This is a genomic window from Mesorhizobium sp. M2D.F.Ca.ET.226.01.1.1, from assembly GCF_004022705.2.
Taxonomy (GTDB): Bacteria; Pseudomonadota; Alphaproteobacteria; order Rhizobiales; family Rhizobiaceae; genus Mesorhizobium.
On the sequence record NZ_RZOY02000016.1, the window covers coordinates 1 to 56,280 of the forward strand.

Here is a 56,280-nt window from a genome sequence, read left to right on the forward strand (position 1 = left end):
TGATGCCCGGCGACAACATCACCGTCGACGTCGAGCTGATCGTGCCGATCGCGATGGAAGAGAAGCTGCGCTTCGCCATCCGTGAAGGCGGCCGCACCGTCGGTGCAGGCATCGTCGTCACCATCAAGGAATAATCGGTCCGGCTTTTTTGCCGGCTCGACCAGGAAAGGGCGGTCTTCGGGCCGCCCTTTTTCGTTTCGCAAACGGGTCGCGCGGCTCTTCGTCAATTCTGTTGCAAGCATCGTCGCCCCAACTAGTATGGGTTGTATCCTTGGGGCTGCCAAACGTGGTTTCCACATTCCGTTCAAAGACAATACGGTGCTGGCGCGGGCTGCTCCGCGTGGGAGCGGCAGCGGCGATGGCGCTGGCCGCCCTTGGTGCATCCGCGAAGGAAGATCCGCCGGATTACGCTCCGACGATGCGCTTCGTCGTCGTGCGCTCCAGCGCGCCCGGCTGCGAGCCAAATTGCCCGGAATGGATTTCAGCCGAAGGGACGATCGACGCGGGCACGCCGGCGCTGCTCAGGCGCTTGCTGAAGACGCTTGGCGGGCGGCAACTGCCGATCGTCGTCAATTCGCCCGGCGGCAATGTCGATGCCGCGCTGCAGCTTGGCCGCATGGTGCGCAAGAACAAGCTCGATATCGCGGTCGGCATCACGGAGTTTTCCGGCTGCTCGCCAGGGATGAATTGCCGGGACAATGACGGCAAGGACCAGCCCTATTCCGGTGTCGCTCATGACAGCGGCGCGATGTGCAATTCGGCCTGCCCGCTGATGTTTGCCGGCGGCATCCGCCGCGTCGTCGGCGACTGGGCCTATCTCGGCGTCCACCAGATCACCACCACCTATCGCCGCGAGAAGCTGCTCTATCGAACGACCTATCGGATCGTGAAAGGCAAGAAGAAGATCATCAGCACCAAGATCGTCAGCCGCAAGAATGCCGGCAGCTACAAGACCTATGAGATGAGCAAGGCGGTCGAGAAACGGCTGTCGGCCTATTTGAACGAGATGGGCGTCGAGCAGGGGATGCTGGACGTGATGAAGGCGACGCCTGCCAGCGACATCAGGCAGATCGAACCCGAGGACATGCTGGAGATGAAGCTCGTCACCAGCCTCGATTCGCTCGATTCGCTGACCGAGAGGACCGTTTGCCTGCGCCAGCCGGCGGCGGCGAACTGCCGCGAGGTGCCGGCGAACGGCAAGCCGGCGGCGGTTGCCGCCGTCGGAGCCGCGCCTTCTCCCATCGCCTCGGCGCCCGCGCCGCAGGAGCAGGAGATGCGCTTCGTTCTCGTTCGCGGCAGCAATCCGCTTTGCAATCCCGATTGTCCGGAATGGATTTCGGCGGAAGGCACGATCGCCGCAGGCACGGCCGACAAGCTGCGCCAGTTGCTCGATACGACCCGTGAGCGCCGGCTGCCCGTTGTCATCAACTCGCCGGGTGGCGATGTGCAGGCAGCACTAGCCGCGGGCCGGCTGATCCGCGAGCGCGGGTTGGATGTCGCGGTCGCCCGAACGGATTTTCTCGACTGCGATCCGGGCACCGTAGGGTGCGTCGCAACCCACGGTCTCCATCCCGGCCTCACAATCGATGCGGGCGCTCAATGCGACGCCGCCTGCGCGGTGATGGTCGCCGGCGGCGCCAGACGCCTGGTTGGCGCCGGTGCGCATTTCCTGGTGCATTCCATGGGCATGGAAGACAAGGTCCGGGCGTATCTCGGCGAGATGGCGATCGGATCGGGCTTTTTTGCCGCCATGCAGTCGGCCGAATACGCCAAGCACAGGGAGCTCAGCCGGGACGAGTTGCAGAAATTCGGACTGACGACCGGTCCGCAATCGGTGGACGCGCTGACGGGCGCCACCATCTGCGGATCGGCGCCCAGGCCGGACAATTGCCGGGTTCTTCCGGCCGCCGACGCGGAGGCAAAGGCGCCGGCAAAGCTCTAGCCCATTCGCACTGGCCATGGAGGCAGGTTGAGCCGGGCAGGGCGCAGGCACTATTTTCCCCGGTGCTGTCCGCAGAAGATGGAGGAGCGGCGATGAGCGAGGACATCCCGACTTTGTATCAATGGGCCGGCGGTATCGAGGCGCTGAGCCGGCTGACCCGGACCTTTTACGACAAGGTGGCCTTGGATCCAATCGTCGGCCCAGTCTTCAGGCACATGTCGCCCGATCATCCGGCGCATGTCGCCGCCTTCATCGGCGAGGTTTTTGGCGGACCGGGAACATACAGCGAAAAGCACGGCGGCCACCGCGAGATGGTCATGCACCACCTCGGCAAGCATCTGACTGAGGAACAGCGGCGGCGCTGGATCAACCTCCTTGCCGATGCCGCCGATGAGGTCGGCCTGCCCGACGACCCCGAATTCCGTTCCGCCTTCATGGGCTATGTCGAATGGGGATCGCGGCTGGCGAAGATGAATTCCAATCTCGGCGAGACCTGTGATCCGGAGACCGAGCCGATGCCGGCCTGGAGCTGGGGGGTACCGGGCGGACCGTACAAGCCGCCGGCCCGAAAGTCGTAGGCTCAGGCGCGGTTTCTGGGAACGCAATCCGTTGCCGACGGAAATGCGATCGAGAAATCCGGCAAAGCTTTGAAAACGGCAGGTCGGTGCTCTTTACAGAGGGCCCGGAAGCTTTTAGGAAGTGCCTGCGCTGAACAAGCGCATGCACGGGCATAGCTCAGTTGGTAGAGCGGCGGTCTCCAAAACCGCAGGTCGTAGGTTCGAGCCCTGCTGCCCGTGCCATTTTCCAAGGAAAATCAGGCACTTAGAAATCGCCTTGCTAGGCGAGGACGCCGAAAGTAGCCTTACACATCTCTTGCACAAACTTGCACGCACGCAGGGAGTGTCTGGCGGTGGCGGAAAAACACACGATTCTCGAAGGCAAAGTTCACGTCTATCGGCGCAATGACAGCCCGATTTGGCATTGTTCGACTTATCTCAAAGGCAAAAACTGGCGGGTCAGCACCAAGGAGGAAAGCCTCTCCAAGGCCAAGGATTGGGCCGAGGATTGGTATTTCGGTCTCAAGGACAAAGGCCGGCGCGGCGAGCTGGTCACCGAGAAAACGTTCAAAGATGCCGCCGACCAGTTCATCACGGAGTACGAGGTTCTGACCGAGGGCGAGCGGAACGCCCGCTGGGTCAAGGACCACTACCGGCGCGTTCGCAGCTATCTGGTGCCGTATTTCGGCAAGATGGGCCTGTCGACCATCAACGCGGGTACGGTGCAGGAGTATCGCATCTCCCGGATGACGCCCGAGGAGGGCAAAAAGCTTCCCTCACGCAGCACCTTGCACCACGAGACCGTGACTTTGCGGCTGGTCTTAAGGACGGCCGTTCGCCATCGGTGGCTCGCCCATCTGCCAGATATCTCGCAGCCCTACAAGAAATCCGCGAAGGTCGTTCACCGCGCGTGGTTTACGCCAGAGGAATACAAACAGCTGTACCAGGCGACGCGGGCACATGCGCAAAAGACGCGAGACGCCAGCAAGAAGGCTCAGGAGGGTGAGAAGGCCCACCGCGTGTGGCTGGCAGAGCAGCTTCACGACAAGATCCTGTTCCTCGCCAACACCGGTCTGCGGCCGGATGAGGCTAACTGGCTTGAATACCGCGACGTGGAGATCGTGAAGGACAAGGCGACCGGCCAGAAGATCCTTGAAATCCAGGTGCGCGGCAAGCGCGGGGTAGGGTATTGCAAAAGCACGTCAGGCGCGGTGTTTCCCTTTGAGCGGATGGTGGCCCGGAACAAGCCAAAGCCGACCGACAAACTGTTCCCCGTCGACCACAAGAAGCAGTTCAACGGCATCCTCGACAAAATCGGGCTGAAGCTCGACCGCGAGGGCAACCGGCGCACGCTATACTCGCTGCGCCACAGCTACATCAGCTTCCGACTGCTGGAGGGCGCCGACATCTATCAGGTCGCCAAAAACTGCCGGACGAGCGTCGAGATGATTGAGAAGCACTATGCCGTGCATCTCAAGAACCGGCTCGATGCGGCTGCCATCAACGTCCGGAAGGCTAGGCCGCCCAAGCCGCCTAAGCAGCCGAAGGCCGAGACGATCGACCTATTTGAGAATTAGTTTGAGGGAGGGTTAGCGTCCCCGGGACGGGACTTCCTCGCCCCATCCAACAGCGCCCCATCCAACAGCGCACTTACGCATCGCACAACGCGTACGCATTGACCGAAAATTGCGATGCGTTGCGCGGTTTTCTAACCGGTTGCGACACGCAAACCGGAGAAAACCGGCAAGTGCGCCAAGGGAGGGCCCTTGGAACCCCGCGGCGCCGAAAAACCTGCTTTTTCAACTTGACTGTCCGTCGCGACCCGACAGACTGCAAAGCCGGGGTGACCGGTGGCAATCTTTCATCTGCACGTCAAGAACATCAGTCGAGGCGACGGTCGTTCGATTGTCGCCGCCGCAGCCTATCGGGCGGGTGAGACGTTGCCGAATGAGGCGGAAGAGCGCGAGAGTGCCTTTGGCGGGCGGCGCGACGTCGTCCACACCGAGATCCGGGTCCCGGCTGGCGCTCCCGTATGGATGCGCGATCGCGCGAAGCTTTGGAATGCTGTCGAAGCCGCGGAGAAGCGCAAGGATGCGCGGCTGGCCAAGGAAATCGAATTTGCGTTGCCGCGCGAAGTCGCGCCGGCGATTTGGCGCGAGCTGACCAGCACCATGGCCGATGCGTATACACGTCAGGGCTATGTCGTGGACTTGGCCATTCACGAGGACGGCAGCAACAATAATCCTCATGCCCACATGTTGCTGACAACGCGCCGGATCACGGCGGAAGGCTTTGCCGAGAAGCTCCGCGAAGCCGACGGCGTCCGCTTCGTGATGGAGGCGCGTGCGAGGTGGGCCAAAATTGCCAACGCCAGCTTCGCGGGCGCTGGCCTCGACACCCGGATCGACGCCCGTAGCAAAGCCTCTTCCGGTTTGTCCCCACGTGCCAGCCGGCACCTGGGTGCGGATCGCCAGGCGCGGCGGGGCCGCCGCGCCCAGATCGACGTTGAACGCATTGCCAAGGTCCGACAGGAGCTGAACATGCCCAATCCGCTTGCGGAACTTTATCCCCACCTGGCCCTGAGACGGGACTGGCCCCCCGAAAGCCGCGAACCGGCCCCGGACATGACCGAGCACGAACGCAATGAGTTCTGGCAGTATTGGCAGTCCCAGGATCACGAGCAGGGCGACCCCATTGCCGAGAGGGACCTGCCGGTGCTGAGTCCGGATGGCGATTTGATACCCTCGCACGAGCTGGAAGCTGCACAGGATCGGATGATTGCCGAGGTCGAGCAGGCTGCGGACGCCTATCCGCTTCCCAACGACCGGGAGCGTGCGCCTGAGAACGGCCAGGAGTGGTGGGTGAGCACGCCACCCGAGAAGCGAGCGGCCGCCGAGCGTGACACGCCTGAGGTCGATCGCGAAACGTGGTGGCGGAACCGGTGACTGCGACGGCGGTCCCGTCAGCCGGAACCACAGGTCGACGTAACTAGTTCAATGTGTTTTTTTGTTTGTGGCGCGACGGCAAGGCACCCGCCAGCATATCGCCCCGCACACGCGTTGCGGTGGCGCTGGGCGGCAATCCTTCTTTGTAAAGTCCTTGTCTGCGCCGCAGATGCAGGAGGCAGGCATAATATGGCCGCTTGACCAGGTGGAACAAGAACCATCCGGGCCAGTCTCGCCACGGACGGCGCTTTGCCAGGGCAAGCTCGTAGTCTAACCTTCTGATCCAATAGTGTCGCACGCCAAGAGTAGGACATTATTCCTAGAGCCTGTCAAAGGAAATCACGATGGCGAAGGATCTCGATCCGGAAGCAGACATAGAGAAACTGACCGCGCGGATGGTGCAGCTCAACCGTCAGTTCGACGAGCTCTTCGCGCGGTGCTTTGAACGGCCGGACCTCGCCTACGAAAAATGGGTGCAATCCGCCCTGAACGACGCGCATTCCCACGAGCTCCTGAAGAACCACCTCTTTTCACTCGGTGAGATGCCCCGAGATGAAGCGAGAAAAGAGCCCGCGATCGACGCGAGCTTGCAGCTCCCCGCCATCTTTCAGGAATATCGAGGCCTTCGGGACAGGCTCGATGCATTGGGGGCCGCCAGTCCCGGTCATTTCACCGGCATGCAACAGCAACTGCAAGCCGACCCGGACCCGTGGTGGGTGAGGCCGAGACCGGGAGCCCCGGGCTCGGGGGACCGAGAGAACCGGAAGCAAGAAATTGACCCAAGGCTACAATGGTTCCGGGACCGTTAGTCCCACCATCAACCTAACGTTTCCGGGCAAGTTCGTTCAGATGGACACCACGCCTAAGGGCGTCGGTGCGGCGTTTGAGCGGGGGATGCGTGCTGAACAGGGCGCCCATTCTCCCACCGCGGAACATCAGGTAGCCGTATCTGTTCTCGACCCCGGTCGGTTTGGCCGGGATTCCATGGACGCGCTCAAGGGCGCCAATCATGGCCTCCGGTGAAGCGATGCCGGCGCCGATGGCGTCGGCCTTGAATTCACGGGCTCGCGACATCCCCTTTACCACCAGTTCGGACCCTGCAAAAAGCGTGTACCGTGCCGCCGTAGCCAATGTTCCGGTCAACTCCGTGACGTCGCGCTGATAGCGCTTGTCCTTTGCGGCCTGGGCCACCATGGCGGTCGCAACCCTCGCGGCGAAGTCCGCCACGTGGCCCATCATGGTCTGGAATCCCTCCGCGAATTGCATCCGCTGCACATCGTTGTAGACCACGTGGCCGAGTTCATGGCCGATCACCGCGTCCAGTTCCTGCGGCGACAGGAGGTTCAGCAAGGGCTTGCCCAGAACGACCGCGGCCTCTCCACGCGTTCCCATCGCAAAGGCATTCGCGACATTCACCACGCCGACGAGAGGTGGCTTGATTCCAAGCTTCTCGGCGTGTCCCGCGACACGCTTCGCAAGTGGGTGGCTGGCATCGAGGTACTCGACGCCGAACGTCTTGCCGACCCTGGCCTTGGCGCGGGCCGTGAACCTATTGCCGTAGATGAGTCCGGCGAGCGCCAAGAGGCCTCCGATGATCCACGCCGGGCTGTAGAAGCCCATCTGGATAAAGGCGCCGCCTCGCAGGCCGCCAACAATCAGCCATTGGATGAATACGCAGGTGAAGAGGACGCTCGCCGCCAGAATGATGGGGGTGCCGACCATCGTCCGGCGGGCGGACGTGAGGTCCAGTTGCCGGTTCTCCAATGGGTTGGTGTCAAGACCGAACCGGGCGGCCAGTTCAGGCCGGTAACGAGCCAACGCGCGCTTCGCGATTTTAAATAGGAGCGCCGCCTGCCAGATGGTGAGGCCCAGGTCGATCAAGACGAAGAGAGGCGCCCAGTAGAAGTGAGGCGGCAACGGCAACACGACGCTCGGGTAGAGCCTGAAACCGGTGTTGATGGCATACCAGCCAAGTCGCAGCGCTGTCGCTGCCAGGTACCTGACGGCCGTGGGCCTGACTTCGTCAAAAAAGGAGTTCATGCCGCTGCTCACGCTTTTCGGTTGGCTGGAGGGGTGACTCGATCACGGCAGGCCTGCCCGAGGAACCAGGGCACGAGCCTGGCCTTGATCGGGCGAACGCCCCGCGCGAACACCAGGCCGGTGCGAGTCTGATCCGGGGCGGTCCCGCTCAGCAGTTCCGTCACTTCATCCGGCGTCAGAAGAGGGCGGCGCGTATAGGCGACGCCGTGATTGACCGAGCCCGTTCCTGCCCCATTGCCGGTGAAGATCGGACCGGTCGAGGCGCTGTTGCTGGTCCCGGCAGTCCGGTAGCCGCGCGTCTGGTCGCCGAGGAAGTCCGAGATGGTCAATGAGGTGAAGTGTTCGTCAGTCCCGAAGAACGTTTTCACGGACGTGTTGAAGAAGGTCTTCCAACCGCCCGGATAGTGTTCTTCCAGCGTGGGCACGTCCTGCAGGAAGAACCACAGCCGGACACCTGCGCCGGCATGCGTCCGGATCGCATCACGGAAGCGCGGGAACGGGCCTAAACTCAGGAACTCGTCCAGAACGAACAGCACCGGTATCTCAGGGATGGTCTCGTTCTGGAGCATCGCCTCGAGGGCCGTGCTCAGCGTTATCTTCAGAAACGCCGCATAGGCGGACATCTTGTGGAACGGGACGGTGATGTAGACGGTCGCGGGCTCATCCTTGAGCGAGCGGAAGTCAAAGGAGGCGATCGAAGTGGCGCGGTGGAGGCCCGGGTCATCCCACAGGGCGAACTCGGTGTTGATGGTGTCGCGCAGATTGGGGATTGCTTTGCTGTAATCCTTTGCAAGCACGATGTTGGCGGCATTCGCAATCGCCGGATTGCGCGATACCGCCATCGTCTTGATCGCTTCGGTGAACGATGCAAGGGGCGCGGCTGTGATACGCCGCACCTCCGCCATATGGCGATGCCCCGGCGGAGCCTCCTCGGTGACGAACATGATAATGGCCGTGAGGATCGAGATGGCGTCCTTGCGGAAGAAGTCAGGGGCGTACTTATCCGGCGGCATGATCAAATCAGCGAGTGCCTGGGCGTCGGAGAACGAAGCGACCCCGTCGAGGGGGTTGTAGGCATCGCTTTCGGACAGGAACGGTGAAAGCCGGTAGACTGGCCCTACGTTTTTCCGCCGCCAATCCGCCGTCTGGGCGTAGAGCTCGCCTTTGGGATCCAGCACGACACAGGACCCCTTGTAGCGGACCAGGTTGGGGATGATGGTCGTGGTCGATTTGCCCGAGCGTGTCGGTGCCACGGTGAGGAGATGGCCTTCGCCGTCCCAGTGAAGCTGGCCGGCGACTGCGCCGCCGAGGGCAGGGTCCTCGTAAACGCCTAGCAAAATCGAAGAGGGACTCTCGAATTTCGAGTTGGGGTGCAGCAGACCGGCTTTCGAGAGTTCGGAGGCATCGGCCCAGCGCGCCGAGCCATGCAGCGGAGGCGGATTGGCAACCGCCTCGTCGACACGGCGTTTCTCTTCGCGCTGCTCCTCTTCGATCTGTTTGCGCGCCCGATGTTGGGCGAACATGTTGCTGATTGTGGTTGCTATCTTGAATCCGGTTGAAAAGCCTTCTCCGGCTCCCCTCCTCCGGGATGAGCCGAACGGCTCCATCCCCTTCAGAGGATCGAAATCCTTGAACCAATCCGGCATACCCCAGTCCCCGCTAGACTTGGGACAGTAGCAACGACACGGATAAATACAATGGGCCTACTGACGATTCTTTGAGTAGCTTCGACGTTCCAAATATTACCTTAATAGCCAGCAGAACTGCTGGCCTCAGAGCTCCGGAAGCGGAGCCACAAAGGCAAAAAGGGGATGGACATCCCCTTCTCGATTGCCAGGCGAACGCCTGCTTCCGACAGGTCGGAGACCTCACCACGATATCTCCAGCTCCGGATACTCCGTCACCGTCGCGATACGCAGCGGATCCTGCTCAATGAGGGTCGGACGCCAGATGTAGTGGAATTGCTCGGAATCCAGCCAGATCTCCAGTTCCTGGGCCGCGGCGGTTTCGGAAAGATCAAACGGCAGGTCCTGCACGACGCGATAGTGGCGATGGCCCTGCGTAGCGGCCTCGTCGATCGCTTTGGCGATTGTTGCGGGCTTGAAGAGTTGGCTTGCGTAGAACTTCCTCGTTTTGAAGGCCATGAGGAAATTGCCTTCCGCGCGTTTCATCAGAAAGCACTCCCGAGGTAAGTGTCGGTGATTTTGAGGCGCCCGTGGCCAAGCTCGGCCGAGATCTTGTGGCGGGCCGCGCGGTCGGCGGCGCGTTCGTTGCTGTCCATGTCGGCCCAGCGCTTGCCGCCGGCCAGTGGGCAGGGCCGACCGGTCAAGGCGCGGTAGCGCTGCTGGGCATAGGCATGCCGCAGGCCATGGGTGTTGCGTAGGCCTGCTTTGAGGGTCTGGTATTCGAACCGCTTGAGGTGCTCGACATAGGTCATTTGCGCCGGGATGAGCGAGCCCCGGCCGGGTACAAGCCTTTTGGCTTCCTGGAGCACCTGCTGCTGTTCCAGCGTGGTGATCGGTATGGTTCTGGCGCGACCGCCCTTCGTCCAACTGGCCTTCAGGGCGATATGGTCGCCCCGGATGGCTTCCTCCGGCTGGAACTTCATGGCTTCCTCGCGCCGCAGGCCGAACGCGGACTGGAGCAGTAGGGAGGTCTGAATATAGGGGCACTCGATGTCGCCGTGCTTGGCGGGGTCGAGGACCTGTGCGCGGTTGCGGGTGACCTCGCCGCGTTCGGCGACGCCGTACGCGGCATTGTCACGGTTGACGACGTTGGGCTTATTGATCTTCTCCGCCCACCACCGCAACCAGGTGAGTCGGTTGCGGACACTGGCGTCGGTGGTGTCGCCGTCCAGCCAGCGCTCGACAAGCGCCTCGACGTGCTTGGGTTTAAGGGAGCTCGCGGCCGGCAATTTGTAGCCGAGATCCGCGAGGTCATTCGCCATTGCGGTCAGGCCGCGCCGGCGGTTGTTCTGAGTGCCGTAAGAGCCATCCCGGTTGCGTTGGCACAGCCGCACCAGGTCCATGGTTAGATCGTCCATCTTGCTCGCTTCTTATTTTTGGCTGAGTGTTGATGGCCGATGCACGTCCGTAGATCGTGACACCCCGCGAAGGTCATTCGCGGCATGGCCGGAATGCGTAGTCTTCCTTACGGTATGAGCCTCCCGAGCCAGCCGGATGGCTGGCCGAAGTGGTTTGCCCTGTTGGGCATCCGGTCACCGAGAGGTCGAGACCGGAGATGTGCCCGCCGCGGCGGCGCACGAATGGGTTGAGCAGGCATGGTGTGCTCTCCTTTTGCTTGGGAAATGGTCGGGTGAGATGGTTCAGGCAGTGTTTGCCTGCCGGGATAGTGGACGGCGCCGCCTGCCAATGGCCAGCGCATCACGCTGGAAATGATGTTCCGCTGCACAAGCGAGCCGCAGCGTCATTTGCAGGTCATGCGGCAGCGTTTGCGCTAACCCTTTGTCTACCGTGGGTTTGAGTGCGGTCTGTCACTCCCCAATTTATTGGCGAGTGACAGACCGCCGGCCGGCGGGTGTCGGACATCCTATGTCCGACCGGCCACGCCATGGCGTTGCCGAAGGCGCGGTCGGCGGTGGGCCCGCCGGCTCTGTCGTTTCCGGTTGCGCGGATCGGTCCGCTCCCGAGCGGCCCGGTCCGAAGCGCGGTGCCTATTCGTTGCATCGGGCGAGCTGCTGTGCCGTGATGGGTCCAGGGGTTGCCTTCGCATGTGACCTCTGCTGTCGCCGGCGGTGATGGCGTCGCCTTCGCTCATTGGCAGGTGTTCGGCCTTTCAAGGCTTTTCCGTTGATTGAACGGCCCGAATGGATGTCCGGTTCTGACCGGCGCGTCCGCCTTGTCCCGTTCCTGCCCGCTCCTTCGCTATCGCTCCCGTGTTGGGGACAAGCCAGCCGTGCCGCCGGTCGATTTGGGAACCGTCCTTCGGGACAGATCAATCAACCAAAGGAAAAGACCATGAAAGACAATCAGAACACCAAGACTGCCAAGACCGAGGCGAAATCCCCGACCTACCACGCCTACACCGTGCGGGACGCCAAGGCTGAAGGCCAGAAAGCCTTCTGGACGCGCATTGGGGCCTTCTTCGCCCACGATGACGGCGAGGGCGGCACGCTCATCCTCGAGGCCCTGCCGCTCGACGGGCGCATTGTCCTCCGCGCGCCGAAGAACGACGAGTAGGAGGCGCCGATGCAGGTCTTGACCCAAGACCTGCACGACCTGCTGCTGGCGAATGGTCGCCAGCAGCAGCCCTTCGCGGCGCACGCATGAAATCGACTTTGTTCCTTTGTATAACTGTTTAGCCCCCCTGTACGCCACTTGTAGTGGCGGCCTGCGGGGCACACCTGTGGCGATATGGTATGCTTCACGGCAGGGGGGTGGGTGACGGGACAGCCCTCACGAAGCCGCCTTGCTCCAATCAATGGAGAACCCGGCCGCCGCGAGTTCTTTTGCTAGTTTTAGGCGCCAGGCGCCATAGTCGTCGAGTACCTCCCACACCCAGCCTTGAATGTCCGAGGGAAGCTCGACATCGCCCTTCTTCAGAGCCAACACATGTTCGCGGCCGAGGCGACCAACGAAATAGCCCCATTCGAATATGACGTTCTGGCGAGCCCTTGGGCTCGCAATAGATCCCGTCTTCGCGCCCTCATCGTCCGGCGTGAGCAACACCACAGCGTAGCCGACGTCGCTGTTCGCTTCGAACTTCTCGATGATCGTACCACCCCGGTTTGCTTGCTCATGGAGCACAATCGCCTCAAACCCGAGACGCTCCAAATGCCTGGCTACGGCTTCCCGTGCTGCATCGTCATGGCCGTGAACGACGAAGACCTTGCGTGGTCGGTCGGGCTTCAAAGCGGTGTGGGAGGGCTGGGGATTCTCGAGTTCGCATGTCACGGGTCGACGGTCGACGACTTCGTTTTCGCTAATCGTGACAACTTCCTCACCGAACTCCGTCACATCGTTTAGTCGTCCATCCTGGGCTGACGCCGCCTTGAACGCCGATCGCTCCTTTTCGCCGATGTTGGCCGTGGCGCCACTGCGGTAGATTTCGCCTGCCCGGGTAACAATAGCCGATTGCAATGACATGCCATCCGGGGTTCTGGCGTCAGGATTCTTCAGGGCGTAGGTAGCGAGTGACGTCGCCCGGGCCATTAGTCCAGATCCTGTGCCCGCGTCTGTGTCCTGGAGATCGAATTCCAGACGCATAGCCTCAAAGCCTGAGTGACCCTCGACTTTGAGCATATTGGCTGCGGCAATGACCGTCGCTCTCGATGGGAACGGCGGAATGCGTTTGATCTGTAATTCCTCTCCCATATAGTCCTCCGGAGTCTCTGAGCGCGAAGCGTTAGCAGTTGCAGGTCGATCCGCCAACGGTCGGTCCCGGTGCTGCCGTCTATCTCGACGCCCGATCCCCAGAGGACTGTTATTCAGAAAATAACGAAGGACGCTAAGGCATTTCTACGGACGGCAGTAGTAGGGTCGACCATTGACCATCTTCATGATGCCGTAGGCGCCAGGACCGCAAGTGGCCGGCGGACCGTCGGCCAGTTGCAGGATTGTGGCGGAGACGGTGCCGGAGACGTCGAGGCTGGCGGCGGGATTGGTGACGCCGACGCCGACGTTGGTAGCGAAATAGGCTCTGCTGCCGCTTACAGTACCTGTCGTGGAGATGCCGCTCGCGACCCAGACGCCGTTGTAGTAGTAGCCGGTGGTGACCCCGGATTCGGTAATGGAAATGCTGTTGGTGTTGCCGTTGGCGACAACCTGAGCGGTGCCGGAGACGATACGGTCGGAGCCCGCTGCGATGACGCCGGTAAGGCCCGAGCCATCACCATAGAAGTGCGTGGCCGAGATGTTGGCAAAGTAGCCGGTGGTGGCGCTGACTGTGCCGTTGCGAGTGGCGTCGATGTAGGACGCGGAGACGTTGGTGGTGCTTACGCCCTTACCGACGTAGACCCCGGCGGTGGAGACCTCCACCACGTTGCCATCACCGAGGACGACTTGATTGGATTTGTTGGGCTGGGCGTTGAAGCCGACGCCGGTGACGTTGCTGTAGGTGTTTGAGACGGAAGCGTTCTGGACGGCATAGGCACCAAGGGCCGTGACGTTGGAGGCCAGGTTGTTCCTCCCCGCGAGATAGCCCACGGCGACGGTATTGAGGCCGGTATTGTATTGACCCGCGTAGGATCCGATTACGGTAGAGTTAGACCCCGTATTGTACTTCCCGGCGGCAACTCCCATCGCCGCTAGGGCGTAGCCGGAGTTCAGCTGTCCAGCTTCCTCACCCACAGCCGTCACGTAAGCGGACGTATTATCCTTGCCGGCGAAATAGCCGACGCCCGTAAGGTGAGTCATGGTGTTGTTCTGGCCGGCAAAGCCACCGACCAAGGTGGAATAATCCCCGGTGTTAAGCTGCCCTGCGGCATAGCCGAAGGCGGAGAGATAGAGGCCGGTATTGGTCTGGCCTGCCAGGTACCCCCCCGCCGTTATGCTGTTGCCCGTATTGTTCTGGGCGGCATAGGTACCCATTGCGGTGACATTGGTGCCGCTGTTGTTCTGGGCGGCGTAGGCACCCGTAGCTGCAGTGTTGGCGCCAGCATTGCTATAGCCGGCGTAGGTTCCTACCAGCGAGGCCGTGCTGCCGGTATTCTGGTAGCCGGCGCCATAGCCGAGTGCCGTTACATTGCCAGCGTTGTTAAGGCGTGCTGCCGAGGCGCCCAAAGCCGTGACGCCGGTGCCGGAGCTGCTAAGGCCGGCACCGCTGCCCAGGACCACGACGTTGGTGCCGGTGACGATATCGAGCAGGCCGCGAACGGAGAGATTGCCGTTGGGGCTGAGGGTGGCGACAGAGGTGCCGGAGGTAAGGCGGTCGGTGACCGTGCTGATGCCGGTGAGGCCGGACCCGTTGCCGACGAAGTTGGTGGCGGAGACGGTACCGGAGACTTCAAGAGCGGTGGTTGGGGTTGCGGTGCCGATACCGACTTGCCCGGTGCCGAGGATGCGCATTAGCTCGGACCCGCCAGCCATAAAGTAATGGTTACGGGCACTGTTGTAGCTGCTGTAGTAGAGGTTGCCGCTGGACCCGTTAACGCTCGAATAGAGGCCTGTTATGTCGCTGAGGCGAATTATGGGCGAAGAACCCATAATGTTGAGCGACGTGCTGGGGGTTGCCGTGCCGATGCCGACATTGCTGCTGAAGTACCCGGTGGTGCCGGAGATGCCACCGGTGGTGCTGACCCCTTTGCCGACGTAGACGCCGGCTGTGCTCACTTCAACAACGTTGCCGTTTCCCAGAACCACCTGGTTGGACTTGTCGGCGGTATAAACGGCATAGCCCAGCAGGGTGACGTTGCTGTAGGTGTTGGACGTGCCTGCCCAGCCCCCGACGGCGGTAACGTTGTTGCCGGTGTTGGTCTGGGCGGCGGCATGGCCAACCGCTGTGAGCGCGGTGCCGCTATTATACTGGCCCGCGTAATCGCCAACTCCCACGACGTTTGGGCCAGCATTGCCGTACCCAGCCGACTTCCCCACCAATGTAACGGCGCTTCCGGTATTGGTCATGCCGGCGTTGGTGCCAACGGCAACGACATTGGTGCCGGAATTGGTCGACCCTGCGTTGTTGCCGATCGCGACCACATTCGTGCCGGTCACGATTTCGAGCCTCCCGGAGATGGTCAGGACACCGTTGCGGTCGATAACCGCCGAACTTGTGCCGCTAACGATGCGATCGGTTGTAAGCGTGAGGCCGGTCAGGCCGGATCCGTCGCCGACGAACGTGCCGGTAATGGTCGAGCCGCTGACAACCGGCGCGTCGGAAGGACATCCAATGTCGCCCCGTGAGGCTTCTCCATAGCAAAGCCGGTTGCCGGTGATGCCCATGGTGGTGGAGACGTTGACGACTGCGCCCCAGTCCTGCGCCCACGCCGGCCCTGCCACCAGCACGGCGGGGATCAAGAGGCGGAAAAGGAGGCGCATAAGTCACTGTACCGCAACCTTAACCGGTTGGCGTCGCTCCTGACGCCAAATGGGGCAACCGTCGTTGCGGGTTCGCCACTGCTGTGATTAAGGATGATGAGCGTGAGGTAGGCAAGCGAGAAGCCGAGCGTCAGTCCGAAGCCCGGAAATGACGCTCGGCTGTCTGAACCGGCACCCCGCTTTAGCGGGTGCTGTGGTCATGCTGTTCTGGATCGTCCCCTCTATTCAATGGCTAGGCGCAGTCGCATTCGGCCGGTATGCCCATGAGGCTTACCGGCCGTCCGGCCTCACTTGGCCGGCTTGTAGATCTGGTCGAATATACCACCGTCGCCGAAATGGTAAGGCTGCGCCTTCTTCCAGCCGCCGAATTGCGGGTCGTCGATGGTGACCAGCTTGATCGCGGGCAGCTTGGCGAGGTCCTCGGCCGGCACCAGTTCGGGCTTGGCGGGGCGATAATGGTTCTTGGCGATGATGGTCTGGCCTTCCTTCGAATAGAGATAGGAAAGATAGGCCTTGGCCACCTTGCGCGTGCCCTTGGCGTCGACATTGGCGTCGACGACGGCGACCGGCGGCTCGGCCAGGATCGAGGTCGGCGGGTAGACGATGTCGAGATTGTCGGCGCCGAATTCGTCGAGCGCCAGATAGGCGTCGTTTTCCCAGCCGATCAGCACGTCGCCCAGGCCCTTTTGCGCGAAGGTGACGGTCGAACCGCGAGCGCCGCTGTCGAGCACCGGGGCGTTGGCATAGAGCTTGCTAATAAATTCCTTGGTCTTGGCTTCGTCATTGCCGTCATGCGCGTTGGCATAGGCCCAGGCCGCGAGATAGTTCCAGCGGGCGCCGCCCGAGGTTTTCGGGTTCGGCGTGATCACCTGCACGCCGTCCTTGACCAGGTCGCTCCAGTCATGGATGCCCTTGGGATTGCCCTTGCGCACCAGGAAGATGATGGTCGATGTGTAAGGCGCGGAATTGTTTTCGAATTTCTTGCGCCAGTCGGGATTGATCTTTTTCGACTTCGAGACGATGGCGTTGATGTCGCCTTCGAGCGCCAGGGTCACCACGTCGGCGTTGAGGCCGTCGATGACCGCACGGGCCTGCGCGCCCGATCCGCCATGCGACTGCTGGATGGTGACGGTTTCGCCGGTTTCTGCCTTCCAGTGCGCGGCGAAGGCCTCGTCATAGGCCTTGTAGAGCTCACGTGTCGGGTCGTAGGACACGTTGAGGATGGTGGTGTCGGCAAACGCGAAACTGAGCGTGCCGAACTGGACGGCCCCTGCGAGTAAAGGGGCAAGTAGCCATGTCTTGAGAGATCGAGTCATTGGGGTCTCCGTTTGCGATCTCATCAATCTACTAATTTAGTAGGAATTAGAAATGCGCCGCCGCTTCGTTTTTGGACCATTCGCGATTAGGTCATTCCAATTCGTCCGGAGGAAACGAAATGGATTACTCGCGGGAATGGAACTGAAAGCCCTCGTCCAGAATCTTGCGAGCAGGCAAACTGATGATGGCGGCAGCCAAATTGCATCCAACAGTTCGGACCTGGTTGAGCGCTGGTAGCTGTGCCAGACCAGCTCATCGGCAGAGAGCCCGAGAAGTGCAGCGAGCTGATCGGGGAGATCACCGGCGTCTGATTGCGCGGTCCGTCCGGCGACGTTCACGGCTGGCGAAATGGGGCTTTCGCGTGCGTAACCTGCGGAGACAATAGGGCTAACAGAGGGCAAGGCTAACCGCCCGCTTTCGCGCTTTGTTCTCGTGCGTAAGTAAAAACTAATATGCAATCGGCGCACGTAAATGCCGCCCCTTGAGGCGGCATTTGGCAGAACCAACGTTAGTTGATGGTGTTGGCAGCGTAGCAGAGGATTACGGAGTTGGCCGTAGGCTGGGCAGACGGGATGGTGGTTGCGCCGCCGCTGGTGCTGTTCAAGCAGGCGGTGGTGCCGTAGATCACACGGCCCTTGGTGGCATCAACGCTTCCATCAATGGCTTTGTCGGCTTCCTTGGCGTCGGCCAGCGGCATATCGGCGAACTGGACAACCAGGCGCTGGTCGGGACCGGCGGTAGCCATGGTGTTGACCTGTTGCGTAATGGTGCTGGTGGTGGACGAGCCGCTGCCGAAGTTGTGGTAGACCACGGCGGAGGTGCCAGTACCGCTGGTGCGGAAGCCGGGGAGGATGTTGCGCAGGTTGGACTGGTCGATGGTGCTGGCCCAGCTGGCGGCGGGGATGGTCTGGTTAACCAGCACCGCCATGTTGGTGGTCGGCGTGCCGGCGCTGGATAGCGCGTTTTGCGGCCACAGGCGTTGGCCGGAGTAGAACTGGCCGTTGGCGTCTTCAACCTGCTTGAGCTGGGCACCGGCCTTGGTACCGCTCGAGCGGTTGAGCAATTGCCAACCGACCGTGATGATCACGAGGGTGATAAGAATAGCGATGATGGCGACGATCAGAATGGTTTGGTCGATCGTATAGCCCTTGTTGGAGGTAAGACGGTTGAATAGGCGATTGAAAGTAAGTTGCATTCTCAGGGGGTCCTTTGCTGATTGTTGGTCTTGAGACCTATGGTACCCCGCTCCAGATGTTCTGACAGGCAAAGGAGAAATTTCTGACAGCACTGTGTGTGATTTGTGCACTGAACCAGAGGGTTGCGCTGCCTGACGGCAAAACCGCCGCGGCGGATTTCGGTACCGCAGGAGCGCCAATGGGGTCGTTGCGACCTGGTGGATACCGGCCACGCTGGGGCGCACTTGGGCGGCCGGTTATTGTCGCGCCGCAACAAAGGGGCAGCGAGAGAACGGCTGACTGAGGTTGGAGGCTGCTGCCATCTCCCCAAATTGTAACCTACGTCAAAGCCGAAAGCTCAACTTTCGAGCGAGGGAGGCGATTCACCCTGTGGTCTGGCGGGCGGCTTGCGACCGAAGCCAGCGGATTTGGCAACGAGGGACCGCTGAGCGGCATAGTTGGGTGCCACCATAGGATAATCCGGGTCGAGTCCCCACTTGGCCCGATACTCCTCCGGCGTCATGCCGAAATGGGCCCCGAGGTGCCGCTTAAGAGACTTGAGCTTTTTCCCGTCCTCCAAGCAGACGATATAATCGGGGAACACTGACCGCTTCCGGTTGACGGCCGGGACAAGCTCAGGTTCTCGGAGCGCAGGCGGTTGCAAAATGCTCCTCAGCGCAGAACTGACACTTGCGATTAAGTCAGGAACGGCGGCGGCGGGGATCGCGTTGCTCCTGACAAACGCCGCGACGATGGTGGACGTCACAGCCAGCACGTCCACCGTTACGGGTTCGGTTTTGTCATCATCCATAGACATGCTCTTCGCCTTTCGCTGGCCCTCGTATCCGGAATACTGGCAGCACCTTCTGAGCTGCGTTAGCTCAATCGTCACGTTGGTGCTCGCCAGAAACAGCCGCAGGTTGTCGCTTCCGCATTGGCGTGGACCTCTGTCAGGATATATGCGCTTTGCTTGCCGCGCTTGGTATGTGCCCTGTCATCATCCCAGTGTGGTCAACTCCTACGGGACTTTCCTCGGAGGAAGGTAGCGTCTTTCAGCGGGAGATATTCTTGGCCGATCGGGCCCACGGCGGTCTCGGACGCCGCGGGTGTGACCGCGACCATCAACGAGACCATCGACGGCAGCGTCTTCGAGCGCTGGCGAAACGACGGATCTTACCGCCCGCAGACCCTTGCCGAGTGGGCAGACGTCTCAGCGTGGACCCCTCCAGGGTTGGCCAGTCCGTTTCCGCCAGTGATCCGGCCGGAATTGCCCTGGAGTCGCCGCCGGCAGCGGGTGGACTATGGATGCCTCCGAAACCACCCCGACCCAACGCCCAGATGGACGATCCCGTTACGCGAGACGCGATGTCTCTTCGAAATACGCGCCGATGATGGCGGCAACGCTTTCACTGGCAACCGGCGGACTGAACAGGAAACCCTGCAACTCGCCGCATTTCTCGGCACGCAGTGTCTCCAACTGTCCGACCGTCTCCACACCTTCGGCCGTAGTATCGATGCCGAGGCTGGCGCCGAGGCCGATCACGGCACGGACAATGGCGAGCGACTCTGGACATCGGCCGATCTCGCGGACGAACGATCGGTCGATTTTGAGGCGGTTGAACGGAAACTGCCTGAGATAGCTCAGGCTGGAATAGCCGGTGCCAAAATCGTCGAGTGCAATGCGCACGCCCATCGAGCGAAGCTGCTTGAGGATGGCGAGGTTGGTGCTGCTGGCCGACAGCAGCACCGACTCGGTGATCTCGATCTCCAGCTGGTGCGGCTCCAGCCCGCTTCCGGCCAGGGCCAGTCCGACCGTTCCGACGAGGTCCCCTTTGCGGAACTGCACCGGCGAGACGTTGACGGACAGCACCAGCTCGCGCGGCCAGGTTGCCGCCTCCCGGCAAGCCACCGCAAGCGCCCAGCGGCCGAGCTCGTCGAGCTTGCCGGTTTCCTCCGCGATCGGAATGAAATCCGAGGGCGACACCATGCCTCGGCGCGGATTGTGCCAGCGCAGCAGGGCTTCGAACCCGCGCAGCTTTCCGGTTTGCGTCCGGATGATGGGCTGGTAATGCAACTCGAACTCGCGGTCGATTTCGGCGCCGCGCAATTCTATCTCCAGCGCACGCCGCTCGCGCTGGCGCATGTCCATCCCGGCCTCGAACCAGCGGAAGGTGCCCTTGTCCGATTGCTTCGCGCGGTACAGGGCGAGATCGGCGCATTTCAGCAGGCCGTCGATGTCAGCGGCGTCGTCTGGGACCAGAGCTGCGCCGATACTCGCGCCGATCACTATCTCGGCGCCGTCGACCTTTCGTATAGCGGTGAGATCGCGGATGACGCGCTGGCCGAGCTCCTCAACGTCGGAGCGGCATTCGACGGCCGGCATCAGGATCGCAAATTCGTCGCCGCCGAGCCTGGCCACCACGTCGGTTTTGCGCACCAGTTCTTTCAGGCGGGCGGTCACCTCTATGAGGAGTGCGTCGCCTGCCGCGTGTCCGAGCGTGTCGTTGACCGTCTTGAAATTGTCGAGGTCGATCAGCACCACGCCGAACCGCCGTCCGTCCTGCTTGAGGCTGACCACCGCCCGCTCCAGCTCGCGCGTGAAAACCGTTCGATTAGCCAGTCCCGTCAATGGATCATGATGAGCGAGGAAAGTGATATGGGCTTCGGCGCGCTTGCGCTCCGTCATGTCCACAATTGTCGATAGTATTGCCACCTGATGGTCTACAAGGGTTTCGCTTGTGTACTCGATCACATCGAGTTCGCGACCGTCGGCCGTGCGGTGCCGAAGCACCATCTCGCGACCGTCGCTTTCGCGGATGGTGGTGCCATCCACGCGGATTTCGGCCAAGCTGCGGTCCAGGAAGTCGCTGCGGCTGTAGCCGTAGAGACGCAGCGCCGCTTCATTGACGTTGAGAAAGTTGCCGGTCGACTGGCTGCGCACGAACATCGGAACCGGATTGTCGTCGAATAGAGAGCGGAAGAGGGTCTCCCGCGCCTTCAGGTCGCGAATGTCGGTGAGAGTGACCACCAGCACGCCGCCGGCGATGTCGACACCGACCTTGAGAGCGATCCTCTGCTGTCCCAACCAATAGGCGAGCTCGAAGCTCGATAGGCGCCCCCCTGAACCCGCGCGCAGCAGTTCCTGGGGTACCTCTGGTATGCCGACCTGGGTCAGCGCGTCCGATAGCAGGGTGGACTGGAGGCTGTCGACGGTCGCTCCGAGGAAGCCCGCCGCGGCCTCGTTGATGCTCAGTATGCAGAAGTCAGAAATTGCGCCATGCCCACAATCGATCGGGCTCAGCCCGATAACGCCTTCCTGAGTGGAGTTGATGAGCAGACTGGAAAGCTCGAACTGGCTGGCGCGCGGCCGAAGGAATAGAAGGAAGTATTCGCCCGGCCAGCGGCACGACAATGGCAGCGCGACGATCTCGATGGTGGAGACCTTGCCGTCAACGACCCAGTGGCAAACCTTGAGCCGGGGCTCGCCTGCCGAGGAGGCGTTGTCGAGGGCGGAGGCGATTGCCAGATTGAAGGCATATGGCAGCTCATCGAGGCTGCGCGCGGACTCCGCAAAGCCGACGATGGCGCGGAAGCGCCGGCCGCAGCGCAAAAGGAAGGGCGGCTCGTCGCCCAAACGACGGACCACAGCGATCTCCTCTGAGAAGCGGCCGACGCTGCCTAGCGCAATTTCCTCATAGGGCGGGAGGGGACCTGTGCCGCAGGCGGATTGCCAGCGGCGCACGATGAGCCTCACGTCGTCGAACTCCGTTTGGGCCGCTACGCTATGCCCCCCGGCAGCGTCGACCGTGTCGGGGCCGGTCTGCTCAAGCCCCACCATCGGGCGTGGACCCACCCTCTGCAAAAAAACGTCTCTGAGAGCCGCAATCATCCTCGCATCTCGCCGGTTCTGCCGCGGGTCCAATCAGGTCGAAGGCGAAAAACCTCGACCGGTCAACAAGCAATCTGAAGAGCGTAGCTCCGGTTGGCCGGAGCATCTGGCATCCTAGGCGAGCCCGCAGATCCGACGGTCTGCCGCGGTGCGGTCGTGCGCCTTGTCTGATCCTGCGCTCCACTCGGCGCGGAACCTATGGGTTGGACCCTTAACGTTCGACTAAATAAAGCGTCATGATCCTGTTAAATCAGGTTGCTGCGCAGAGGCTTGGTCCGTCGGCCAAGGCGCTCACGGAGAGGCCGCCAAGGGCCGCATGTTTGTAAGGCCCGACGCGAGTCTAGGGCCCAGCGCTCGTTTCCATTGCAATCACTGGCGTGGGGTGACGAGGCAGGTGCGTGGAATGAGATCGAACAGCCTTTGATGTGCTGCCCGTCAGCGCAATTAACAATGTATCTTTTGCGCAACATTCTGAATTTCTTGCCTATTCCATAGGCAGCAACAGCCATGAAACGCTACACAGTCATCATTTTGAGGCATTCTGGGAATTGACGATAAAGCATCGCCCGAAAGGGCAGTTGGCCCTCATCGGCCAACAGAGGAACACCAATGCCTGAAATCACTTTTGACCCTGCCGGCGGCACTATCGAAGATTATTTCAAGAACGCCGAAGTACCGAAGACTGCCAAGTTAACGGCAAGGCTTCGCAAATTGGACAACAAGGTTCCGCGCAACGCTGTGACTACGGCAGACATCGATCGACTGATCGAGAGAACGAACGCTCACTATGCCAAACGCTCCCGTTAAGGGGGCGTCTTTTTACTCCGACAATCAGTATGTCTTCATTGTCCGGCGCCGTCTGCGCCGCCAGGCGGCTACGGCGCGTTCGCCGCTGCCGCCAATGGTATCCTCATTCCGACCGATCGTAGTTTTGCGACGGAGCAAGCTGCGACCGATGCGGCCATGGCCGATTGCAGCCAATACAGCGGTGGGAGCCAATGCGCAGTGAAGCAGGTTTTCCGCAACACGTGCGCGGCGGTGGCGCGTGTCATTCGGGTGACGAGAAAATCGCACTACGCCTTCAGTTGGAGCCGACGATCCGGGACGCCGAGGAAATGGCGCTATCAGAGTGCTTTCAGCGCAATGGCCGTCCCCTGCGAGGTGACGCGGCAGGTTTGCGTACCGTCAATGGTCGGTTTCCTATTAGGACGCTCGGCCATGGAGTGTTGGAGTTCAAAGGAACGAGGCCGGATCTCGATAGTCGCCGCAGAGGATCTGCATGAAGTGGACGGCTTGGCTCGGATCCTCTTGAAGGTTCTCGCAGGCGCTCCAAAGTGTTCGGGAATGAGGCGGCGACAGTGGCGGCTCCATGCCCTTCAACTCGTAGTGGACAGTGACCGCGAAGATGGAGCAAACGGTCAACGCAAGATAGATGGTAGGGAATGTCCGCAACATTTTCGTTCTCTCGCTGTCACTGTGCCGGATTTGCGAGAGTTCAATGTGGTAATCTTCGCTGATGATAGCCCAGCAAAGCCAGCCAACGATACGATAGTGGAAATGTGGTTCGGGTGGCGCAATGCGGGTCTCGTTATTGAGGCAACGCGTCAGCCAAACGGCATGTGCCTCCTTCAGAAATCTATCTTCAATTGCACAAAAGAACCCTGCATCGGCACACTCGCTTTCGGCAACCTGCTTGAAAGTTTTTACAAACCAGTCCGGATCGCGAAGCCGGACAAGCAAACGATCATCAATGATGCGCATACAAATACTGCCCCCAAGGGGGGCAGCATTTATCATGATTCGCGAGGTATGAGAGAGAAATCAACCAGCGAAGTACGGTTTCCGTTCATCGGCACACCATAATAGCCATAGAAAGCTATGATGTCCTGCATCATCGGGTCCAGATCGTTAGAAGGCCGGCCTTTAGTCACAGTCGGGCTTAGCTTTTCGCGCTTTGCCTCGGGGGTTGCAGTACGTTTCATCGCGTTCCTCGTAAAAATACGCGATGTTTGCTGTTAAGCTGACATCGCGACGATTTGCTGTCAGCTAGACCTATGGAAATGAAAAATGTTTCGCATTCCTACTGGCTTGCCCTGAGATGGTTACTCAACCGTTAAATGTCGTCAACAATTGTTTTCGTGACGCACGTAGACCCTTCGGATCACCGAGTCATCATTCGCCAACACGCGTGCGGCGCGACTTACTGTCGCTATACCGCAGCCTACAGCCCGGCGTATTTCACACTGGGTCATGTCGTTTGCGACGAGACGAGCGAAGATGCGCCACGCTTATTCGCCGCATCGAGTTCTGCTGGGCTAAAGATGGCCAGGAACGCCTGACATTCATTTCATCACGGATCCTGGCAAGAATCTGCTGAAGAGGAATCACTGTTGGTCCGAAATCGTGGTTGCATTCGTACAATAATACGACTGAAACCGCCGTCAATGGAGCGGGTCACCCCCTGGCTGTGATCTGCGACCGTGCCTGACTGGAGCGGAAAAGGGGCTAGATCCAGCTTGCTGACATCTATTTTTTGCCGTTCGAACTCTAAGTTCTGCCTGAAAACCAATCCACATGGTTTTCTGTCGTGGGTCGCGCTCCATCTCCTGGACCATCCGCTGCTCAGCCTTGCTCAAGGTCATCCATCTGCGGCGGATTTTCGGCCAACGATTGTTTGAAAACCTGTTCCGCGAGCAACGGGAGCAACGCCCGGAGGAGCGCCTTGCGGAGAAGTGGCAGGAGCGCCTTCGTGGCCGACGGTGGGATTGATTTCGTGGTCGATGTTCTCGATGGATTGTTCCAGCGACAGCGCATGTTCGCGAAGTCGCGCCAACCGGTCCTCTGCACTCATGGTAACCTCCGAAGGGGTTAGTGCTCGTAGTGGTAGGCGGGAAGATGCTCCGGCTGCTCTTGCAATTCAGTGATGAGATGGGCGCGCAGCCTCTCCCCGGAATCGACCAGTTGTTGGGCGCGCGCGTGGAAATAGAACGCACCTTCACGCAAATCCTCGTCAATCCCTGGAATCGTCTCGGCCTGGTGCTTACGCATCGCCCAATAGGCAAGGCGCTTACGTCGCCGGACCAGATCCGTTTCGAGCCATTCCAGCACTTTTCGGGTCTTCTCGCGCTGTTCGGCCGTGAGCTCGGGGATTCCGAATACCGATCCTTGATGTAACCTGGCCATATCTTGATGATGGGGCGGTATTATGAATCCCGCAAGTGTTAGCTGGGTCGAGGAGCAGGAGACTGCTAGGTTTATAGGCGTCGGAAGTACCTGAAAACTCACAGAAAGCGCCCGCGGCCCGGCAGCCAGGCTAACAAATCGTCAGGGGAAGGCTTCCGCTGCCTTGGCTGCTCGCCGACGTGAGGCGTCGGGCGATGGCGAGTTCTTCGCCAGATCCTTCCTGAACCAGTCCAGGTGATGCTGGGGCGACCCATACGCGGCGTTGGATCAGTTGTCGGAGACGATTGCGCGTTCCCCGTCAATGTGATGGTAACCGAGAGCTATGGCTACGTTACCCTGAGCGCCAGGCGCTTCTTGCCCCTGCAATAATCTTTCTGGCCAAAATGGCGCGGCGAGAGCGGCGGGATCGGGACGATTGCTAGGGGTGCGAAGGGCGCCTCTTCAAGGGCGCCCTTCGCATCGGCCGGCATGCTGGGTCATGGGGGGCGAAGACCTAACTACCGCCGATCTGTTTTCTGTATCCCATTAGCCAGCGCAGGCTGGGTAGGGAAGCCACCGCGTCCGCATTCGCGTGCTGCCAACGCTGTGGTTCAGAGGCGACAGTTAGAACGAACGCTGGAAGCGGAGGATGCCCCCAATGTTGTTTTTCTTGTCGGCTTTGGTCCAGTTGGTGACGGTGTCATCGCCAACGTGCAAGTAGTCGACTTCGGCCGTGACCTTGAAGCCCTTGGCGATTTCATAGGCAATGTTCGCCGCGACGCCGAAGTTCTTGCCTTCATCATAGGAGAGCTGGGTGTTGAACGAGGTCTTCTCATTGAACTTGTAGGTGCCGCCGCCCCAGACTGCCCAGTTGCCGCTCCACTGCTTGTAGAAGCCGCGACCGTGAGCATCGATGACGTTGCCCGCATCATCGTTGAGGTTGTCGTCGGTGCCGTAGCCGCCCATCACGAACAGCGACAGTTCATCGCTGGCTTTGACATCCAAGCGGACCTTGCCGGCGACTTCTTCGTAGTTGCTGTCGTAGGCGACGACGCCGCTGATCCCGCCCCAGCCCTGTGTGTACTTCACGCCGCCGACCACATGCGGAACATAGCTGTCGATCGTGCCAACAGTGCCGGATCCTTCTTCGAGCGAAGCCACCGCCGAAAAGCCGTTGCCGGCGTCGAAGTAGTACTGGACGACGTTGGTGTCGAAATCACCGTAGGGAACCAGCGTGTCGTTGATGACGTTGCCGGCATAGCCGATGAACGAATCGAAGGCCGATTCGTCCTTACCGACGCGCAGGCCGCCGAGCTGGATCCAGGCGAAGTTCAGCGTAACGCCCTTGTTGACGGCGGGGTTGTCGGTGACGACGCCCCTTACGACGGAGGCTGTAGCGTTGCGGTTGCCGAAGTTGAAGCGGGTCTCGGTGTAGGTCTTCAGAGTCCCGAGTTCGGTTTCCTGGCCGGTCCAGGTCCTCAGCGAGAAACGGGCATTCTTCTTCCAGGTGGCCTGGATGGAGCCGTCCTGGTGATCGACGTTCTTAGCACCATCGAACGACCCGATGTCGCCACCGGCGATGTCGTAACGGACATAGCCGCCGATGCGCAGGCAGGTTTCGGTGCCGGGAATGTAGAAGTAGCCGGCGCCGTAGACGTCGCAGATCTTGACGTACTCAGCGGGCTCCGGCTCGGCGACGGTCACCGCATCGGCGGCGCGGGCACCGGAAACTGCGATCAGGGCCGCAGCTGAGCCGAGAAGAAGGCTCTTGATGTTCATTTTTCAGATCTCCAGACAAAAGTTAAAACGGGTTTGATTTCTTTGCTGAAGGGCAGCGTCGCCACCCCATCCCCAACTATTGAAAAAGAAGCGCATCGCGCCGCCCTTTCGCCCCCGACATGGCCTAACCCGCGGCGGCGTTCAACAGAGATTGTCTTCGAAGCAGGCCTTTTGGAATCTTATGAAAGTATTGTTGCGCAAATATCACGTTTTCTACATGAAAATGGCACATATTAAACAACTGGCACGAGTGAAACGCGAATTTAAATTTGAACTATATAATCACTAAACCGATTTAGATGATTTTATGAAGAATATCATGTTGGGCGAAAAAGAGATTCGCCCTCTGCGCGCTCACCTTTCGGGAAACCCGAGGCATTGCCGCCATCCGAGTGACCGGCGCTAAGAGCGCCTATCCCTTCAGAGCCATCTGTCCGAAGCTCGGGATTGTGCGGCGTTGGCGTTGCCGTTCGCCGACACGCCCCATATCGGCAGAAGCGCTCACGCAGGATGGGATCGTGCCGGCTTACACCACGCGAAGGCTGAAGGTGCCCTGGAACATTACGTTGAACTTCCTGTTCTTGCGTGTGCCGGAGGCTGGAGCCGACGGCATAGGCCCGGTGAAGAAGCTCAAGTCGATGAAAACTTGCGGGCAGCCGACACGACGTCACACACCATGTCCTGCTTGAGCACCTCGATCGGAATGCGTCCGCGGAGTTGCGGCGAAGGGCGGGTCAGCCAGAACCACGCGAGCCGTGGATTCCCGATTGCCGACATCACTTCGCTAATCCCCGATGCCGGTCTGCCGTCGACGAATTGGGCGAGCGGGAAGACATGTTTGCGGCCGCCCTTGCGCAAGGCAATAACCTCATTGCGCCTTTGCCAGCGATGCAGCGTCGAGCGAGGTATGCGGAAATGCTCTTCCAGAAAGGTCGATCCGGCGACTTCGCCCGCCCAGTCCTCAATCAGCACCGATTGCAGATCGTTTGTCCGCTTTGCTGGTGAGGGTGCTGTGGTTGCCGGCATCGGGCCATTATCCGCGCGATTGGCACTGGCGGACCCGCCGCGTGCGAACTCCCCCAATCCACGGAAGAATTCCGGGGCGAACGCAGCGCATTCGCCTTTGAAAGAGCCGATCGCGAGTCGCTGTGCTTGTGGAAGGAAGGGAACGGCGGCGGCGAGGCCGCCGGCGATGGCGCTGACTGAAACCAGAGCTTGCGTGTCGAGAACAATGCCGTGCTGGATCAGGGCCTGTTGCACGGCTTCCGTCACCAGGTCTGCCAAGGCATCCTGCGAGATCCCGTGTGTTCGATTTTGAAATCTGGTCATGTAACTGTCTTGCGCGCCCCTCGCTCCCGTCACCGGCTGCGGCCGAGATTTGAACGGCTACACCGGGAAGCGAAAATCGCAGCAGCAGATGCAGCGACCCGACAGGTTGCTGTCTTGCATTTGACATCCCCAACTGACTGTCAAGGCGTCCCGAAATGTCAGTCACGGGACGCATCGGTTTTTCGTTTAGGTGCGAATTATGACGGCTGCGCGACAGAGGCGGCCGAATAGACCTTCTTCCGAGGGAACGACCAAGGTTACCAACAAAAAGGGCCGCATTCGCAGCCCTTTTTTACCAAATTATATTGTTTTACGGTCTATCTTTTTCTCCCTACGAGAGAGAAACGAGAAACGCCGTCTTCTCTTATGACTTTCCTTGTTCTGGTGAGGTACGCCAATCGTGGGCGGCGTCGATGTGATTGCGGTGATTCTTTGCTCGGGCACAAAGCTCCTGCCTAGTCGTGTCCATGCCTCAGGACTTCGCCTTGCGCTTCGAGGAAGACTTCTTGACTGGAGCCGCCTTTCTCCCCAAGCCCAGCGATTTCGCGAGCGCTGATCGGGTTGCCGAGTAATTCGGGGCGACCATGGGATAATCTTTTGCCAATCCCCATTTCGTCCGGTATTCGTCGGGCGTCATCCCGTGTCTGACTGCAAGGTGACGCTTAAGTGACTTGTATTTCTGACCGTCTTCCAGGCTGATGATATAATCCGGGTAAATCGACTTTTTGGGATTAACTGCCGGCTTTAGGCTAGGCGCCTCAGGCGGAGTTGCATTTCCAATATTAGACAATGCCGAATTCACACTAGCGATCAAATCTGGCAATCCAGATGCCGGCACCGGGTTCTTCTGGACATAAGCGGAAACGATATCAGCAGTAAGTTCGATGAGATTATTGCCTGATTCCAGGGACATCTTTGTTCTCCTCAATTCCCCCCAGATTCCCATACCCGCCAAATCCGGAATGTGCAATATGCGAATATTCTGGCTAAGAGCTGTAGACGCGCAATTTCGCAGCGTTCGCGACTTTCTACTGAGGATAGGTCACGTCGTGGTCTACGTCGCACGGTTGAGGGTGCAAAGAATCCTGTTTCCATTGTTTGGGTGGAATAGGCTCAAGCCGGTCGAACACTCAACCGTAGTGCCAATGTGGCTTAGGCTCTGTGCCCAAGAACATAACTCCGAGCTTGTCCCCTCGGCGCCACTGGACCACCGCCTTATAACCTACCCCATCAGTCGGGATGTAAAGAAGGAATTCATTTGGAACGCGCGCGTCAATTGACACTTGCAGCTCCGCACCTTGCGAATGCATGTTGCGAACGGTGCACTTGACTTCAGAATTTGAAATACCTGAGAGAATCGACGCTCCTTTGAGAACGCGCCGACGCCGCTGCTCCCTTGATTCTTTTCCGCCGTCCATAGAACACCCAAGGTAAGATCGGCTCGCGCTCTGCCACAGCCAGCTTGCGCTCCGGGAGGTCACGTCGCAAAACTCGGTAACATTACTGTTGTCGGGTAGCAATGACCGAAAGAGAAGCTAGTATTACAGTTGCGTTGTGAGTTGCATTACTCACTTCCGCGTTCCGCGCGCGGAATTGAAAAGGATTATTGGCGCCGATTGAGCTGGATCTCGTCTCCCCACCGAATGGCAAACGTATTCTTGACGGCCTTGCGTCGTGCCCTAATCGCGATTTTAGGCCTGCATCCATGTCTGCAGCATGGCCCAGCAGACTGCAGGAGCTTCTCGTTCGCCATCGCAACTCCTTTACCGGATGGGACGGCGGGTATGCATTGCACGACGGCCAGGACCGGGAGGAGGCGGCCTGATCGGAGCGGAGTCCCAAGGTTACAGCTGGCATTTGCTCCATTGCGAAACCTTCATTTCCTGGGCTGGTTGTCGTCTGATGTGACGCTCTAGCGATAAGCCGGGTTGACGTTTTTCCCTTGTCTGTCGGCCAACAGCCTTTCCTGTTGCTGTCTTGCCCGGAGCTGATGACGTTCCTTTTATCCGGCCCAGCCGTCTTGTCCCGTTCCTGCCCGCTCCATTCGCTGCGCTCCCGTGTTGGGGACAATCCGGCTCAGTGCGCCGTCTCCTTTGGAACCGTCCTCCGGGACAGAAACAGCAACCAAAGGAAAAGACCATGACGAACAGACGTAACTCCGAAACGAAACCCGAGCCGAAATCGCCGCTCTACCACGCCTATACCGTGCGCGACGGCAAGGAAGGCCAGAAGGGCTTCTGGACCCGCATCGGCGCCTTCTTCGCCCATGACGACGGCGAGGGCGGCACGCTCCTCCTCGAGGCCTTGCCCATCGACGGCCGCGTTGTCCTCCGTGCACCGAAGTCCGATGAGTAGGAGGCGGCCATGCAGATCCTCACCCAGAGTCTGCGGGAAAAGCTGCTGGCGAATGGTCGCCAGCAGCAGCCCCTTCGCGGAACGGCACACGAAATCGACTTCGTCCCGGTCGTCAAGTTGTTCACCCCGGACGCCGGTGCGACCTGGCTCCTGACCGAAATCGACCCGGATGACCCGGATGTCGCGTTCGGACTCTGTGATCTCGGGCTTGGCTGCCCGGAAATGGGCAACGTCAGCCTCTCTGAGCTGTTCGCGCTACGCGGGCAGCTTGGCCTGCCGGTCGAGCGGGACCTGTACTTCAGCCCCGACAAGCCGCTGTCGGAATACGCCGACGAGGCTCGGCGACTCGGTCGTATCCGGGTGTAGGCGTTTCCGGCGTCGCTCAACGCCGTCCGTCGGGACGGCGTTGAGTCGCGAAACGGATTTGGTGCGGGCGCACAAGCGCAGCGCGGAGCCGCGGTCGAGTCGATTTCGCTTGTGGGAGAACGGGGCAGTGTTCCTTGGTTCCCATACTATAAATCTCTGCAGGACGAGCTAAACGGCCAGGTCGAATACGGCTATTCGAACCACTCTTTCATCAATCCAGCGGCGAGCAGAAGGTTTTTGTCGATCGTCTCCGGGGTCATACGCTGGTTGTGCATATAGGCTATTAGCTGCCGTTCAACCTCATGCCAGCTTAAGCCAGCGGCCAAGGCTTCTTGCATATAGAGGAGCGCCCTTTCCCTATCCTTGGCATGGACAGCGAAAGAAGCATCCATATAGGCAAAGCCGCCTGCCACCAGGCGTCCCCAATCTGCCATGCAAAATCCCTCGTAGCCTGTGTGAAGTGCTGTCGATTTCTTGCCTGAGTTCTTTTTTTGTTCTATCCAATTTGGCTAATGGAAGCAATCGGTGCGATGCCGGATTTGCGAGGAAGGATGAGGCATTCGATGCTCTTCAGTCAGCGTTACATGCGCGCTATCGATCAAGGACGGCTTGTTGTTGAAATCCCTGAAGCTGCTCGCCGCAAACTATGGTCGTGGCTTCAGGCCAACAATTCGCCGCTGCATCTCCAGCGTGACCCCAACGACCGTTGGATTTCCCAGTCATCGATTCTGGACGAGGTTTCGTCGGATTTGCTCGTCGAGCATGGTTGGGACCGGCTGCCCGTGTTGCGCACACCGTCTGAACGGCCCGGTGAGTTGCGTCTGCTGGTTCAAGAAGGGGCCGCTTCTTGGGTTTTCGATACGGTAGAATTGGCTGCCCGGTATATGGATGCTGCCGAGAAGGAAGCACTACGCCAGAAGCTCAACCAGATATTTGAGCTGCATGATTGCCCCTGGCGGCTCTCTGACGGTGAGTTTTTCAAGCTGGACGGTGATTTCATTGGAGCCAGGCTTGCCATGACTGCCCACGACGCCCTGACGGCCAATCGCTTCGAGGGTGCGGGCGATGAGTTCGCCAAGGCCCGCCAGTATCTCGGCGCCGGCGATGTTCGCGAAGCCATTTTCTATTCGGGTCATAGTTTCGAGAGCGTGATGAAGGTTCTTACGGGCCTGGACCATGCTAACGGCGACAAGCTTATCAAGGAACTTGCTCAACAGGGTTTTTTCGATGATCTACCCGAAGCCGTCAGGAATGGCTTTACAGACCAGGTTCTGAAGGCATTGCCTTTTCTGCGCAATAAGCTGGGCGGACATGGACAGGGTGCAGCGGTGGTCAACATTCCGCCCGTGTACGGAGATCTGGCTATTCAGATTGCCGCCGCCTTCCATAATTTTCTGATCTCCAAGCATCTGGAGCGCTCGACGCCTCCTCCGCCAGAACCGTTGCGTGAGCCAGCAGCACGTGAATTGACCGAGGAGATACCGTTTTAGGGGAAGAAGAATGCGCAGCGCTGGGCAGGTTGTTTTTGTTTCGAGAAACAGCGGTATGATCGTCGTGCACCATGTTGACGGTTACGCTGTCGTGGAACTGATCGGCGATGAAGGCTCTTTGAGTGTCGGCGACCGTGTGAAGGGAGATTGGGACGCGCTGGGCGGTGAGCCTCTGTTTGCCAACGACCACACGCTTGATGCGTATTTTCAGGGCAGTTGGGGTTCACGCGACGCGGCGGTGCAGATCGCCCGGAACACCGGCGGCGGCTGATGCCTCTCGATCACTTCGTTCGCAAGTCCATTTGAAGAACTTCTATTCCGACGGTAGATGCGAGCCACTGGTCGGAATCCAAAAAGACGATCTCCAGATCGTCGCGCGGGCGGCCGCCATTTGGAACGTCACCGATCTTCCGGCACCGCGCCATGATCCGTTGCACAAATCCCGACGCCACCATATCGCTCTGGCTGGCCTCGGCGATAATCCGGTAAATGCCCTGTAAGTCGGAAATGGCCTGTGGTCGGTAGGTGACCTTAACGCGCCGCATGGCGCGCGGCTTTGCTTTCGCTTTCCATGAAGCGCGTCATTTCCGCTTCTGCCTCGTCCGCAGCCAGGGCTCGGCCATGGATCCTCGATCGATGCCTTGATCCGTGCGCGGAGAACCGCATTGATCGCTCCTTCTTCGCGGTCGAGGGCGCGCAACGCCGCCCGCATGACTTCACTGGCGGATTCGTAGGCGCCTGAGGCCAGCCGTGCGAGCAGTTGGTTGGCTGCTTTCGCGCTGGGTCGTGGACACGCGGCTAAGGCGCCAGGTGCACGGAATGGTTGAATCTTCGCCTCACTATGATAGGGGAGGTGCAGAGAGGCTCTTGAAATGAAGCGTATGCGAGAAGAGGATATTCCGGCGTTCGTGAAGGAGGTCGCCGCGACCGGCTGTCATATCTGCGCCGTCGGTCCTGCTCATTACGCTATGGGCGATACTGATGTTCCGCGCGGCAAGCGTAGGGGCCTGTATAAAAAGCTCCGCGAAATCGACGCTCGTTACGGCAACCGCGACCACCTACGCAACAAAATCGCGTCCCACCTGAGATCGATTGGCCGCTACGTCGACGCGACTTCAGTAGAGGCAGAACCCTGGGCGATATTTCCCAGCTCCGAACATGACATTGATGATGAGGCCCCGGACGTGCCCGCCGTCACGGCCTACGATGAGGCGCATATCTCGACTTACGCCGCCCTGCTGGTCGCGGAAGCCGAGGGCGCCGATTGGGTCGACGTGGCACGGTTTATCTTGAAAATCGACTCCGAGCGAGAGCCGGAGAGGGCGCATCGAGCCTGGGCATCGCACTTGGCGCGGGCGCGGCGGCTGGCGCATTTCGACGACAGAACCACTGACGAAGCCGACCTACTGCGGACCGTCTCTAAAGCGGAGTAGAGCCTAGTGACAGGATCAGCCTAAAAAATGTTCGGCGCGGCTTTCTGTTTTGACCGGTTATTCTGCAATACGAAGTGTTTTGAATCGCAGTCTTCTAAAGGTTATGAATATAGACGAACTGTGCATTGACGCCGCTTTTGGCGATACTGGAGTTTGGTTGTCATACGGCGCCCTTCGCCGGGGGCTGTCGGTCCCGCATCCGCCCTGCGGCGACGCTATGCTGATGCTCCTACGGCCGCCCTGTTGAACCGGTCTCAGGGCCACGAACTTTCTCCAGCACCGAACTGACTTGATCCCGCTTACGGGCATTTCGGTGCTTCCGCCTTGTACGCCCTTGTTTGCCTTGGTCGGGAGAGAGGCGCGCGGCCCTCTCTCCCCGCAAGCCCCGCCGGCGGTCTCCCCCATCTTCCTGCGCTTCGCTCCGTGCAGACCGGGGATACCCCTCCGCCGCCGTGGCTTGCCCCCTCGCTCCCCGCTGCTCGCCGCGAGGCAGGGGTTCAGGTGGCCTGAACCCTTCAGGTCAACCTGAGAGCAACAAGGAGCAAGACCATGACCACGACAGAAACCACCATCCCGCTCGGCAAGCTGGTGCCGAGCAAATCCAACGTACGGCGCATCACAGACAAGGGCGACCGGGCAGCGCTGGCCGCCAGCATCGAGCATCACGGCCTCATCCAGAACCTCGTCGTCCGCAAGGCAGAGAAAGGAAACAAATACGAAGTGGTGGCCGGTGGCCGTCGTCTTGATGCCTTGACGCTATTGATGAAGGAGGGCCGCTCTATTGAGGCGGTGGCCGTCACCAAGGACTATCCGGTGCGGGTGGTGCTGAAAGGCGAAGGCAGCGACACCGAGATTTCCCTTGCCGAGAACGTACAGCGTGTCGGTATGCACCCCGTCGATGAAATCACCGCCTATCGTGAGTTGGCCGAGCAGGGCGCGGAGGTCGAGAACATCGCCGCCCGGTTCGGGCAGTCGGTGGTGACTGTGCGGCAGCGGCTTAAGCTGGCCAGCCTGTCGCCGCGCATCCTCGACGTGATGCGGGAGAACGAAATCACCCTTGAGCAGGCGCGGGCGCTTGCCATCAGCGACGACCACGAGGCGCAGGAGAAGGCTTGGTTCGAGCAGTCCAACTGGAACCGTGACCCGCGCAGCCTGCGGGCGTTCCTGACGCAGGCGCACGTGCGGGCGACCGACCGGTTGGCACGCTTTGTCGGGCTGGAGGCTTATGAGCAGGCCGGGGGCGGGGTGCTGCGCGACCTGTTCGCGGAAGACGCCACCACATATCTGACCGACCGGCCTTTGCTGGTGCAACTGGCGAGCGGGCGACTGGAGGTCGTTGCCGAGGAATTGCGGCAGCGCGGCTGGAAATGGGCCGAGGTCTCGCTGGAAAGCAATATCAGCTATGGCGGCGGCTTCGGACGCATCCACATGCGCAATCGGACGCTTGAAGAGGCCGAGCAGGCGGAGCTTGATGCTTTAGATGCAGAGTTCGACGCGCTGGCCGAGCGGATTGACGGGTATGACGAGGGCGACCCGCAGCTTGAGGCAGACGAGCAGCGGCAGCAGGAGGTGTCTGCGCGCATCGACGCCATCCAGTCGGCCAGCCAGTCGTTCGACCCGCAGGAAGTGGCGGTGGCGGGCTGCCTTGTCGGCATCGGCTACGATGGCACGCTGGAGGTTGTTCAGGGGCTGGTCAAGCCGGAAGACCAGAAAGCGCTCGCTGCTTTGCGGGCACCTGACGGAGAGCAGGAAGAAGGTGATGAGGCCGAGAGTGACGAGGAAGCCGAGACCAAGGCGAGCGGCCTCTCCGCAAGTTTGGTGGAGGAACTGACCGCTATCCGCACGGCGGCGATGCGCGTGGAGTTGGTGGCGCGCCCCGAGGTGGCGCTGGCGGCTATGCTGATGCCGCTCCTGAGCCGCACGTTCCATACCTACGCGCTGCGTTCGGGAATGGATGCCGCCGTGGAAGTCCGGGGCGAGTGCCTGACCCTGTCGACCAGCATCAAGGAGCCGGATGCCTGCCGTGCCCTGTCGGGCTGGAACGACATCATCGAGGGCTGGAGCCATCATATCCCCGGTGAACCGGCAGACCTTTGGCCGTGGCTGTTGAAGCAGGAGATCGCTCGCCTGCTCGACCTGTTGGCGGTCGTGACTGCCGCGAACCTGAACGCGGTGACAGCCCGGTACAACGCCAGCCGCAGCAGGCTTGCCCAGGCGGACGGGATTGGCGAGGCGGTGGGACTGGACATGCAGCGGTGGTGGGAGCCCGGAGCGCCCTTTCTGGCGCGTTTGTCCAAGGCTGACATTGCCGACATCCTGCGCGAGGTCGGATGCGCCGAAACCGCCGCCAAAGCGGTCGAGCGCTCGCCCAAGGACGAGGCTGTAGCTCTGGCCGAAAAGGAACTGGCCGGGAAGGGTTGGCTGCCGATGCCGTTGCGCGGGACGAGGAAGGCCGAACCGTCTGTCATGGCGGAGGCGGCTGAATAGTCAGCCGTATCTTCGCAGGAAAGCCCGGTGCCGGTGACGGTGCCGGGCTTTGTTGCTTAGGGCGAGGGTCCCACACCCACCCTCGCGCTCCCGCCCGCCCACAAGAGGGCCCGGCCACCGAAGCGCCAGACTGCCTCCTGGCTCGGACGCTCAAGGTATTTCGTACGGCGTTCTCGCCATGTGTCCGTTTACCGATGGCTCCGATAGTAGGGGCGCACATAGGTCCCGTTCTTGCGGAAATAGCCCCTGACATAGTTGGTTCTAGGCAACCCCGTGACGCAGCTGATGGCGCCGTACTGATTGGCAGAAACGCAACCTGACGAGCCAGAGCCCGTCGATGGCTTGTAGCTGGCAGGCGAAGTCTGAGCCGAGCTTTGCACGGATGCGGCAGCAACGCCTGTTTCGCCCGCGATATCCGCTGGCGATGTCCCACCTTTCGAAGGCGACATCGTGCCTAGGACAACGTCAGCGTTGTTGCCGAAGGCGACCTGCCCAGTTCGGCCATCGGACGTCGCAACGTAACCGGACCCACTCATGCCATCGGCGGCTCGAGTAACCACCGCACGACCGAGTTTCCCGTTGGAACAGGTTACGGGGACCGAGATGGTAGGCGAGGTGTCGAGCGCGTTGTAGGTGCCGCTGCACTTGAGCGACCCATCGGCAGTGGCGACTTTGAATGTTCCGCCGGAGACAGCAGCCGTGGTCGTTCCGACCATCGACGTGCCGTCCGATAGCCGGACCGCCGCAGGGAGGGTCATCGAACCACAGGCCGACAGCAATAACAGAGCGGCGGTCGCCCCCGCTAATCGAAGCCGCTTCATAACCAGCTCAGGTCGGAGGAATTTCGGAGAGCTTGCAACTGTCAATCACCCGCTGCATAGCTGCTTTGGATCCGCGCGAGCTGAAGCTCGCGGAATCACGGTTTCCGGCAATGTCGTAGCCGACATTGACCTTGCCCTTCGTATTCTTGATTTCCTGAATCGCGGCCATCACTTCGGGTACGCGGCCAACGGCCACAATCCCGGCGTAGTTGTCGTTCCAAGCGCGGATCGACGCGTCGAGTTTCAATGGAGCAGGACTGTTACCCTGCAGGTAGAGGGTCGCCGGGCCTTCCGTGACCGCGTCGAACTCCTTCTTGCGCATGATGTAGGCAACGAACAGCACGTCTTTGCTGTCACATTGGACAACGAGAGATTCCCGGTCATTACCTTCGGTGGCGAGCACCTTGGTGACGCCAAACACGTCAGGACCTTCAGTGTTAGCCTGCCAGGCCAGCGACGGCTCAACACTGATCGCCAAGACAAGAGATGCGAGCAAGACTGTTTTGAACATCTGAAATCCCCAACCCGCGCAAATAGAAAGCAGAAACGCCAGGTGTTGTCGACCGGATGGAGAAGGATTTCTTATTGCTGCGCGGCAGTGCCCGCGACCAGAATGCGGATAGAACTCTTATCTCAGTTTCCGGGTGGAGTTTGGCGTCCACAAATCGTAACGATCGCGGCACTTCCCCAGACTGCGCGAGGGACAAACGTAATCGAATAGTCCCGACTGGTTGTCGTCGCACCGAACCAGAAGTAGGGCGATGCGCTTTTCCACTCCGGCAGGTCCATGGCTGGTGCCCGCTGCTCATCTGCCGCCGGCGTCGGAAATCCATCTGGCCCGATGGTGATCATGGAAATGCCGATGTAGCTGCCGGCTTTGAAGTGGCCGACGAACTCCACGGCGTCACCGATGTACCGAAAACATCCGTCGGTTCGGCCAAGCTTGAATTTCTGAATGGGTGCAGGCTGAGGTGGTTCGTCCTGAGCTTGCGCGGAGACTGACACCAGAATGGATGCTCCGATAGCTCGCACGAGCGTGCGTAACGAGGTCATGTGGGCTCCTCGCTTTTCCAGACAGAGCATTGCGGCGATCGTCTTCACAGGGCCAACCGGATGGGGGCGTCAAACCTTGCAAATCTTGGTCTTTAGATACTGGACGGCCTCATTGAAGCTCTTTTCCTTCTGTTCCTTGTAACCATCTTGCTTCTCATCAAGGTCGATAGGGCCGAATCGCATCAGCGTGCCTTTGGCGAAGTCCGCCTGCATGTGTTCGCATTCGTGATGAGAGCTGGTCAGGCATTGAATCGTGGCGCCTGCTAACGCGATCGAGTCGGACTGTCCGCCGCTGACCAGCTTCGCGCCCGAGAGGCCCGATAGATCAATGCGCACCTGCCAGGTCCCGAACATCCTTGGGTCCATCTTGTCGACCACGCCATAGAGAAACGTGCAGTTGCCCTGATCGGTGACGCTAAAGGTTGCCATGTCACGGCTCTGTCCTTGGGCAGATCCATTCATGGTGAGGACGAGCGGTTTGTCCTGGCTAGCCACCACCCTGATTTCGACGTTGGAGTCCTTTCGGCTAGTTCCTTTCTGGAAGCCGCTGAAAATAAACATCGCAATCTCCTCCGGCGACTTCCCGTCGAAAGGACTGCTTGAGCCCGAGCAGGCAGAAAGCAGGACACCGACAAGGGCGCTCGCGAGCAACTTCGTTTTCATGATGTTTCCCCGGGAAGTTGATTCAGCCATTGGGCTTACGGTTTGAAGACGATCTTGTGGCGCAGGAGATCGCTCGGCACGTACCATGAAGCCTGGATGTCGTAGCAGACAGCCGCGGAGCCTCTATTTGCCACGTCGCCCGGTAGGTCGATATCTCTGACGTGTTGGTACTTGCCTTCCTGCTTGAGCTCGTCGGTGGTGAAGCCACCGGCCTGAAAATAAGCGGTGAGCTTGGCATGGTCGACGGCGAGCCCTGCGCAGTTCTTTTCGGCATATTCAGTGATCGCTAAGGTGGCGGCCGCTTCGCCTAGTTTCGGCGGCTTAGCGCTGGCTGCGGTGATACTGGCAGCAATCGCCATGATCGCGAGCGGACTCACCCTGGAAAGAGTCTTTGTCATCGTGAGAAGCTCCACAGCGCCACGGTTCAGTTGTCGCACTTCCAGCCGCGGTACACGGTGCAGGCCTTGTAGGTGGCGTCGGAACTGCAGGCGGCGAAAATCGGCTCCGCCGCAGAGTGGGCCTTCATAAATTGGTTCAAGGTGGCATCCTTCACCACAAACTTGTCCTCACAATCGTGGGGGGTATCACCTCCGTCTCCGCCGACAATGCACGTGAACTTCGCGTCCGTGCCCGAGATCATGATGTCGCCCTTGCCGTCAGGAAAGCTGTCGGTCAGGCCGGAGAAGGCGAAGACGTTTTTCGCCTTGGTGAAGTCATAAAGCCGCTGAAACGCGAGGTTGGGCCGGTTGATGCGATAGTGGCAAAGGTCGATCTGTTCGACCATGTCAACCGTGACGTCCAGCGGTGAAAGAAGGCCCGCGACGGCGTCGCGGACAATCCGACGGTTCTGCGGGTTGTCCGGGGGACCTGCGTGCGCGGTTACCGCGTTCGCGGCAATGCACGAGGCCAGTAAGGCTGCTTTTCTGATAGTCATGAAGTTTCTCCGGAGGAACGAACAAAACGCTTGCCAGCCGGTGAGGCTAGGCTTTGCGGGACGGCAGGAGCGCGCGGACAATGCCGAAGAGCACTACGCCCCCGACAAGGCCGATCGCGCCACAGGTCATAAGGTGGGTCATCAGCTCGCTGCGGAAGGGCGCATCCATGGGACTGGCGCTGAACAGGACCTCGAGCGGAATCTGAAAGCCGATATGGGACGGCCGGGTTGCATAACCTACGAGAAGGCCAAGGATCAGGCCGGCGGGGATGAGCAGAATCGGCATTGATGCTCCGATGATGGGCTTGTGGCGTCCAGTGATGGGGCGAGGGAATGGCTAACGCGAACAGGGGTGCCGGCACTTGTTGCTGAGCCGGGAACGATCAGTTCGCATCATGGGAGAGACCGTCGAGAATGATTTGGGAAAGGCACGAAGGGGCGGGCTGGCCGCCTGCCTTGCCATCCCCACGGGGAGCATTCCTATCAAAACTCACGACATTTGCGCACGCCTCCCACAGCGCGCGCTAGGAGCTTTTCTGCTCAAGTTTTGCGCAAAGTAACTGTCAGTTAAGCCCAAAAAGAGGCAAAAACGGCTCTTGCAAATGTCGTGACATATGAAGCAACAGGGAGGCGCATGTGAATGAGATATGGATATGCGCGGGTCTCGACTGAAGCTCAGGACTTGACAGCACAGGTGGGGCGGCTCCGGGCCGCGGGCTGTGAACGGATCTTCTTTGAAAAAAAGAGCGGCAAGGATGCGAACCGGCCTCAACTCAGACGGCTCTTGAGGGGGCTAAAGCCGGGGGACGTGGTTTACGCCGTGGTAAGCGACCGCGTCGCGCGGGATCCGTTCGATCTGCTGAGTATCATGCGGACCGTCACGGCAGCAGGCGCCGCTCTGAGACTGCTGGACGAACCGTTCATCGACACGACCTCGGAAATGTCCGATCTTGTGCTGTTCCTGGTCGGATGGGCGGCGAAGTGGCAGCGGCGCAGGATTCTGGAGAACACGGCGAGCGGCCGCGCCCGCGCTATGGCGATGGGGGTCAAATTTGGCCGCAAACCGAAACTGTCCATGCAGCAACGTGTCGAAGCGCTGTCACGGCTGGCAGCCGGGGAGGCGAAAAGCGCAGTGGCCAGCTCGTTCAAGGTTAGCGGCAGCACGATTTCCCGACTGCAGTCGCAACATCTAAGATGAATTGAGAAGGCTGGCCACAACCCAAGGCCGCTTGAACGCGCGACCCATTTCATCCATTGTGTCTCACCCCTTAACATAGGTGAACGATGAAGCGGACGGATAAGGCGAGGCCTTTCGTGCCAACCGAAATCCACGTCGGCACCGTGAAGGATGAGCAAGGCACTCTCGGTATCCTGTCGATACGGACGACCGAAGGTATCCTGGATGTTGCTCTCGACGTTCATGCCGCGGATGCCATCGTGAACGCGATCGGCGCGATCCGGTCGAAACTGGCGCTTGCCGATAGCTAAAAGATGCCCCGCCGCAACCGGCAGGAGGTCTTTCTAGCCGATCGAAGTCGGCTTCGCTAACCTGAGGCCTAGCGATGACGTTCGGATGAACCCTTGCTGGGCCAGATCTGCTTGTCACCCTGCATCAGCCGGTAATTATCATTCAAGCTGGGGATGACCGTCCGTGCCTCTTTGGCTGAATAGAAAGTCACGATGATACTGGCTGCGCCGCGTACGATGCGCTCAAGGCGATACGCTTCCCTGTATGGTCCATTTTCGTCCATGGAACGTCCCCCCGAATGGGGCCATTAGCAAAGGATCATGAACCTTTCGTGAGGGTGGAAATCTTTAGCTGAGCCACCTACGCGGATGGTTGCTTCGGCGAGATTCCCGAGTATCCTGCCGGTGCGCATGTGAGCATAAGGTGGCGCCTGGCGCGATGATTGTTGATTGGCCACCACACGAAAAACCAGCATCGGCCTGGCGACCGAAAATGCTGAGGTAAGAGACCGCCATTCCCATAAGGAAACATCGTCATGGATTCCCATGCCGTTATTGCGTCGCTGCCTGTCACCGGGACCGACCGTACAGTGCTTATCGATGCCGCTAACGCCGCTTTTGAAAGGATCATCGAGCGGATGGAGCCGGCCAATGAGGAACTGACTCGAAGCTATTGGGATGCCGAGAGTTATATCGACAATGAAATCACCGCATCCATGCTGCCGATCTCATTGGACTACGCCGCGTACCTCGTTGATGTATTTCTAATGCCTCACGTCGCTCAACTGACGGGCGACGCAGACAACGAGGCTGCCAAGTCTCGAACTTGAACCTCTTCGGCGGCAACTGGGTCTACCTGCTGCCTAGGGGATTTGGCGATCAATACCGTGACCTTTACCGCCACCTCTTCAAGGGTGGCGGTAAGGCGGTTGATCTGCGAGGCCGTTGCGGACATTTCTGGCCCGTAACGGGTGACGAGGTATTCCCGGTTCTGGCTGAGGGACTGGAGGTGTTTGGCTGTCTTCGCACGAAGGCGGAGCCCTGCCGCTGTGGTGTGCTCCGTCCGCGCCGACAAGTCGTGGTGCATCTTTCGGATCTGATTGGGATTGTGCCCGCGGTGGAGCAACAATGCGGTCAGGTAAAGTTCGATCGCGTGGATTGCCGATAGCCTGAACGGAGCTCGGGTGAGGGGTTTGCCGGCCCGGCCGAGGGGAAGGAGCTGGTGTGCCGCCTTTCGGTATTCCTCTGCCAGTTCGTGAATCTGCTGCGGAGACGCCAATTGGCCCGGATACTTGCCTTCTTCAATTGCCACTTCCACGGTCCCCTACCGTCGTCGGTAATAAGCATTCCATGCCAGCCGGATGTCCGCAAATGTCCATTCTCGCCGCCGGCCGTAGGCGGGACTTTGCCGGGTCGCACATTGGTTGAGGCCGGTTTGCCTTTGAAACTTCATGAACCAGGCCGTGGATTTGGGCTTGCGACTTGCCGCGGATTGAACCCGGCGGATGACGCCGCTGTCAGCCCAATGTTCATGCGGATTGGCAAGAGAAGCAGGATCGGCGAGGTACCTGCGAAGCGTTTGCAGCGTGACGTCTTCCGGTGCTTGAAGTAGGTCGGCGCGAAGTTCCTGGACTGCGAGCGCTGCTCCTTGCTTAGCGGCCTCCGTCAGCATGTCGCGCAATTGGATGCTGGTCAGCACCAGCGCCTGCATCGCTTCCATAAACTGATCTTTCTGTGGTGGATTGTGCACCGAGACATCGGCGCCCCATCATTGCGCCACAGCCCAAAAATGACGTCAAGGCCTAGATGCCGAGGAGGTCCCCCAGCTTTTGCGTGACGGGACGCAGGGGATCGACCAGGCCGAGATCATAGATCATGGTCGTTTCAAGGTTCCCCTTGTGGTCCACGTAGTGTGAGATGGCCTCGTGCGAGACGCCTTGGCCGGTGAGCATGAGTGAGATGGCGATCCGTTTGAGGTCGTAGAGTTGGAAATATGCCGGCACGCCGGGGAGCGCCTTGAACCGCTCGAGCCCCTTACGGAAATTGTCGCGCGGCTTGGTCTGGTCGGTATGGGACGGGAACAACAGCTTGCTCTCCGGCCAGCGCAGGCGCTGAGCCCGCACCATGTCGGCAACCCTGGAATGGACCGGCACCGAACGGTAGGCGTACTCGTAGAGCGAGCGCGACAGTTGGATACCCTTGGTGTTGTGCTTATGCCAGACCAGCTTCTCCAGGTCGAAATGATCGAATTCGGCTTTGTTGAGGTCGCTGGGGCGGGCCATGGTCAGGAAGAGGATGCCCATATAATTGCAGAGTTCCTGCATCTGGTCGTTGGCGGTAAGAACTTGCCCTCGGGCCAGTGCCATGTCCCGCTTTGCGAAGCCGGTCAGGTGATCGATCTGTGGCGGAGCATCCATCACCGGAAAGAAGATGGCTCGGGCAATCTGCTGGATTTGCTGGGTGCTATAGTCGCGCCGGCGCCGGATCAGCTTGCGAGCGCGGATGGGGCTGCACGGATTGCGCATGTCGACCAGTTGCATCCGGATGGCCCAGTTGTAGAGGGCCAGAACATGGCGAAGAGCGCTGTTAAAGACGTAAGGAGAGGTGAACTGCCGCTGAAATTCCTCGATATGGATAGGCTTGATGGCTGTAAGCGGCCGATCGGCGAACATTGCTCCGAAGTCCTTATAAAGCCGCTTGCTGTTATATCCGCGGCGAGTGGCCTCCTTCGGCGCCGGCCGTAGCCAGTGAGCCACGAAGATCGCGAAGTTGTAGCGGTAGCCAGCGGACAGACCGCTGACATGGCTTCCCCAATATTGGTCGATGGCCTCGCGCACAGTAAGGAAGTGCTTGCGGCGCGTGTCGATCCGATCCAGGTCGGGATCTTTTCCGGCCTTCAACTGCTGGTCTCGTTCAACAACTGCCAGCCGGGCGGCGGCGACGCTCATGGTGGTGGTGGAGCCCAGAACTTTTCGGCAGCGCTTGCCATTGAATTGGTAGGAGTGGACGAAGGACTTTTGGCCTAGACCGGTAACACGGAGGCCAAGCCCGGCAACCGACCCGTTTCGAATCTGGCCGTTGGCTGCCACCGCGTAATCCCAATAAAGCTCCTGGTCCTTGTCAGTCGGGCAATTCGCTTCAAAAACAATGTCGTCAGTCAAAAATATCTTGGGCATTTCATGTAACTTCCATGTAACAGATTTATAGCAAATGTTACATAAAAAGGGAAGTAATGATTGGTATCGACTGTCATAAAATGATGGAATAACAAATGATTACATATTTCGATATTTCGGTAATTTCACCCTTGGGGCACTCCGAAGGAAGGGGTCATGCGTTCGAATCGCGTCGGGTGCGCCAAGTTTTTCAAATGGATGGCATGGTATTCAGTCTCGTCGGTTCCTCTCATGTAACTTTCATGTAACCGAAGGTTGCCAGTCCCATATTGAACGGCCTTTATAGACAGGTAGACCAGGACGCGCCGGCCAATCCCTGCCGCCGGTCACGGAAAGACGAGACGCCTGTTGAAGACCGGAACCAGGCTCTTCGAAAAGAACGCTTGGAGCTGTGGGACATGCAGCATTGACAAAGTTAAGGCCAAGCCAAACTTCTTCGGCCAAAGTCGGATAAACCATCAATCTTTCTTGCAAGTGCGCGCGAAACATGGATATCTAAGTGCGGATGGACTGCTGGGCGCAGAACCTACCGGAATCGCGGGTTTGGGCATGTATTTTCCAAGGTTTCTTGTTGGCGCGACGACCACTATGCTGGTCGTCGCAGGGTGGATTTACCATGCAACCGGTTCAATCTGGCGAACGACAGGTTGGACGGTGCTCATCGCCATCATTTTCCAGCTGGGATATTTTGCAGCCGTAGCGGGGCTTATTTATTTCGGCGCGTTCAAAGGGGCGGCAACAAGTGATACAAGCACAAGCGATGAAAGTGGGTCGCTCCCGATCGGGCGGGACGGCATATCCCTCTGATACGTAAGCGTATGACCTTCCGCACGCCGTGGAGAGGCACGACTGAACGTCCCGAGCAGTGGACCCCGTCGCTGCCGTGCCAGCTAAGAGCAGCGCTAATTGGCATGGGGCAATGCCGCGTGGCTGATGCTCAGGCAGGTCCATTCGCAAGGCATGTTCGGAACTTTCGGCTGAGCTCAGGCCGTGCGTATCAAGGTTTTGAATGATTGTTGTTGCGGGTCACGTGCTTGCCTGACGACCAGATCACGTAGAACGCCCCCAACTTCCATACTGGCACGCGTCGGTCCCGTTCGCTGTCTCGCAATTCGCGATAGGTCTTCACCTTGAGCGTGCCGCCCGGCATTCTGATACGCAAAGCCATTGTCCATCCGCCTTCAACATGGCGCAGCCTAGGTGCCTTCTTTTCCTCATGGAGGAAGTCAATGCTCATTGCGCAGAGATCTTAGAACGCCAAGTTGCGTTCTTTTTGGCAAAAGTGGGCACCTTCCCGCACGCGAGCGAAGCCGCCACCGGCAGCTGACACGTAAAGGGTTTGGTCGAGAGTGGGCAGCACGACATCGGATCCGCGCCATGGTCGAATCCCGCATATTGACGACCGCGCCGATCTGGACGCCGCCTGGCGTCGATTGGCAATCCGCGGCCTGACGAACATTGGCGTCATCATATGCGACCGCGGGGCTTCACATCCTTGCGCATTTAACGGAGCTCCGATTCCGCCTGGGCCGAAACGTTAACGCGCGTTCGTCAGTTACAGATGATTGTTCCCGCTTAGCCGGATCGCCGCGAATGACAAGGTATACAACAGCCACAAAGTATCCGACCTGCAACGCGAGAGCCGCAAGGGTGGCCAAAATTACCGAATACAAAACCGACCAGGTCGCAATGAAGGCCAAAGCCAGAAGAAGCATCAGCGCGCACTGCCGAGAATACCAAAAATCGTGGAAAATACATGTGCTTGCCTCAGATCCCTACTCCACTGTCACCGATTTTGCCAGATTGCGCGGCTGGTCGACGTCGGTGCCCATGGCCGCAGCGGTAAAATAGGCGAGCATCTGGATCGGCAGCGCGTAGATGATGGGCGCGATGATCTCCGGCACCTCGGGCAGGATGATCGTCTCCATGGTCTTGATGCCTGCCTGCGTAGCGCCTTTGGCGTCGGTGATGAGGATGATCTTGCCGCCGCGCGCCGCCACTTCCTGCATGTTCGACACCGTCTTCTCGAAGACCCGGTCATGCGGCGCGATCACGATCACCGGCATGTCCTCATGGATCAACGCGATCGGCCCGTGTTTCAGCTCGCCGCCGGCATAGCCTTCGGCGTGGATGTAGGAGATCTCCTTGAGCTTCAGCGCGCCTTCCATGGCCAGCGGGAAATTGGTGTCGCGGCCGAGATAGAGCACGTCCTTGTGGCGCGACAGCTCGCGCGAGATGCCTTCGATCTGCTCTGCGAGCTCCAGCACCTGGGTGGCGAAGCGCGGCGCTTCCGAAAGCTCGCGCACCAGTCGCTTTTCCTGATCGCGCGAGATGGTGCCGCGCGCCACGCCCGCGCGCACCGCAAGCGCTGCCAAGACGGAGAGCTGGCAGGTGAAAGCCTTGGTCGAGGCGACGCCGATCTCCGGCCCGGCCAGCGTCGGCAGCACCACATCGGATTCGCGCGCCATCGTCGATTCGCGCACATTGACGACGGCGCCGATCTTCATGCCGGCCTGGCGGCAATAGCGCAGCGAGGCGAGCGTGTCGGCGGTCTCGCCCGACTGCGAGATGAAGAAGGCCGCGTCATTGGCCGACAGCGGCATCTCGCGGTAGCGGAACTCCGAGGCGACATCGATATCCACGGGAAGCCGCGCATAGCGCTCGAACCAGTATTTCGAGATCAGTCCGGCGAGATAGGCGGTGCCGCAGGCCGACAGCGCCAGCCGGCCGATCCTGGCGAAGTCGAACGGCAGGTCGAGCGGTTTCGACTTGCCCGAGACGAAGTCGACATAATGCGCCAGCGTGTGCGAGATCACCTCCGGCTGCTCATGGATTTCCTTCTCCATGAAATGCCGGCGGTTGCCCTTGTCGACCATGAAGCTGGTCGAGAGCGACTGCTGGCGCCGGCGATCGACCTTGTTGCCGTCGATGTCGTAGATAGTCACGCTTTCGCGGCGCACCACCGCCCAGTCGCCGTCCTCGAGATAGGTGATCGAGTTGGTGAAGGGCGCCAGCGCGATCGCGTCCGAGCCCAAAAACATCTCGCCCTCGCCATGGCCGACGGCCAGAGGCGGGCCGTTGCGGGCGCCGACGATCAGGTCCTCGTCGCCCTTGAACATGATCGCCAGCGCGAAGGCGCCGTGTAGCCGCTTCAGCGCTTGATGCGCGGCCTCGACCGGCTTCAGCCCCTTGGCGAGCTCGCGCGCCACCAGATGCGCGACAACCTCGGTGTCGGTCTGCGAGGAGAACGTATAGCCGTCGCGGGTGAGTTCGTCGCGCAGCTCGGCGAAATTCTCGATGATGCCGTTGTGGACGATGGCGACGCCGTCGGAAAAATGCGGATGCGCGTTGATCTCGTTCGGCATGCCATGGGTGGCCCAGCGCGTGTGGCCGATGCCGATCGTGCCCTCGAGCGGCTCTTCCTGCAGTCGGCGTTCGAGATTGACGAGCTTGCCTTCGGCGCGGCGACGTCCGAGTTCGCCCTCCTCGATGGTGGCGACGCCGGCAGAGTCGTAGCCGCGATATTCCAGCCGCTTCAGGGCATCGACAATGAGCGGCGCGACCTGCGATTGCCCAACAATTCCAACGATGCCACACATGTCGACAGTTCTCCCAAGGATCAATACGGCATCCTGAACTACTTCACAACACTACAGAAAGCAAGATACAGCTCAAAGCATAAACATCAAAGCATATTAGCAACACGGATGGGCCAACTGTTCAACGGCAGCGCCAAACGCAACAGTAATAATCCCATCACGTAGCTACACCAAAAATGCCGATCGCAAAGCGACAGAACTCCCTAAGTCGCCAATCTGACAGCTGCGTGACGACGGCGCGCCAGATCCCAATTACGCAAAGACAAGACCACAAGCGTGACCGACGAGCCACGCCAAGATGCTGTCTAGTCCGAGTCTCGCCCCGTCCATCTGGCACAATCGAAGAACAGCAAAAACAGACCGCGTCATTTGGCCACGGACGGCGGCAATGCTCAAACAACTGCGGTTAATTAATTATGCAGACCCAATGGTTTGCGGAAACGTCAAAAGCAGCTGCACCGGATGAAATTCACCGCCATTCCGCCTCCCGTCTGGCCCAATGAGCATGATATTTAATCGATTATGCCGATCGCGGCAGTCCAACTCCCGGCTTGCTTTTCGTAGGCAAGCATCATATGGCTCCGCAACCTGGACACAACGGACCTGCAGGCCACACAACCTTACATACCAATGAAATCACGAAGCAAAGTGCAAACGCACGGCATGCGCCGTGAGTAACGTATATGCTGTACAAAAGTCGGGCGAGGCGATCAGGAGCTATATAAGTGACACGTCATTCACACTCCTGCGCTAGTAAGTATCGTACAGCTTCAGGCGCGCGAAACACCTTGGAAAAAATATTTCCATTGGAGTTAGATCAACGCAATATGAATCACTTGCTCGGCGCATAAGGTAAACCGAAAGTGCCGCTATGACTAAGCCGGGATTCCATGTCACAAGAGACGGAGCGTTGCAGGACTCCGTCGCCGCGCCCGTTGGTGTGCGTTGGTATGCAGCCGGCGTGTTTGCTGGCAGAGAAAATATCGCGGAACAACACCTTCAAAGGCAGGGATTTACGTCGTTCGTGCCGCGCGCGGTAAAAACTGTTCGTCATGCCCGGCGGAATTACACACGCACAGCAGCGTATTTCCCGGGGTATATGTTTGTTGCTTTGGACGTAACACAGCAACGCTGGCGCGCAGTGAACGCAACTATCGGCGTTCGCTCGTTGATCATGCGGGGGGATAGACCCTCGCCAGTTCCTTCCGGCTTGGTCGAGCGGTTCATGGCGTTGACTGGCAAGGATGGTCTGCTTGATTTCAGTGGCGGTCTCAAGCTGGGATCCTCGGTTCGAATTCTATCAGGCCCTTTCGCCGAGCTGATAGGTCGCCTTGACCGACTTGATTCGACAGGACGGGCCAGGGTGTTAGTCGCGATCATGAACGGCGAAATTCCTATTCAACTCGAATCGAGCAGTCTTGTCGCAATAGCGTGATCTAAGCGCATTATTGCTCGATTGCGCGTCCACTTTGTTACGCATGAAGAATTCCGGTTTCACCCGGGAGTGCGGTAGCCGTGACCTGGCACAGTTGCTGTGGGATTTTGCGCGCCACTGGGGCGATTTCCGCGCCTAAGTAAACCATTTGTGCCGCTCATAGCACTGTCGGGCAAAATGCGGCACCGTTGGCGCCGGCGACCGCAACAATCTGCTCTATTCCGTCCCAACCACACGATGTCCAAAGACTTGTCGACCCAAAGGTCGGCCAGCAGCGCTCGTCAGCGGCTCGGGTCGAACAACCTGGCGATCTCGAAGGTCGCGTTATTGCCGCGTGACAGCAGACGCGCCAAAATAGCCGGATAGCAAACATGAACATGAATGTTCGCTTTATCAATCTGCCAAATCAAAGGCATCTCCTTTTGCAAATGCGATTTCAGCTTGCAGGAGGTTTTGCATTTGCAGTTCTGATCCCGGCGCTTATCCGCAGCTCAGTTGACCCTGGCGTGATCTACTCCTCCAACATGCAAATCACGATTGTTGCGGTGGTCATCGCACACCTAACGGGGTATTTGCTCTACCGGAGGATTGGGACCTTCCCGGGGGTAGCTGCAGCAGGATACATCTTGCCGACCTTCGCTTTAGCTTACGGCCTCGTGTTCCTGACCATCTTCTTTCTGCGCATCGACTATAGCCGGTTTCAGGCGGCCGCCAGCTTTGTGCAGTCGACGTTTTGGTACTTTGCGTTAAGCGTTGCGACCCGACGACTGGATCCATACCACTTGGCTGTCATCCCTGGCGGCAATGTCGATCGCCTCGAAAACATACCGGGCGTGAGTTGGCACTGGATTCGTTCGTCTAACGAAATCATAGAACATGCGAGTGGTGTGGTCGCGGACCTTCGGGCCGATCTTTCAAACGAATGGGAACGATATATCGCCGATCGTGCGCTTTCTGGTACGCCGGTCTACCATACAAAACAGATCAGCGAGTCCCTCACAGGGCGCGTCGAGATCGAGCATCTTTCCGAGAACACCCTCGGCTCGATCAATCCCAATCAAGCCTATTTGAAAGTCAAGCAAGCGCTCGATTGGATTGCGGCGCTGGCAGTATTGGTTCTCCTGTCGCCAGCGCTCCTCTTGGTCGCCGCCCTAATTCGATTGGACTCACCAGGGCCTGCACTGTTTAGGCAGCAACGGATGGGTTATCGAGGAAAGGTGTACCAGGTCTACAAATTCAGAACGATGAGAACAAGTGCTCACGTTGCTGACGAAAAGGAACAGGCCATTACGAAGGCCGGTGACGCGCGCATCACAGGATTGGGTAGGTTTTTGAGGAAATCGAGGATCGACGAACTGCCTCAGATGATCAATATCCTGCGCGGAGAAATGAGCTGGATAGGACCTCGACCCGAGGCCCTCGTTCTCTCCCGCTGGTACGAAGCCGAATTGCCGTTCTATCGGTATCGGCACATTGTACGGCCGGGCATCACCGGGTGGGCGCAGGTTAACCAAGGGCATGTTGCGGCAGTTGGGGAGGTATTGGAGAAACTTCACTACGATTTTTACTATATCAAGAACTTTTCGCCGTGGTTGGACCTGCTAATTGTGTTCCGTACAGTGAGAACTGTCCTCACTGGCTTTGGCGCTCGTTAAATGAGCGAGATTACAAGCTCACGCCGAGGCTGGGCATTGAGGATTGCGTCCGCATCCATTGCGCAGGGTAATGAGCGTTTTGTTGCCGGCGCGGTCCGCCTGCTGAATATTGGTCTGCGGTTCGGCACTCTGTTTACACGATTTCTGTTCGTATTTTTCCTGGCCAGGTACGTCGATCCGAAATCGGTCGGATATTACGGCCTTTTCACCGCCACGGTCATCTACGGCCTCTATTTGGTTGGCCTTGACTTCTATATCTTCGCTTCGCGCGAGATCCTGCAAGTCTCTGACGATCAGCGAGGGGCTATGCTGAAAGGCCAATTGGCTTTGTGCGGCCTTCTTTACGTGTTTGTCCTGCCTCCGGTTGTCTTGATCTTGAAGGGCGAGGGCTGGTCAGCCTCGCTGCTATGGTGGTTCGTTCCAATTCTGGCACTGGAGCATTTCAACCAGGAGGTCTCGCGTCTTCTCATCGTGCTGTCGGACCAGGTCGCCGCGAGCGTAACCCTGTTCGTGCGGCAGGGCAGTTGGGCAATCGCGGCCGTGGTCGTGATGATCGGATTTCCAGGAAGCCGGAATCTGGACGTGATCATGGCCCTTTGGGCGTGCTCGGGCTTAGCTGCGGCAGCATTGGGTGTTTGGAGAGTCAGGCAACTTCCGATAGGCGGCTGGTCAAGGCCAGTTGATTGGCGCTGGGTTCGAAAAGGGATCTCGGTCAGCGCGGCGTTCCTGGTTTCAACTCTCGCCTTGCGTGGCATCCAGACCGCCGATCGATATTGGATGGAGGATCTTGGCGGAATAGAAGCGGTGGGTGCTTATGTGTTGTTCCTTGGCGTCGCGGGAACGCTGATGGTCTTTCTAGATGCGGGGGTGTTTTCGTTCAGCTACCCGGCATTGATCAGCCACAGCCACAAGCGCGAGTACGAGCTTGCCCGCACGACGGTTCGGCAGATGTTTTTCCAGACGTTAGCTGTTTCTGTTGCCTTTGGATGTGTCAGTTGGGTGGCGTTGCCTTACCTGCTCGGTTGGGTGGGCAAGACAGTCTATCTGGACGCGCTTGATTTGTATCCATGGGTTGCAGTTGCAGCGATCGTCAACGCTGTGGGTATGGTGCCTCACTATGCTCTCTATGCCCGCGGGTGCGACAGGCCCATCATCTACAGTCACATCGCCGCATTACCGGTATTTATCGGATCCACTTGGTGGCTCGGCAAAACCCACGCCGAACTGGCCGTTCCCATTGGAATGACGATCTCGTTCACGCTGATCCTCATCTGGAAAGCGATCGCCTACGGCCAGCTCGATAGAAACAGATCGCGCTAAAATCAACGGTTTAGCAATGCTCAAATACGGTCGTCCCCTATGATCCGCTATGGCCAACAAGATATTACGCAGGCTGACATCGATGCCGTTGTGGATGTTCTTAAATCAGTCAATCTAACCCAAGGTCCCAATATTCCGAAATTTGAGCAAAGTGTGCTTGCGCACACGGGAGCCCGTCATGCGGTGGCCGTCAACAGCGCCACCTCAGCACTTCACATCGCTTGTCTGGCGCTGGGGCTCGGGCCGGGTGACCTTCTCTGGACAACGCCGAACACCTTCGTGGCCTCGGCGAATTGCGCGCTTTATTGCGGGGCTCAAGTGAGCTTCGTGGACGTCGACCCGCGCACTTATAACCTCTGCCCCAGGGCTCTGGAGGAAAAGCTTATTGAAGCCGAAAAGGTTGGCCGTCTGCCCAAGATTGTGGTGCCGGTACATCACACAGGCCAGCCATGCGACCTGGAAGCCATTCACGACCTAGGTAAAAAATACGGCTTCAAGATCATCGAAGACGCCTCGCACGCTATCGGCGCTCGCTACAAGGGGGAGCCGGTTGGAAACGGGCGATACAGCGACATCGCGGTGTTCAGTTTTCATCCGGTCAAAATCGTCACAACCGCTGAAGGCGGGATGGCGTTGACCAACGACGATGAACTGGCAACACGTTTGGGCCTGTTGCGAAGCCACGGCATCACGCGAGAGGCTTCGCTCATGACTCAGCCAATGGACGGCCCCTGGTATTATCAACAGGTGGCTCTTGGCTACAACTACCGCATGACGGACATGCAAGCTGCGTTAGGCGTGAGTCAAGTTGCCCGCCTGACCCAGTACGTGAAGAGGCGCCATGAGATCGCCGACCGCTATAGCACGCTCCTGGCCAATCTGCCGCTGACGCTGCCATGGCAACACCCAGACAGCTATTCCGCATATCATTTGTATGTGATCCGGCTGCAGCTGGAGAAGATAGGCGCGTCGCATCTGGAGGTTTTCGAGGCACTGCGCGCCAAGGACATCATGGTCAATCTGCATTACATCCCGGTGCACACCCAACCCTATTACCAGATGATGGGCTTCCGGAACGGCGACTACCCAGAGGCTGAGCGCTACTACCGAGAGGCCATCAGTATCCCCATGCACCCTGCGTTGACCGACGCGGACCAGGACTTCGTGGTTAAGGTGCTACGCGAGGCCATGGGGCTGTGAGGCTCGCTGTAATCCCGGCGCGAGGGGGATCGAAACGCATCCCGCGCAAGAATATCCGCACCTTTGGTGGGCTGCCGATAATCGCATGGTCGATCCGCGCGGCCATACAAAGCGGCTGTTTCGACCATATCATCGTCAGCACGGACGATGCTGAGATCGCCGAAGTGGCAAAAGAATGCGGCGCCGAAGCGCCTTTCCTGCGCCCGGGCGACCTTTCTGACGATCACACAGGAACCGTTCCCGTCGTGGCGCATGCCATCCGATGGTTCGCGACGGAGGGGGCTGCTGCCAAAGAGGTCTGTTGCCTCTACGCCACCGCGCCATTTGTGCGGGCGAGCGATCTGCGACAAGGTTTGGACATGCTTCGGTCGACGGAAGCCGACTTCGCCTTCTCGGTGACGAGTTACGCCTTTCCGATCCAAAGGGCGTTGCGCATCACCGGCGGCCAACGCGTGGCGATGTTCCAACCGGAGCATCTTGGGACCCGCTCGCAAGACCTCGAGGAGGCCTGGCACGATGCGGGTCAATTCTACTGGGGCCGCTCCGAGGCTTGGCTCAAAAACAAGCCCGTGTTCGGGCAAGGTAGCGTCCCAGTGTTGTTGCCACGTCATCGTGTGCAAGACATCGACACACCCGAGGACTGGGAGCGGGCGGAATGCATGTTTCGGATCCTGAGCCCGGAACCAGGACCGGAATGACCCAAGATGCTCTGCGGTAATTAAAACCCGTGCAGATCGCCTTTCGAACCGATGCCTCGATCGAGATTGGCACCGGCCATGTCATGCGTTGTCTCACGCTGGCTGACGCGCTGCGGGAGCGCGGGGCAGAATGCCTATTCATCTGCCGCCTGCACACTGGCCATCTTATGGATTTGATAGCAGAGCGTGGCCACAGGACCGTTGCGCTGCCAAGGCCTCCTGCGGACGCGACGCTGACGCATGGGGCGCCAGCCCATGCCTACTGGCTGGGGACGGATTGGGCAACAGATGCCCAAGAGACGCACCGAGCCATTGGGTCTGCGGACTGTCTGGTCGTGGATCATTACGGGCTCGACCGCCGCTGGGAGGAAGCGCTGCGTTCTGCCTGTGAATATCTGATGGTGATCGACGACTTGGCTGATCGCCCCCACGATTGCGATCTGTTGCTCGACCAGAGCCTTGGCCGCACGAAAGAGGACTACGACAGCCTCCTGGGCGCCGATGCCGTCACATTGCTCGGACCGGAATATGCGCTACTGCGGCCTGAGTTTGCCGAGCTGCGCGCAGCGAGTCTTGCTCGTCGGGTTCAACCTAAACTCGAACACCTGCTCCTAACTATGGGTGGTGTGGACAAGCAAAATGTCACTGGCCTTGTGCTGGATGCGCTCGACGAGGGTACCTTACCTTCTACTTTGCGCATCACAGTCGTCATGGGACCGCAAGCGCCGTGGAAGGACGCGGTGCGGATCCGTGCGGAAGCAATGCGGTACTCGACTCAGGTTCTGGTTGGCGTGAGCGACATGGCGCGGTTGATGTCCGAAAGCGACCTTGCTGTCGGGGCGGCAGGAAGCACGTCCTGGGAACGCTGCTGCGTGGGCTTGCCCAGCTTCGTTTTTGCGCTCGCGGACAACCAACATTCAGTGGCCTCGGCCCTGCAGGTCTCGGGCGCCGCCGTCGCTGTCGGGAATCCCTCGCAACTCGTTTCGGTACTGGAGGAGCGCTTCGTGTCAGGGACGATCGGTGAGTTTCTCTTCGGCCTAAGCAAAGCAGCCGCTGCGATTACAGACGGAGAGGGCGTTAGCCGGGTCGCCGACCGCATGGTGGAAGAATATGTCTGACCCGATCGTTCGGGCGATGATGGCTGACGATCTGCCAATGGTGCTCGCATGGCGAAATCATTGGGACGTGCGTCGTTTCATGTTTACCCAGCACGAGATTGGCCTGGAGGAGCACCGGAATTGGTTTTCCCGGTCGACCAATGAGGCTACACGCCGGTTGCTCATAGTCGTGGATAGAGAAGCACCTATCGGCTTCGTCCAATTCGACAATGTCGCTGACGCCGGAGCGTCGAACTGGGGATTTTATACTGACCCGAACGCAGCGAGAGGAACCGGGAAAATGCTCGGTTTCGCGGCGTTGAAATATGCCTTTGGCGAATTGAATCTGCATAAGGTTTGCGGCCAGGCAGTGGATTTCAACACGGCCTCTATCGCGCTGCACGAACGCTTAGGTTTTGTTCGGGAAGGCGTATTGCGGGAGCAACAACGGATCCAGGGGGCCTATCGCTCCCTCGTCTGCTTCGGCTTGCTCAGAAGCGACTGGAGTCAATCGATGAAACCTGTTGGAGAACCCAGTTGAGCTGTATCCAGATCGCCGGGCGCCGGATCGGGCCGGGTGAGCCCCCTTATGTCATTGCCGAATTGTCCGCCAATCATAACGGCAGCATCGAAACGGCCCTGCACCTTGTGGAGGAGGCCAAGAAGGCCGGGGCAGATGCCGTCAAGCTGCAGACCTATAAGCCCGATACGATCACGCTTGATTGCACGGGGGAGGAGTTCCGCATCGACGGCGGCTTGTGGGACGGGCGCACACTCTATGATCTCTATGAAGAAGCGCATATGCCGTGGGACTGGCACAAGCTCCTCTTCGACCGTGGCCGCGAGCTCGGCGTTACGATCTTCAGCTCGCCTTTCGACAACACGGCGATTGATCTCCTGGA

Annotated in this window: 57 protein-coding genes, 1 tRNA gene and 3 pseudogenes (1 of these 61 only partly in view); 27 read left to right on the forward strand and 34 right to left on the reverse strand. The window is 59.5% G+C overall.

The genetic code is table 11. The features are described 5' to 3' along the window. From tuf to EN869_RS29115, 7 genes and pseudogenes are all read left to right on the forward strand, one after another. Positions 1-134: pseudogene (gene tuf / locus EN869_RS29085) on the forward strand (elongation factor Tu); the annotation flags it as partial. Positions 135-358: 224 nt separating this feature from the next. Continuing rightward, positions 359-1,942, forward strand: coding sequence for a hypothetical protein (locus tag EN869_RS29090; RefSeq protein WP_127229617.1), 1,584 nt, complete (start codon positions 359-361; stop codon positions 1,940-1,942). A 92-nt stretch (positions 1,943-2,034) separates the two neighbouring features. Then, positions 2,035-2,520: a group II truncated hemoglobin gene (locus EN869_RS29095; protein ID WP_127229618.1), complete on the forward strand. Its 486-nt coding sequence runs from the start codon at positions 2,035-2,037 to the stop codon at positions 2,518-2,520. Between the two features lie 146 nt (positions 2,521-2,666). Then, positions 2,667-2,742, forward strand: a tRNA-Trp gene (locus EN869_RS29100). Between the two features lie 110 nt (positions 2,743-2,852). Further along, positions 2,853-4,076 (forward strand): site-specific integrase, encoded by a 1,224-nt coding sequence (locus EN869_RS29105; RefSeq protein ID WP_127229619.1) that lies wholly within the window; start codon positions 2,853-2,855, stop codon positions 4,074-4,076. Between the two features lie 273 nt (positions 4,077-4,349). Next, positions 4,350-5,444 (forward strand): MobQ family relaxase, encoded by a 1,095-nt coding sequence (gene mobQ, locus EN869_RS29110; protein WP_127229620.1) that lies wholly within the window; start codon positions 4,350-4,352, stop codon positions 5,442-5,444. Positions 5,445-5,788: 344 nt separating this feature from the next. Beyond that, positions 5,789-6,253 carry a hypothetical protein gene (locus tag EN869_RS29115; protein WP_127229621.1) on the forward strand — a complete coding sequence of 155 codons (465 nt, stop codon included), beginning with the start codon at positions 5,789-5,791 and terminating at the stop codon, positions 6,251-6,253. Between the two features lie 13 nt (positions 6,254-6,266). On the opposite strand, the gene EN869_RS29120 is transcribed toward EN869_RS29115, so the two are convergent. The 4 genes from EN869_RS29120 to EN869_RS29135 form a co-directional block, all read right to left on the reverse strand. Further along, a complete protein-coding gene (locus EN869_RS29120) occupies positions 6,267-7,484 on the reverse strand; it encodes a M48 family metalloprotease (RefSeq protein ID WP_127229622.1) in 1,218 nt (405 codons plus the stop codon). 8 nt (positions 7,485-7,492) lie between these two features. Next, positions 7,493-9,130, reverse strand: a complete 1,638-nt coding sequence (locus EN869_RS29125) for a type IV secretory system conjugative DNA transfer family protein (RefSeq protein WP_127229623.1) — start codon at positions 9,128-9,130, stop codon at positions 7,493-7,495. Between the two features lie 222 nt (positions 9,131-9,352). Further along, complete coding sequence (locus tag EN869_RS29130) at positions 9,353-9,655, reverse strand: hypothetical protein (protein ID WP_127229624.1); 303 nt, start codon at positions 9,653-9,655, stop codon at positions 9,353-9,355. Continuing rightward, positions 9,655-10,527, reverse strand: a complete 873-nt coding sequence (locus EN869_RS29135) for a phage integrase N-terminal domain-containing protein (protein WP_127229625.1) — start codon at positions 10,525-10,527, stop codon at positions 9,655-9,657. The genes EN869_RS29130 and EN869_RS29135 overlap by 1 nt, the downstream gene beginning before the upstream one ends. Positions 10,528-11,461: 934 nt before the next feature. Here EN869_RS29135 and EN869_RS29140 point away from each other — a divergent pair. Beyond that, positions 11,462-11,683: a hypothetical protein gene (locus tag EN869_RS29140; protein ID WP_127229626.1), complete on the forward strand. Its 222-nt coding sequence runs from the start codon at positions 11,462-11,464 to the stop codon at positions 11,681-11,683. A gap of 216 nt (positions 11,684-11,899) precedes the next feature. On the opposite strand, the gene EN869_RS29145 is transcribed toward EN869_RS29140, so the two are convergent. The 7 genes and pseudogenes from EN869_RS29145 to EN869_RS29175 all read right to left on the reverse strand — a co-directional run bounded on the left by EN869_RS29145 (position 11,900) and on the right by EN869_RS29175 (position 21,808). After that, complete coding sequence (locus EN869_RS29145) at positions 11,900-12,817, reverse strand: nucleotide-binding protein (protein WP_245514645.1); 918 nt, start codon at positions 12,815-12,817, stop codon at positions 11,900-11,902. A gap of 144 nt (positions 12,818-12,961) precedes the next feature. Then, a complete protein-coding gene (locus EN869_RS29150; protein WP_127229627.1) occupies positions 12,962-15,478 on the reverse strand; it encodes a hypothetical protein in 2,517 nt (838 codons plus the stop codon). A gap of 89 nt (positions 15,479-15,567) precedes the next feature. Next, positions 15,568-15,679: pseudogene (locus tag EN869_RS29155) on the reverse strand (molybdate ABC transporter permease subunit); the annotation flags it as partial. An 86-nt stretch (positions 15,680-15,765) separates the two neighbouring features. Continuing rightward, positions 15,766-16,794, reverse strand: coding sequence for a sulfate ABC transporter substrate-binding protein (locus EN869_RS29160; RefSeq protein ID WP_127229628.1), 1,029 nt, complete (start codon positions 16,792-16,794; stop codon positions 15,766-15,768). A 509-nt stretch (positions 16,795-17,303) separates the two neighbouring features. Further along, complete coding sequence (locus EN869_RS29165) at positions 17,304-17,990, reverse strand: hypothetical protein (RefSeq protein ID WP_127229629.1); 687 nt, start codon at positions 17,988-17,990, stop codon at positions 17,304-17,306. 338 nt (positions 17,991-18,328) lie between these two features. Continuing rightward, the gene (locus tag EN869_RS29170) at positions 18,329-18,787 is read right to left on the reverse strand and encodes a MucR family transcriptional regulator (protein WP_127229630.1); all 459 of its coding nucleotides are present in this window, start codon (positions 18,785-18,787) and stop codon (positions 18,329-18,331) included. Between the two features lie 534 nt (positions 18,788-19,321). After that, positions 19,322-21,808, reverse strand: a complete 2,487-nt coding sequence (locus EN869_RS29175) for an EAL domain-containing protein (protein WP_167509404.1) — start codon at positions 21,806-21,808, stop codon at positions 19,322-19,324. A 660-nt stretch (positions 21,809-22,468) separates the two neighbouring features. Between EN869_RS29175 and EN869_RS29180 the strand changes: the two genes are divergently transcribed. Continuing rightward, positions 22,469-22,666 (forward strand): hypothetical protein, encoded by a 198-nt coding sequence (locus tag EN869_RS29180; RefSeq protein WP_127229632.1) that lies wholly within the window; start codon positions 22,469-22,471, stop codon positions 22,664-22,666. A 426-nt stretch (positions 22,667-23,092) separates the two neighbouring features. Here the strand turns inward: EN869_RS29180 and EN869_RS35265 are convergent, their stop codons facing one another. The 8 genes from EN869_RS35265 to EN869_RS35270 form a co-directional block, all read right to left on the reverse strand. After that, complete coding sequence (locus tag EN869_RS35265; RefSeq protein WP_245514646.1) at positions 23,093-23,620, reverse strand: hypothetical protein; 528 nt, start codon at positions 23,618-23,620, stop codon at positions 23,093-23,095. A gap of 32 nt (positions 23,621-23,652) precedes the next feature. Continuing rightward, positions 23,653-23,841 (reverse strand): hypothetical protein, encoded by a 189-nt coding sequence (locus EN869_RS29190; RefSeq protein ID WP_127229633.1) that lies wholly within the window; start codon positions 23,839-23,841, stop codon positions 23,653-23,655. Positions 23,842-24,497: 656 nt separating this feature from the next. Then, entirely contained in the window at positions 24,498-24,710 is a 213-nt protein-coding gene (locus EN869_RS29200) for a hypothetical protein (RefSeq protein WP_127229635.1), read from the reverse strand. 17 nt (positions 24,711-24,727) lie between these two features. Next, positions 24,728-24,967 (reverse strand): hypothetical protein, encoded by a 240-nt coding sequence (locus EN869_RS29205; protein ID WP_245514647.1) that lies wholly within the window; start codon positions 24,965-24,967, stop codon positions 24,728-24,730. A gap of 678 nt (positions 24,968-25,645) precedes the next feature. Next, positions 25,646-26,800 carry a porin gene (locus tag EN869_RS29210; RefSeq protein WP_127229637.1) on the reverse strand — a complete coding sequence of 385 codons (1,155 nt, stop codon included), beginning with the start codon at positions 26,798-26,800 and terminating at the stop codon, positions 25,646-25,648. Between the two features lie 630 nt (positions 26,801-27,430). After that, a complete protein-coding gene (locus EN869_RS29215) occupies positions 27,431-28,129 on the reverse strand; it encodes an antitoxin Xre/MbcA/ParS toxin-binding domain-containing protein (protein ID WP_127229638.1) in 699 nt (232 codons plus the stop codon). Between the two features lie 472 nt (positions 28,130-28,601). Continuing rightward, positions 28,602-29,042 (reverse strand): MucR family transcriptional regulator, encoded by a 441-nt coding sequence (locus EN869_RS29220; RefSeq protein WP_127229639.1) that lies wholly within the window; start codon positions 29,040-29,042, stop codon positions 28,602-28,604. Positions 29,043-29,259: 217 nt separating this feature from the next. Continuing rightward, a complete protein-coding gene (locus EN869_RS35270; RefSeq protein ID WP_127229640.1) occupies positions 29,260-29,547 on the reverse strand; it encodes a PilZ domain-containing protein in 288 nt (95 codons plus the stop codon). A 721-nt stretch (positions 29,548-30,268) separates the two neighbouring features. On the opposite strand from EN869_RS35270, the gene EN869_RS29230 reads away from it, so the two are divergent. Beyond that, complete coding sequence (locus EN869_RS29230; RefSeq protein WP_127229641.1) at positions 30,269-30,484, forward strand: hypothetical protein; 216 nt, start codon at positions 30,269-30,271, stop codon at positions 30,482-30,484. A 9-nt stretch (positions 30,485-30,493) separates the two neighbouring features. After that, a complete protein-coding gene (locus tag EN869_RS29235; protein WP_127229642.1) occupies positions 30,494-30,850 on the forward strand; it encodes a DUF2958 domain-containing protein in 357 nt (118 codons plus the stop codon). Between the two features lie 191 nt (positions 30,851-31,041). On the opposite strand, the gene EN869_RS29240 is transcribed toward EN869_RS29235, so the two are convergent. Further along, positions 31,042-31,284 (reverse strand): hypothetical protein, encoded by a 243-nt coding sequence (locus tag EN869_RS29240; RefSeq protein WP_127229643.1) that lies wholly within the window; start codon positions 31,282-31,284, stop codon positions 31,042-31,044. 129 nt (positions 31,285-31,413) lie between these two features. On the opposite strand from EN869_RS29240, the gene EN869_RS29245 reads away from it, so the two are divergent. Further along, positions 31,414-32,340, forward strand: a complete 927-nt coding sequence (locus EN869_RS29245; RefSeq protein ID WP_127229644.1) for a hypothetical protein — start codon at positions 31,414-31,416, stop codon at positions 32,338-32,340. Positions 32,341-32,350: 10 nt separating this feature from the next. After that, positions 32,351-32,611, forward strand: coding sequence for a hypothetical protein (locus EN869_RS29250; RefSeq protein WP_127229645.1), 261 nt, complete (start codon positions 32,351-32,353; stop codon positions 32,609-32,611). Positions 32,612-32,621: 10 nt separating this feature from the next. Here the strand turns inward: EN869_RS29250 and EN869_RS29255 are convergent, their stop codons facing one another. Both EN869_RS29255 and EN869_RS35695 read right to left on the reverse strand, forming a co-directional pair. After that, positions 32,622-32,885, reverse strand: coding sequence for a type II toxin-antitoxin system RelE/ParE family toxin (locus EN869_RS29255; protein WP_245514648.1), 264 nt, complete (start codon positions 32,883-32,885; stop codon positions 32,622-32,624). Positions 32,886-33,001: 116 nt separating this feature from the next. Then, positions 33,002-33,238: pseudogene (locus tag EN869_RS35695) on the reverse strand (type II toxin-antitoxin system ParD family antitoxin); the annotation flags it as partial. Between EN869_RS35695 and EN869_RS35700 the strand changes: the two are divergent. Next, complete coding sequence (locus EN869_RS35700; RefSeq protein WP_348627134.1) at positions 33,213-33,773, forward strand: hypothetical protein; 561 nt, start codon at positions 33,213-33,215, stop codon at positions 33,771-33,773. The pseudogene EN869_RS35695 and the gene EN869_RS35700 overlap by 26 nt on opposite strands. A gap of 549 nt (positions 33,774-34,322) precedes the next feature. After that, positions 34,323-36,260, forward strand: coding sequence for a ParB/RepB/Spo0J family partition protein (locus tag EN869_RS29275; protein ID WP_127229646.1), 1,938 nt, complete (start codon positions 34,323-34,325; stop codon positions 36,258-36,260). Between the two features lie 828 nt (positions 36,261-37,088). On the opposite strand, the gene EN869_RS29280 is transcribed toward EN869_RS29275, so the two are convergent. The 6 genes from EN869_RS29280 to EN869_RS29305 all read right to left on the reverse strand — a co-directional run bounded on the left by EN869_RS29280 (position 37,089) and on the right by EN869_RS29305 (position 40,017). Beyond that, positions 37,089-37,592, reverse strand: a complete 504-nt coding sequence (locus EN869_RS29280; RefSeq protein WP_127229647.1) for a hypothetical protein — start codon at positions 37,590-37,592, stop codon at positions 37,089-37,091. Between the two features lie 122 nt (positions 37,593-37,714). Further along, entirely contained in the window at positions 37,715-38,182 is a 468-nt protein-coding gene (locus EN869_RS29285; RefSeq protein ID WP_127229648.1) for a hypothetical protein, read from the reverse strand. A gap of 21 nt (positions 38,183-38,203) precedes the next feature. Continuing rightward, on the reverse strand, positions 38,204-38,797 hold the full coding sequence (locus EN869_RS29290) for a hypothetical protein (RefSeq protein WP_127229649.1): 594 nt from the start codon (positions 38,795-38,797) through the stop codon (positions 38,204-38,206). Between the two features lie 35 nt (positions 38,798-38,832). Beyond that, a complete protein-coding gene (locus EN869_RS29295; protein ID WP_127229650.1) occupies positions 38,833-39,195 on the reverse strand; it encodes a hypothetical protein in 363 nt (120 codons plus the stop codon). Between the two features lie 26 nt (positions 39,196-39,221). Further along, positions 39,222-39,731: a hypothetical protein gene (locus EN869_RS29300; RefSeq protein WP_127229651.1), complete on the reverse strand. Its 510-nt coding sequence runs from the start codon at positions 39,729-39,731 to the stop codon at positions 39,222-39,224. 46 nt (positions 39,732-39,777) lie between these two features. Continuing rightward, entirely contained in the window at positions 39,778-40,017 is a 240-nt protein-coding gene (locus tag EN869_RS29305) for a hypothetical protein (RefSeq protein WP_127229652.1), read from the reverse strand. A gap of 354 nt (positions 40,018-40,371) precedes the next feature. Here EN869_RS29305 and EN869_RS29310 point away from each other — a divergent pair, with 354 nt between their 5' ends. Both EN869_RS29310 and EN869_RS29315 read left to right on the forward strand, forming a co-directional pair. Next, positions 40,372-40,929: a recombinase family protein gene (locus tag EN869_RS29310; protein WP_127229653.1), complete on the forward strand. Its 558-nt coding sequence runs from the start codon at positions 40,372-40,374 to the stop codon at positions 40,927-40,929. Positions 40,930-41,045: 116 nt separating this feature from the next. Further along, on the forward strand, positions 41,046-41,219 hold the full coding sequence (locus EN869_RS29315; RefSeq protein ID WP_245514649.1) for a hypothetical protein: 174 nt from the start codon (positions 41,046-41,048) through the stop codon (positions 41,217-41,219). A 68-nt stretch (positions 41,220-41,287) separates the two neighbouring features. On the opposite strand, the gene EN869_RS29320 is transcribed toward EN869_RS29315, so the two are convergent. After that, positions 41,288-41,482, reverse strand: a complete 195-nt coding sequence (locus tag EN869_RS29320; protein WP_127229655.1) for a hypothetical protein — start codon at positions 41,480-41,482, stop codon at positions 41,288-41,290. A 252-nt stretch (positions 41,483-41,734) separates the two neighbouring features. On the opposite strand from EN869_RS29320, the gene EN869_RS29325 reads away from it, so the two are divergent. Then, the gene (locus EN869_RS29325; protein ID WP_127229656.1) at positions 41,735-42,028 is read left to right on the forward strand and encodes a hypothetical protein; all 294 of its coding nucleotides are present in this window, start codon (positions 41,735-41,737) and stop codon (positions 42,026-42,028) included. Here EN869_RS29325 and EN869_RS29330 read toward each other — a convergent pair. The 3 genes from EN869_RS29330 to EN869_RS29340 form a co-directional block, all read right to left on the reverse strand. Continuing rightward, positions 41,980-42,510, reverse strand: a complete 531-nt coding sequence (locus EN869_RS29330; protein WP_245514650.1) for a hypothetical protein — start codon at positions 42,508-42,510, stop codon at positions 41,980-41,982. The two genes, EN869_RS29325 and EN869_RS29330, sit on opposite strands and share 49 nt — an antisense overlap. Positions 42,511-42,522: 12 nt before the next feature. After that, positions 42,523-42,918 carry a hypothetical protein gene (locus EN869_RS29335; protein WP_127229657.1) on the reverse strand — a complete coding sequence of 132 codons (396 nt, stop codon included), beginning with the start codon at positions 42,916-42,918 and terminating at the stop codon, positions 42,523-42,525. An 82-nt stretch (positions 42,919-43,000) separates the two neighbouring features. Then, entirely contained in the window at positions 43,001-44,374 is a 1,374-nt protein-coding gene (locus EN869_RS29340; protein WP_127229658.1) for an integrase family protein, read from the reverse strand. Between the two features lie 348 nt (positions 44,375-44,722). On the opposite strand from EN869_RS29340, the gene EN869_RS35275 reads away from it, so the two are divergent. Next, positions 44,723-45,181, forward strand: coding sequence for an exopolysaccharide production repressor protein (locus tag EN869_RS35275; RefSeq protein ID WP_245514651.1), 459 nt, complete (start codon positions 44,723-44,725; stop codon positions 45,179-45,181). A 190-nt stretch (positions 45,182-45,371) separates the two neighbouring features. Here EN869_RS35275 and EN869_RS29350 read toward each other — a convergent pair whose 3' ends face one another. After that, on the reverse strand, positions 45,372-45,611 hold the full coding sequence (locus EN869_RS29350; protein ID WP_127229659.1) for a hypothetical protein: 240 nt from the start codon (positions 45,609-45,611) through the stop codon (positions 45,372-45,374). Between the two features lie 538 nt (positions 45,612-46,149). After that, positions 46,150-47,973, reverse strand: coding sequence for a glutamine--fructose-6-phosphate transaminase (isomerizing) (glmS, locus tag EN869_RS29355; protein ID WP_127229660.1), 1,824 nt, complete (start codon positions 47,971-47,973; stop codon positions 46,150-46,152). 910 nt (positions 47,974-48,883) lie between these two features. Here glmS and EN869_RS29360 point away from each other — a divergent pair. From EN869_RS29360 to pseI, 8 genes are all read left to right on the forward strand, one after another. Beyond that, positions 48,884-49,408, forward strand: coding sequence for a transcription termination/antitermination NusG family protein (locus EN869_RS29360; protein WP_167509405.1), 525 nt, complete (start codon positions 48,884-48,886; stop codon positions 49,406-49,408). Between the two features lie 371 nt (positions 49,409-49,779). Further along, entirely contained in the window at positions 49,780-51,063 is a 1,284-nt protein-coding gene (locus EN869_RS29365) for a sugar transferase (RefSeq protein WP_245514652.1), read from the forward strand. After that, a complete protein-coding gene (locus EN869_RS29370) occupies positions 51,064-52,383 on the forward strand; it encodes a hypothetical protein (RefSeq protein ID WP_126089440.1) in 1,320 nt (439 codons plus the stop codon). It begins immediately after the preceding gene. A 39-nt stretch (positions 52,384-52,422) separates the two neighbouring features. Next, positions 52,423-53,583, forward strand: coding sequence for a UDP-4-amino-4,6-dideoxy-N-acetyl-beta-L-altrosamine transaminase (gene pseC / locus EN869_RS29375; RefSeq protein WP_127229662.1), 1,161 nt, complete (start codon positions 52,423-52,425; stop codon positions 53,581-53,583). Further along, positions 53,580-54,281, forward strand: coding sequence for a pseudaminic acid cytidylyltransferase (gene pseF / locus EN869_RS29380; RefSeq protein WP_127229663.1), 702 nt, complete (start codon positions 53,580-53,582; stop codon positions 54,279-54,281). The genes pseC and pseF overlap by 4 nt, the downstream gene beginning before the upstream one ends. Positions 54,282-54,310: 29 nt before the next feature. Then, positions 54,311-55,399, forward strand: coding sequence for a UDP-2,4-diacetamido-2,4,6-trideoxy-beta-L-altropyranose hydrolase (gene pseG / locus EN869_RS29385; RefSeq protein WP_127229664.1), 1,089 nt, complete (start codon positions 54,311-54,313; stop codon positions 55,397-55,399). Beyond that, positions 55,392-55,919 carry a UDP-4-amino-4,6-dideoxy-N-acetyl-beta-L-altrosamine N-acetyltransferase gene (gene pseH / locus EN869_RS29390; protein WP_210235024.1) on the forward strand — a complete coding sequence of 176 codons (528 nt, stop codon included), beginning with the start codon at positions 55,392-55,394 and terminating at the stop codon, positions 55,917-55,919. The genes pseG and pseH overlap by 8 nt, the downstream gene beginning before the upstream one ends. Continuing rightward, positions 55,916-56,280, forward strand: partial view of a pseudaminic acid synthase gene (gene pseI, locus EN869_RS29395; RefSeq protein WP_127229665.1) — the start only. It continues 694 nt past the right edge of the window; 365 of the gene's 1,059 nt are visible here — the first part of the coding sequence; it begins with the start codon at positions 55,916-55,918; its stop codon lies off the right edge, out of view. The genes pseH and pseI overlap by 4 nt, the downstream gene beginning before the upstream one ends.

Bases quoted from the DNA above. Each gene is read 5' to 3' on its own strand.
- EN869_RS29325 (WP_127229656.1), top strand. From the start codon at position 41,735: ATGGATTCCCATGCCGTTATTGCGTCGCTGCCTGTCACCGGGACCGAC.
- EN869_RS29140 (WP_127229626.1), top strand. From the start codon at position 11,462: ATGAAAGACAATCAGAACACCAAGACTGCCAAGACCGAGGCGAAATCC.
- EN869_RS29310 (WP_127229653.1), top strand. From the start codon at position 40,372: ATGAGATATGGATATGCGCGGGTCTCGACTGAAGCTCAGGACTTGACA.
- EN869_RS35265 (WP_245514646.1), bottom strand. From the start codon at position 23,620: ATGCGCATCATTGATGATCGTTTGCTTGTCCGGCTTCGCGATCCGGAC.
- pseH (WP_210235024.1), top strand. From the start codon at position 55,392: ATGTCTGACCCGATCGTTCGGGCGATGATGGCTGACGATCTGCCAATG.
- EN869_RS29275 (WP_127229646.1), top strand. From the start codon at position 34,323: ATGACCACGACAGAAACCACCATCCCGCTCGGCAAGCTGGTGCCGAGC.
- EN869_RS29120 (WP_127229622.1), bottom strand. From the start codon at position 7,484: ATGAACTCCTTTTTTGACGAAGTCAGGCCCACGGCCGTCAGGTACCTG.
- EN869_RS29215 (WP_127229638.1), bottom strand. From the start codon at position 28,129: ATGACCAGATTTCAAAATCGAACACACGGGATCTCGCAGGATGCCTTG.
- EN869_RS29175 (WP_167509404.1), bottom strand. From the start codon at position 21,808: ATGGTGGGGCTTGAGCAGACCGGCCCCGACACGGTCGACGCTGCCGGG.
- EN869_RS29250 (WP_127229645.1), top strand. From the start codon at position 32,351: ATGCGCAGCGCTGGGCAGGTTGTTTTTGTTTCGAGAAACAGCGGTATG.
- pseC (WP_127229662.1), top strand. From the start codon at position 52,423: ATGATCCGCTATGGCCAACAAGATATTACGCAGGCTGACATCGATGCC.
- EN869_RS29290 (WP_127229649.1), bottom strand. From the start codon at position 38,797: ATGAAAACGAAGTTGCTCGCGAGCGCCCTTGTCGGTGTCCTGCTTTCT.
- EN869_RS29135 (WP_127229625.1), bottom strand. From the start codon at position 10,527: ATGGACGATCTAACCATGGACCTGGTGCGGCTGTGCCAACGCAACCGG.
- EN869_RS29365 (WP_245514652.1), top strand. From the start codon at position 49,780: ATGAACATGAATGTTCGCTTTATCAATCTGCCAAATCAAAGGCATCTC.
- EN869_RS29130 (WP_127229624.1), bottom strand. From the start codon at position 9,655: ATGAAACGCGCGGAAGGCAATTTCCTCATGGCCTTCAAAACGAGGAAG.
- EN869_RS29280 (WP_127229647.1), bottom strand. From the start codon at position 37,592: ATGTTCAAAACAGTCTTGCTCGCATCTCTTGTCTTGGCGATCAGTGTT.
- EN869_RS29240 (WP_127229643.1), bottom strand. From the start codon at position 31,284: ATGGCAGATTGGGGACGCCTGGTGGCAGGCGGCTTTGCCTATATGGAT.
- EN869_RS29350 (WP_127229659.1), bottom strand. From the start codon at position 45,611: ATGAGCATTGACTTCCTCCATGAGGAAAAGAAGGCACCTAGGCTGCGC.
- EN869_RS29090 (WP_127229617.1), top strand. From the start codon at position 359: ATGGCGCTGGCCGCCCTTGGTGCATCCGCGAAGGAAGATCCGCCGGAT.
- EN869_RS29165 (WP_127229629.1), bottom strand. From the start codon at position 17,990: ATGCAACTTACTTTCAATCGCCTATTCAACCGTCTTACCTCCAACAAG.
- EN869_RS29210 (WP_127229637.1), bottom strand. From the start codon at position 26,800: ATGAACATCAAGAGCCTTCTTCTCGGCTCAGCTGCGGCCCTGATCGCA.
- EN869_RS29160 (WP_127229628.1), bottom strand. From the start codon at position 16,794: ATGACTCGATCTCTCAAGACATGGCTACTTGCCCCTTTACTCGCAGGG.
- EN869_RS29125 (WP_127229623.1), bottom strand. From the start codon at position 9,130: ATGCCGGATTGGTTCAAGGATTTCGATCCTCTGAAGGGGATGGAGCCG.
- EN869_RS29340 (WP_127229658.1), bottom strand. From the start codon at position 44,374: ATGCCCAAGATATTTTTGACTGACGACATTGTTTTTGAAGCGAATTGC.
- EN869_RS29095 (WP_127229618.1), top strand. From the start codon at position 2,035: ATGAGCGAGGACATCCCGACTTTGTATCAATGGGCCGGCGGTATCGAG.
- EN869_RS29255 (WP_245514648.1), bottom strand. From the start codon at position 32,885: ATGCGGCGCGTTAAGGTCACCTACCGACCACAGGCCATTTCCGACTTA.
- EN869_RS29230 (WP_127229641.1), top strand. From the start codon at position 30,269: ATGACGAACAGACGTAACTCCGAAACGAAACCCGAGCCGAAATCGCCG.
- EN869_RS29235 (WP_127229642.1), top strand. From the start codon at position 30,494: ATGCAGATCCTCACCCAGAGTCTGCGGGAAAAGCTGCTGGCGAATGGT.
- EN869_RS35270 (WP_127229640.1), bottom strand. From the start codon at position 29,547: ATGGACGGCGGAAAAGAATCAAGGGAGCAGCGGCGTCGGCGCGTTCTC.
- EN869_RS29170 (WP_127229630.1), bottom strand. From the start codon at position 18,787: ATGTCTATGGATGATGACAAAACCGAACCCGTAACGGTGGACGTGCTG.
- EN869_RS29200 (WP_127229635.1), bottom strand. From the start codon at position 24,710: ATGAGTGCAGAGGACCGGTTGGCGCGACTTCGCGAACATGCGCTGTCG.
- EN869_RS29115 (WP_127229621.1), top strand. From the start codon at position 5,789: ATGGCGAAGGATCTCGATCCGGAAGCAGACATAGAGAAACTGACCGCG.
- EN869_RS29300 (WP_127229651.1), bottom strand. From the start codon at position 39,731: ATGACTATCAGAAAAGCAGCCTTACTGGCCTCGTGCATTGCCGCGAAC.
- EN869_RS29305 (WP_127229652.1), bottom strand. From the start codon at position 40,017: ATGCCGATTCTGCTCATCCCCGCCGGCCTGATCCTTGGCCTTCTCGTA.
- EN869_RS29145 (WP_245514645.1), bottom strand. From the start codon at position 12,817: ATGGGAGAGGAATTACAGATCAAACGCATTCCGCCGTTCCCATCGAGA.
- EN869_RS29370 (WP_126089440.1), top strand. From the start codon at position 51,064: ATGAGCGAGATTACAAGCTCACGCCGAGGCTGGGCATTGAGGATTGCG.
- EN869_RS29190 (WP_127229633.1), bottom strand. From the start codon at position 23,841: ATGAAACGTACTGCAACCCCCGAGGCAAAGCGCGAAAAGCTAAGCCCG.
- EN869_RS29320 (WP_127229655.1), bottom strand. From the start codon at position 41,482: ATGGACGAAAATGGACCATACAGGGAAGCGTATCGCCTTGAGCGCATC.
- EN869_RS35700 (WP_348627134.1), top strand. From the start codon at position 33,213: ATGAAGCGTATGCGAGAAGAGGATATTCCGGCGTTCGTGAAGGAGGTC.
- EN869_RS29245 (WP_127229644.1), top strand. From the start codon at position 31,414: ATGCTCTTCAGTCAGCGTTACATGCGCGCTATCGATCAAGGACGGCTT.
- EN869_RS29335 (WP_127229657.1), bottom strand. From the start codon at position 42,918: ATGGAAGCGATGCAGGCGCTGGTGCTGACCAGCATCCAATTGCGCGAC.
- EN869_RS29220 (WP_127229639.1), bottom strand. From the start codon at position 29,042: ATGTCCCTGGAATCAGGCAATAATCTCATCGAACTTACTGCTGATATC.
- EN869_RS29150 (WP_127229627.1), bottom strand. From the start codon at position 15,478: ATGCGCCTCCTTTTCCGCCTCTTGATCCCCGCCGTGCTGGTGGCAGGG.
- EN869_RS29295 (WP_127229650.1), bottom strand. From the start codon at position 39,195: ATGACAAAGACTCTTTCCAGGGTGAGTCCGCTCGCGATCATGGCGATT.
- EN869_RS29180 (WP_127229632.1), top strand. From the start codon at position 22,469: ATGCCTGAAATCACTTTTGACCCTGCCGGCGGCACTATCGAAGATTAT.
- glmS (WP_127229660.1), bottom strand. From the start codon at position 47,973: ATGTGTGGCATCGTTGGAATTGTTGGGCAATCGCAGGTCGCGCCGCTC.